Below are 55,114 nucleotides of genomic sequence, written 5' to 3'. Positions count from 1 at the left end.
ACGGCAACCCGCGGCCAAGGTGCAACAGCGCTACGTCGCCCCCGAGGCGGCCGAGACCCCCGGCGCCCGGACGCCGGCGCCGGCCGCCCGGTGAGCCAGCGGATGTTCTGATGGCACGACGGCTGGAACCGCTCACGCTCGCGAATCTCGACGAGCTGCCGGTGCCCTGCCGCTCCTGCGTGTTCTGGGAGCTCGATCCCGTCGCGGCGCGGCAGGCGAGCCGCAACGGCGGCACCCCGCTGGAGAAGGAGGCCTGGCTCTCCCAGCTGCTGCTCGACTGGGGCACAGCAGGCGTCGTCCTGTACGTCGACGACTCTCCGGCCGGCTACGCGCTCTACGCGCCTGCTGCGTACCTCCCCAGGATCCAGGCCTTCCCGACCGCTCCCGTCAGCCCAGACGCCGTAGTACTGGCGACTGGGCGGATTCTGCCGCGGTACCTCGGGATGGGGCTCGGCAAGATCCTGGTCCAGGCCGTGGCGAAGGATGTGCTCAAGCGCGGGTTCCGGGCCGTGGAGGCGTTCGGCGACAACCGGTGGGACGGGCCGGGCTGCGTCTGGCCGACCGACTTCCTGCAGGCGGTGGGGTTCGCCGTAGTACGGGATCATCCGCGCAATCCACGGCTGCGGCTCGATCTCCGCTCGGCCGTCACCTGGCGCACCGAGATGGAGGCCGCGCTCGAACGCCTGATGGGCGCGATCCGGCCCGAACCAGCGCGGCCGGCCCCGGCCGCGGTCCGTGACACGGTCAAGCGCGGGACGGAGCTGCCATGATCTACCGGTTGCTGGCCGACGGGATGATGATCCTGCACGGCGCGTTTCTGCTGTTCTTCGTGATCGGCGGCTTCCTGGCCTGGAAGTGGCGGCGGGTGATCTGGGCCCATCTGGCGGTCGGCCTCTGGAACATCACGATCGTCCTCCTCGACTTCGAGTGCCCGGTGACGGGCGTGGAGAAGCACTGGATGCGCAAGGGCGGCGAGGAGCCGTACGCCGGCGGCTACATCAACCACTACCTCGACGGCACGATCTGGCCGGAGGGCTACACCTGGCTGGCCGAGATCGTCGGCTTCGCCCTGCTGGTGATCTCCTACATCGGCCTGTACTTCGTCAGTCGGCGCAGCCGGCGAACCAGGGAAGGCTCAGTGGAGTCCCGGACGTGATTCCGGGCTGAAGTCCCCATACTTGTAGCCGTGCCCAGCCACGGAACCCTCCTCCAGGACCCGGTCGAGCAGTACCTGACCGGTCTGAGTCGCGCCCTGCTGGGACCGCGCCGCCGCAAGGCCGACCTGCTGGCCGAGGCCCGGGACCACCTGCTCGACGCCACGGAGGCCTACGAAGCCGACGGGTTCGGTCCCCGCGAGGCGGCTGAGCGGGCGGTGGCCGACTTCGGCGACCTGGACGAGGTCGTACCGGGGTACCGGTCAGAGCTGGCGATCGCCCAGGGACGCCGTACTGCGGTCCTGCTGGTGACCGTCCTCCTGGCGCAGCCGATCGTGTGGCTGGAAGGCGTCTGGAGCTGGAACCAGGACCCGGTGTCGACCAGTCCGCTCGTTCTCCTCCTGAATCAACTGGTGCAGCTGGTCGGAATGGTGTCGATGGCGGGCAGTGTTCTTGCCCTGGTCGCCACCGGGATCGGGCTGCGTCTTCCCGTGGTCCGCGACCAGGCGACCAAGCTGACGGCGCGGTTCGCCCTGGCGAGCTGTGCTGCGGTGAGCCTCATCGGGCTGCTGCTCGCCGCCACCAGCGCGACGGTGGACGGCAACGGCGCCGCAGGACTCGCTGCGGTCGTCGGCTTCGTCATCGCCCCGCTACTACTCGTCGGCCGCGCAGCCCACCGCTGCCTCCGCCTGGCCTAAGCCTGCTTGGGTCTCGGCTGCAGGACGCCTTCGACGACCGCGCGGAAGGTCGCCCACTCGGACTTGCCGGTGGCGAGCATCTTCTCGCCGGCTGACGTCAGCTGGTAGGTACGCCGCTTGCGGCCGCCCACGGTGCTCCACTCGCTGGCCAGGTAGCCGGCCCGCTCCAGTCGCCGCAGCGCCGGGTAGAGCGTGCCGGTCGGCAGGTCCAGCTCGCCGCCGCTGCGCTCGAGCAGCGCCTCCATGATCGCGTAACCGTGCAGCGGCTCCGACTCGACCACCGCCAGGATCATCGGGTCCAGGTGCCCGCGCAGCGCATCCGCCTTCATGTAGGCAGTCTACTCATAAGCGTGTTACCGTCGCTAGACAACATGTAGATCCGCTACATGTAGACGCGCACGAAAGGATCCGAGATGTTGCATCGGGTGGCGGGCTGGGCGATGCGCCGGGCGGGCTTGGCGGTCGCGCTGTGGGTGGTGGCCCTGGTCGCGGTGTCGGCGGGGTCGGCGCTGGTCGGCGATGCCTACAAGAACGACAACTCGCTGCCGGGCACGGACTCGCAGCGAGTGATCGACACCTTTGCCGAGCACCAGCCGCAGGGTGCGACCGAGTCGGTTCAGATCGTGCTGCACGACGAGAGCGGGCTGGCGGCGGAGAAGAGCCGGATCGGCGGGATGCTGGCGGAGGTCGGGAAGCTGCCGCACGTGAGTGGCGTCGCCGACCCGTTCACCGCGAATGGCTCTCTGTCGACAGACGGCAGGACGGCGTACGCGACGGTCCAGCTCGATGTGCCGGCGGCGGACATGCCGGCCGAGGACGTCCGGTCGATCATCCACAAGGCACAGGAGATCGCAGGGGACGGCCTGCAGGTCGAGCTGGGCGGCGACCTGGTCCGGGAGGCTCAGGAGAGCGGTGGCGGCGCGTCGGAAGGCGCGGGAATCCTTGCGGCGCTGGTGATTCTGGTCTTCCTCTTCGGCTCGCTGCTCGCCGCCAGCCTTCCGCTGCTGACCGCCGTCTTCGCCGTCGGCAGCACACTAGGCCTGCTGGTGCTGGCTTCTCACATCTTCACGATCCCCGACTACACCGCTCCGGTGATGATGCTGGTCGGTCTCGGTGTCGGTATCGACTACGCGCTGCTGATCTTCTCGCGGTACCGCAGCGAGCTGCTCAAGGGAGCCGAACGACCGCAGGCAAGCCGGATCGCACTCGACACAGCCGGCCGCTCGGTCCTCTTCGCAGGCTGCACCGTGGTGATCGCTCTGCTCGGCCTGCTGGCGCTGGGACTTGGTTCGCTGCAAGGCCTCGCGCTCGGCGTGACCGTCACGGTGCTGATGACCATGCTGGCGGCCGTGAGTCTGTTGCCCGCGCTGCTCACCTTGTTCGGCAAGCGGATCGAGCGCAGTGTTCGCAAGCACGCGGCCAAGTCGCGGCGGCACCCGGGTGACGGCTGGCGCAAGCTCGCGACGATCGTCCAGCGCGGTCCGTGGATCCCGTTGGTGCTCGGAACCGCTGCCCTGGTTGCGCTGTGCCTCCCGGCGCTCGACCTGCGGCTCGGCTTCGCGGACGCCGGGACGGACGACCCGGCCAAGACCAGCCGCAAGGCGTATGACCTGCTGGCGAAGGGATTCGGCCCTGGCTTCAACGGTCCGCTGATCGTCGTCGCGGACGGATCGCCGGCGGCGGCGCAGGCCCTGAACGCCAAGCTGGCAACGGATCCGGGCATCGCCGCGGTGACGCCGCCACAACAACTTGCCGACGGCAAGGTTTCTACCGTGCTGGTGTTCCCGAAGTCGGCGCCGCAGGACGAGGCGACGAGTGAGCTGGTCCAGCGACTGCGCGAGGAGACGCTGCCGCAACTGGCCGGCCAGACCAACGCGACGTACCTGGTCGGTGGGTCGACCGCGGCGGCTGACGACTTCGCCGGTGCGGTGAGCAACCGGCTGCCGTACTTCGTCCTCATCGTGGTCGGGTTGTCGGCCCTGCTGCTGACGGCGGTGTTCCGGTCGGTACTGATTCCGCTCAAGGCCGCCGTCCTCAACCTGCTCAGCATCGGCGCCTCGCTCGGCGTCATCACGCTGGTCTTCCAGCACGGCTGGTTCGGTGCGCAGGAAGGGCCGATCGAGGCGTTCGTCCCGGTGATGATCTTCGCCATCGTCTTCGGCCTGTCGATGGACTACGAGGTGTTCCTGATCTCCCGGGTGCACGAGGAATGGCGACGGACCGGCGATGCCCGGGAAGCTGTTCGGGAAGGGCTCGCGAACACCGGCAGCGTGATCACCGCGGCGGCCGCGATCATGATCGTCGTCTTCGGCGCCTTCCTGCTCAGCCCGGACCGGATGCTGAAGCAGTTCGGTCTCGGCCTGGCGGTCGCCGTCCTGCTCGACGCGTTGCTGATCCGCTGCGTGATCGTGCCCGCCGTACTGCGCCTGATGGGCCCCAGCGCCTGGTGGCTTCCGGGCTGGCTCGACCGCCTGCTCCCGGCAATCGCCCTCGAGCGCGAGGAGCCGACGGACGCAGTACCGGCGGAGAAGGAGCGGGAGTCCGTCTGAGCGGAGACTCTGTGGGCGGGCTGCGATGCGCAGCCCGCCCACAGAGCTTTACAGGTAGTACCAGGTGACGTTCACGTCCTGGCCGCCGATGCCGGACGCTTAAGCCTTCAAGTGCTGCGAAGCTCAGACCGTGAGCTGCCCGAGGCGCAGCATTCCTGTTGCCGCGTCCTGTTCCGGTGGTAGGTAGACGCGCTGGATCGCGACCACGATCGCCTCGGCGATCACGTCCCGGAAGGCCGGGTCGGCCAGCCGCGACGCGTCGTGTGGGTTCGTCACGTAGCCGATTTCCAGCCGTACCGCGGGCATCTTGGTACGGCGCAGCAGGTCCCAGGTCTTCTGGTGAGTGCGGCAGTTCAGCAGGTCGGTGCGAGCAACGATCTCGCGCTGCACCAGCCCGGCGAACTGCTCGCCCACGCTCGACGAGGCGCCGTGCAGGTCGGTGCCGTAGTAGTACGTCGCGACGCCCTGCGCCTCGGGGTTCATCGAACCGTCGGTGTGCAACGAAACGCACAGGTTCGCGTCCGTCTCGTTGGCAAACGCAGCCCGGGCCAACTCGTCCGGCCCCTGATCCCGCCCGCGCGACAGATAAGCCCGTACGCCGGTCGCGCCCAGCCGGCCCTCGATCCGGGAAGCCAGGTCGTAGGCGACGTCGGACTCGCGCAGCCCGAAGCCCTCCCAGCCGTAGTCGAAGCCACCGTGTCCGGGGTCGATCACGACGGTCTTGCCCGACAGTCGCGGGCCGGCCGCACGAACAGCCTCGGAGGCCCGCAACGCGTCGGGCCGGCCACCGGTCGCCATCGGGCGGATCCGCTGCAGTGCCTTGAAGGTGGACGGGCCGCACGTGCCGTCGGCAGGCAGGCCCATGTTGCGCTGGAACTCGGTCACCGCGCGCTGGGTGTCCGCTCCGAAGATGCCGTCCACGCGTGCGACCGCAAAGCCCAGCTCCTGCAGTTTCGCCTGCAGCGCCTGGACGTCGTCACCGGTGAGCGGATGCGAGACGACGTACGTCAGCAGCCGGTCGCCCAGCCGCCAACGTGCGTCGTCGATCGCACGGTACGTCTGCGGACCGACGATGCCGTCGATCATCAGTCCGCGTTGCTGCTGGAACCCCCGCACGGCATTGGCGGTAGCTTCGTCGTAGACGGAGCGACTACCCGGCTCCAGCAGCCCGAGCCGCTGAAGCTTTCCGATGATCTCGGCAACGGCCTCACCGCTGTCGCCGATTCGGTAGATGCCCTGGGAGGCTGCCATCAATGCTCCTTGCCGTGCGGCGGAATACGTCCCTCACGGAACGTCAAAGCAGTATCTCAGCCCGTGATGTCAGCCGGTGAAGGCGGCCAGCTCCTTCAGCAGCGCGGCCTTCGGCTTGGCGCCGACGATGGACTTGGCCAGCTCGCCGTTCACGTAGACGTTGATGGTCGGGATGGAGACCACGCGGTAATTGCTCGGGGTGACCGGGTTCTCGTCCACGTTCATCTTCAGGAACGTCAGCTTGTCGCTGTGGTCGCCGGCCAGCTCCTCCAGGATCGGCGAGACCTGACGGCACGGACCGCACCACTCGGCCCAGAAGTCGACCAGGACCGGCTTGTCGCTCTTCAGCACGGTCGCGTCGAACTCGGCGTCGGTCACTGCGTTCATCTTCTCGCCCACGGCGATCTCCTTAACGGGTTGTTGCTCGAAGTGGTGGTGGTCGGAACTCAGACGGTGACGGGCTCGGTGGCCTCGGCGGCCAGGGCGGTCGCCTCGAACTCCAGCGTGGCCAGGAAGCGCTCGGCGTCCAGGGCGGCGGCACACCCGGTGCCGGCGGCCGTGATGGCCTGGCGGTAGGTGTGGTCGACCAGGTCGCCCGCGGCGAACACACCGGGCAGGTTGGTCCGGGTGCTGTCGTTCTGGACCAGGACGTAGCCTTCCTCGTCCAGCCGCACCTGGCCCTTGACCAGCTCGGAGCGCGGGTCGTGACCGATCGCGATGAACAGTCCGGTGATCGGCAGCTCGCGGGTCTCGCCGGTGACGGTGTCCCGGATGACGATCCCGGTCAGCTTGTCGTCACCCTTGATCTCGGCCACCTCGGAGTTCCAGGCGAACTCGATCTTGTCGTTGCCGAACGCGCGCTCGGCCATGATCTTCGACGCCCGCAGCTCGTCGCGGCGGTGCACGATGGTGACCTTGTCGGCGAACCGGGTCAGGAAGGTGGCCTCCTCGATCGCGGTGTCGCCACCGCCGATCACGGCGATCTCCTGCTGACGGAAGAAGAAGCCGTCGCAGGTCGCACACCAGGACACGCCGTGGCCGGACAGCCGCTCCTCGTCCGGCAGGCCGAGCTTGCGGTAGCCGGAGCCCATCGCCAGGATGACGGCCTTGGCGCGGTGCACGGTGCCGGCGGAGTCGGTGACGGCCTTGATCTCACCGGTCAGGTCGACGGCGACGATGTCGTCGGCGACCAGCTCGGCGCCGAAGCGCTCCGCCTGGCTCCGCATCTCGTCCATCAGCGCCGGGCCCATGATGCCCTCGGCGAAGCCCGGGTAGTTCTCCACCTCGGTGGTGGTCATCAGCGCGCCACCGGCCGTGACGGAGCCCTCGAAGACGAGTGGCGCCAACTGGGCGCGGGCGGCATAGACCGCAGCCGTGTAGCCGGCCGGGCCGGAGCCGATGATGATGACGTTGCGGACTGCTGCCTCGCTCATACAGGCGTTCCTCGGTGTCGTCGAGACGGTCATTACGTCGTACTCAACGGATCCTAGAGGCCGACCATTCCCCCAGACCGGGGTGGTGGGGTGGGAATGTATCAACACCGTACCCATCGGCCGTGCGGGGCATGCCATCGCCTCACCGGGCGGACACGCCCCGCCTCACTCCGAGGGGTCATCGCTTACGCAAAGTCACCGAGGTCTCGTAGAACGGCGCCGCGACCCCGGCCACCCCGCTACATCCGGTCACCACGGTGACCTCGATGTCCCGTTGCGAGCCACCCTGCAGACCGATCACCGTCGCGCGCTTGCCGTCGACCTTGGCCTGCTGGACCAGCCGAAGCGCACCACCGGACCGATCGGTGGCGAACTTCCGGGCGCAGTCGACCTCGGCCTGGCCGGCGTGCAGCACAGGGCCGTTGGCGTTCTCCAGCCAGCGCTGCACGTTGGGGCCGACCTGGTCGCTGGTCAGCGCCGGGACCGAGTCGGTCGGCACGGTCGGATTGATCCCGGCCACGCCTTCCTTGCCCTGGTCCCCGGTAGCGATCACGACCCCCACGCCGATCCCCGCGACCACGATCACGCCGGCGGCGGCGAGGACCAGCTTCGGCAGGTGCCGGCGCGGCTCCTCCCGCAACTGGACCAGCGAGTGCACACCGACGGTGGAGGCTCGGAGTACGGACTCGGAGACCAGGACGGCGTCCAGGTGCTCGGCGACGTGGGTCGGCATCGGGATGTCCGCGCGACCCTCGTCGGCGAGGTCCTCGGTCAGCTGGACCAAGGCGTCGTACGTCTGCTGGCAGTCCGGGCACGCCTTCACATGCTCACGAGCCCGATGGGCCTCGGGGGCAGGCAGCAGGTTCTCGATCAGGTCGGCGATGGTGTCCGTGTCCAGGTGCTCGAGGTGCTCACTGGTCGGCAGACCTGATTCGGTCATCGGGTTCTCGCCTCCTCACGGGAGGTGCGCAGAGTGGTCATCGGTGAAATGCTCCGGTCGGCGATCACGGGGTCGCAGGGTGGCGACTCCGCTTCGACGGGCCGCCGCCTCATTCGGTTCCCACCGATCCTGTCGCGGTCTTGTCCAGTACGCCGGATCCGCCACGCGTCGTCTGCCAATGCCGGAGCAGGGGCAGCAACCGGGCCCGTCCGCGGGCGCACCGGCTCTTCACCGTGCCGGGGGCGCAGCCGAGAATCGCCGCGGCCTCCTCGATCGAGTAGCCCTCCATGTCGACCAGGACGAGCGCGCTGCGCTGGTCGACGTTGATCTGCTTCAGGGCGTTCAGTACGTCGAGCCGGCGCTCGCGAACCTCGGCGGCGTCCTCCTCGACCGGCCCGGCCAGCTCGGCCGCGCGGTCCTCGTCCTCCGGCAGCGGATCGGCCTGGCGGACCTGCCGGCGGCGGATCCGGTCCAGGCACGCGTTCACCACGATCCGGTGCAGCCAGGTGGTCACCTTGGCGTCGCCGCGGAACGAGTCGGCCCGCCGGAATGCCGAGATGAACGCCTCCTGCAGGGCGTCGGCCGCCTCCTCGGGCTCGCCGAGGGTGCGGATCGCCACGGCCCACATCCGGTCACGGTGCCGCTTGACCAGGATGCCGAACGTGTCCGGGTTACCGGAGACGTGCAGCCTGAGCAACTCGTGGTCGTCCATCGAGTCGTACCCCGGCGGTGGCGCCATCGGACCGCCCACCGGGTCTGGCGAGCCGATCCGGGGGATGGCCGCCCCCGGGGTCACGCGTGTCGAATCTGTTTCGGAGGTCATTTCTGGACCGTGACCTCCGAGATCTCGCCGCGGTACCCGCTGCCTGCCTTCGGCAGCTTGGTGAGCCAGACCAGCACGTACCGGGTCTTGACCGGCGCGGTGGGCGTCAGCACCGCCTGCTCACCCTGGTCCTCGAGCGTGGCGGCAGCCTTCCAGCCGCTGATCTCCGGCGCCGAGGCGCTCGGATCCGACTTGGGCACCATCAGCGAGAGGCTGGTGCCCTCGCCGACCAGGCTGACCGTCACCTTCGAGACGTCGGTGACCGCGCCGAGGTCGTAGATGATGCCGACGCCGTCCTTGAGACCGCCGAGGTCCGGACGGTTCTTGTACGACATCGTCCGCCAGCCCGTCGAGGCCTTGCCGTCGAAGGTGTTGACGACGTCCTCGGGGCGTTCCTCTTTGTCGCCCTCCGGGTCGAAGTCCTTGCCGGTCACGATCTTCGCCGGTCCGCCGGTGGCCGCCGGCGGCGCCGAGGTGGCGGGCGGCGCGCTGGTCTTGGTGTCGTTGCCCTGGTCCTTGTTGATGGCGCCCTTCACCAGGAACTGCGCCATCGCGACCACGGACAGCAACGCCAGGACGGCGAGCAGGATCAGGATCCGGCCGCCCCAGCTGCCGCGCGGCTTCGGCTCGTCGGGCGGCGGCTTGCGCCGGCCGTGACCGTTCTGGCCGGACGCGGGCTGCCGGGGCACCGGCCGGGTCTCCGCCGCGGTCGCGTACGCCGGTTGTGCCGCGACGCGACCGTTGTTCTCGGCGTACGCGCTCTGCTGGTACTCCGGAATCGCGGGTGTCGGGTCGAGCGCAGGGGGAGCCTGGATGGCCGGCGCGATCTGGGTGGCGTCGTCGACACTGCCGTTCTGCCGGGCCACCGCGACTGTCTCGTCCATCTGGGCCGGCGGCTCGTGGGAGCTGCCGATGACCCCGGACAGCGCAGCGGACAGGCCGGCGGCACTCGTGATCGGTACGGAGTGGTGGCGCGGCGGGTCGCCGAGCAGCCGGTCAGTGATGTCGTCCAGTGATCGCGGCACTCCGGCACGGACCTGGCGCGGGCTCAGGAGTCGGCCGTGCTCCACCGGAGCAGGCTGCAGACCCCAGGCGGGAGTCGGCCCAGGCCAGCGGCCGGTCAGGGAGGCGTACAGCAGCTCCCCGAGCGCACGGACGTCCTCCTCCGGGGAGCCAGGGCCTGCCGAGCGCAGCGCGGCTTCGGTGGCGAGACCGACGACCTTGATGGCCCCAGCGTCGGTCACGACGACAGTGGATGGGCTGATCGAGCCGTGCGAGTGGCCGGTGCGGTGCAGGTTCTCAAGAGCTTCGGAGACCTCGCGGGCCAGCCACCCGGCCTGCTGGCCGGTCAGTGGTCCAGCGCTGAGCATCCGCTCCAGCGGCCGGCCACCGGCCCACTCGCGGACGCAGTACGTGACGCCTTCGTGCATGTCGCAGTCGAGGACTCGCAGGAAGCGTGGATCAGCGGCAGCGGCCGCGCGCCGGGCGGCGTCGAAGAGCAGATTGGTCCGCGGGTCGCCAACCGGCAGGACATCCACCACGACGGCTCGGCTGAGCACCTCGTCCACTGCTCGCCAGACCCGCGCACCGTCGATCTCCGCGAGCAACTCGGCGATCCGGTAGCGGCCGGCGAGCAGGGCACCAGGACTGACGGTCTGGTTCGACACGGTGTCTCTCGCCCTCCTCGATGCACTGGTCGTCCTGCGTCTCCGCTCCGGATCCGGTCGGGCGGCCCGAACCGGCGGTACAGCGGTTGCGAGCGGCTTGGCGGTCCGATCGCAGCCCCATGCTAATGCCCCGCTGACCGGACAAGGGGTGCACGAGTGCACAAGCGAGCCGATCAGGGCCTCTTGGGCCGCCCCGGCAGCTTGGATGTGACCATGGCCACCACGTCGGTGACCTCGTGAATACGCAGTACCCGGGCCACCCCGACGTACACCGGAAGCATCACGATTCCGGCGATCGCCAGCTCCAGTACGGCGGCCAGCGGGCCGGACCAGTCGGTGGCAGCGCCGATCAGCGACAGCACCACCCGGGCGAGACCCGCCCCGGCCACGGCGGCGATCACCATGGCGACCAGCGGCAGACCAATTCCCGCACCGGCCACCCGCGGCACCTTGCGGGCCAGCACCCGGCGCGACATCAGGACGGCGACGAGGTACGCCAGCGCATAGGCGGCGCCGAGGACCACACCGCTGAACCGCAGGTGCTCCTCGTCGAGCAGGACCCGCACCCCGATCACAGCGGCGGCGATGTTCGTCGCGGCGATCACGCACTGCAGGAAGAACGGCGTCCGGGTGTCCTCGAAGGCGTAGAAGGTGCGCAACTGGAAGTACTGCACGGTGAACGGCACCAGCCCGAGGGCCAGCGCCATCAGCGTGTAGGCCATCAGTTGCAGGTTGTTCTTACCGGCGCCGTAGCCGGCGATCAGCGTCACGATCGGATAGGCGAACGCGATCATCGCGGCAGCCGCCGGTACGACGATGGCCAGCGTCTGCCGGATCGACCGGGCCGACAGCCGGGCCACCTCGGTCACGTCGCCCTCGGCCGCCAGCGACGACATCTGCGGCAGTGCTGCCGTCGCGAGGGAGACGGTGACGATGCCGTGCGGCACCAGGATGATCAGCATCGCGGTGCTGTACGCGAACAGGCCGGCCTTCGCGCCCGGAGCATCCGAGGCGCTACCAGCGATGGCGAGCTTGGTGACCACGACCAGGGTCACCTGGTTCACCGCGACGAACAGCACGGTCCAGATCCCGAGCTTCGCGGTCTGCCCGAGGCCGGTCCCGCGCAACCCGAACTTCGGGGCGTAGCTGTGACCGCTGGCCTTCAGGTACGGCAGCAGGACGAGGAGCTGGATCGCGATCCCGGCGGTGTGGCCGAGGCCGAGCAGCAGCACCTCGTTGTCGGAGTACGTCGGCGGGGTGTCGCCGGTCCGGTAGATCAGCAGGAAGACGACGATCGAGGCGCAGGCGACGATGTTGTTCGCGATCGGCGCCCACATCATCGGGCCGAAGCGCCGCCGCGCGTTCAGCACCTGGCCGACCAGCACGAACGCGCCGTAGAAGAAGATCTGCGGCAGGCACAGCTGGACGAACATGATCATCGACGCGCGCTCGGATGCCCTCGACGGGTCGTTGAGTTCCTCGGGCAGGTAGAGCCCGGCGATCTGCGGCGCGAGCAGCACGCAGCCGACGGTGACCACCGCGAGGACGACGAAGCCGAAGGTCAGCAGCCGGTTGGTGAAGTCCCGGCCGCCGTCCTCGTGGTTCTTGATCGCGCGCACCAGCTGCGGGACCAGGACGGTGTTGAAGATGCCGCCGGCCAGCAGGATGTACAGGCTGTTCGGGATCGTGTTGGCGGCGGTGAAGATGTCGCCGCGCAGCGCGGTGCCGATGGCGGCCGCGAGCAGGGCGATCCGGACGAATCCGAGCAGGCGTGACAGAACCGTTCCGGCTGCCATCACCGCCGCGGAGCGCAGGGTGCGGTCAGCCATCCTTCGTACCGACTCCTTCTTTCAGGCTCTCCAGCTCGGAAGCAGCCGGCGCTGGTACTTCGGGGGTGGCCGGAGCGTCGTCGCCCACCGGACCGGTGAGGTCCTCGGCCGTCAGCGGTTCCGGGTGCAGCGCGTCCGCCTCAGGCTCGGTCGGGTTGCGCCGCTCGGAACGGACCCGCCGGTAGATCCGGACGATCGACGTACCGAACAGCAGCGCGACCGCGGCGCCGACCAGGATCCAGCCCACACTGCCGTACTGCGCGGCCTCGATCAGCAGCGGCTGCGGATCGCCGACCGGATTCCCACCGGGCGTCACCAGCTGCGCCTTGGCGTTGATCAGGCCGTTCTGCTCCGCGCTCGCCTTGACCTGGAAGGTGCCCTTCTGGCCGGCCAGCAGGATCTTCGTGCTCAGCGTCTCGATCTTCAGATCGTTCCGGTTGCCGGTGGAGGTGACCACCAGCTTGACCCGGATCGACACGTCCAGCCCGTTCTCGACGGTCAGCGGGAAGCTGCCTTTGCTGCCGGACAGGTTCACCTTGATGGCCTCTTGATGACCCTTGGTGCTGTTCCTGACCAGCCGGACCTGCTTGAGCAGGGTGGAGACGGCCTTGCGCTGGTAGTCGACGAAACGCTGCGCGTCCTCGGGGGACGTCTCCCATTGCCTGGAGGAGCTCCGCACCATGGCCTGCTTGATGCCCAGCGGGATCTCACCCGGCGTGCTGAGCAGTTCCTGGTAGGTCTTCGCGGACTGGTTCAGTTCCTTGATCTTGCCCAGTTGCTCGTCGCTCAGGCCGGCGACGTCGGCCGGCGCGGCCGGGGCAGCGACCGCTCGCGGTGTGGGGTCGTTGATCTGGTCGATCCCCACCCCGGTGACCCACGGAGCGGCGGCCATCGCCTGCTGCACGGCAGCGATCTGCCGCGGGTCGTCCTCCCAGCTCCTGGGCGGTACGACGACGACACTCGCCGTCCCCTTGCCGGCGCCGGCCAGCAACGAGGTCTGGGCGACGAACCGCTGCCGCAACTGAAGTGGCTGAGTCGCCGTCGCGGGGTCGGGTCCGCCGGCCAGCAGGTCGGAGTCCGCGATCACCGCCCGGACGGACTTCCGCGGGCCCGTCGGGGTCAGCACGTTGACCACCGGACCGGCCTGCAGCTTCGGCCGCTCGCTCGGAGCCCAGCCCGAGCTCGACAGGATGTTCACCTCGTCGCCGCGCAGACCCGGGAAGCCGACGGCCCCGCCGATCAGGGTTTTCGCGCTGACCTCACCGCCCTCGAGCCAGAGCCCGGACCGGTTCGCCGGCACCGGATTGCCCAGCGGGTACTGCGCGCTCATCGATCGCGCGCTGTTGACCAGCCCGTCCGCCGCCTTGCCGGCCGCGACCAGGCTGGCGATGTCCGCGTCGGCGTACGGGAGCAGGATGACGGGGCTTCGCTTGCGCGTCTCGTTGAAGGCGTCGAGCCAGGCCTTGACCACGGCCCGGCCGGTACCGGGCTTGCTGCGGCCGGTCCCCGCGGCGACCCTGTAGTCGGAGCCGGTGATCGTCAAGGCCTCGTCGATCATCGCCGGGTCGACCAGCCAGGTGACGGTCTGCTTCTTGCCGAGCGCGAGCAACCTGCCCAGCTGGCCGGTCGGTGCCATCGACTCGGCCAGCGATTCGTTCAGGAAGAGATGGTCGGCCAGCAGCGTCGGCCGGTGCCGCAACGGCACGGCCAAGGCGGTGTTCACCCGGCGCGGCGCGGCGGTCTTGCTGATCACCGGCATCAGGGTGCGGGCCTGGCCGGCGGTGTCCCGCTCGCTCTGGCGGTCGCTGGGATTGCCGCGGAAGGCGACGCCGACGACGTACACGCCGGGTTGGTCGGTGAGTCCCCACTCGTTCCACTTGACGACGAGCTTGAAGGGCGCCGAGGCCTGCGGCGCCAGTGGGGCGCCGAGGGGCAGGTAGGCGGTCGACTCGGCCGGGAGCCTGCGCGAGGCGCAGGACGAGTCGTCGCCGGCCACGTCCTCTTCGGTCGAGACGGTGGCGAGCTGCTCGGGTGTGGTCAGGCGCTCGCTGTCGATACAGAAGATCGCCTGCGGGTTCTCGAAGGTGGTCGAGCTCTTGTTGGTGACCTTGCCGGTGATCGTCACCGCGTCGCCCGGCTTGGGAGCCGCCGGGCTGAACGAGTCGATCGTCACCTGCACCGGGTCGTCCGCGACGGGCGCTGCCGCCGCTGGGTTCGGGGCGGTCACCGCAGCCGACGCAGCGATCAACAGGCTCGCACCCGCGGCCACAGGCAGCCTCAGTCGCCGTCTCAACACGCCGTCACCGTAACGCAGTGCACCCCTGAGGGGACTACTCGGCGCCGGGGGCGCCCAGGACGGCACCTCGCGGCGGCGGCGAAGCAGCCACGATGAACCCCGCATCGCGGCAGCTTCGCCGCCTTGCGATGCACCATCCTGGACACCCCCGTCACTCGAGCATTCCCCTCAGCGGCACACTTGTTCCCTGTGTCCCTTACTCCCGACCGCTCAGCCTCTGCCGGATCGTTGTCCGCTGTCCAGCGGCAAGGTGTCCAGTCGCTGCTGCGGATCGCTCCGGTCGTCGACGAGCTCGGTAGCCGGTTCGCCGACGCCGGGCACGAGATCGCCCTGGTGGGCGGCCCGGTGCGGGACATTCTGCTCGGCCGGGGGAGCAAGGATCTCGACTTCGCCACCTCGGCCCGTCCGGACGTGGTCGAGCGGCTGCTGGCCGGCTGGGCTGACCACGTCTGGGACATCGGCAAGGCCTTCGGCACGATCGGTTGTCGGAAGGGTGACTGGGTGCTCGAGATCACCACGTACAGGTCCGAGTCCTACGATCCCACCTCGCGCAAGCCGGAGGTTGCCTACGGCGACAACCTGCAGGGCGACCTGGCCCGCCGCGACTTCGCCATGAACGCAATGGCCGTGCTGCTCCCGTCCCACCAGTTCGTCGACCCGTACGGCGGGATCGAGGACGTCGCCAACAAGGTGATCCGCACCCCGGGGTCGCCCGAGGACTCGTTCTCCGACGACCCGCTGCGGATGATGCGGGCCGCCCGGTTCGCCGCCCAGCTCGGCTTCACCCCGGATCCCGGCGTGGTCGCCGCGATGACCGCGATGGCCGAGCGGATCACCATCGTGTCGGCCGAGCGGGTCCGCGACGAGCTGATCAAGCTGGTCTGCTCGCCGTACCCGCGGATCGGTCTCGACCTGCTGGTCTCCACCGGGCTGGCCGACCACGTGCTGCCCGAACTGCCCGCGCTGCGGCTCGAGCTCGACGAGCACCACCGGCACAAGGACGTCTACCAGCACTCGCTGATCGTGCTCGAGCAGGCGATCGACCTGGAGTCCCGGATCGGTACCGAGGAACCGGACTTCGTCCTCCGGTTCGCCGCGCTGATCCACGACATCGGCAAGCCGAAGACCCGGCGCTTCGAGGGCGACGGCAAGGTGACCTTCCACCACCACGACGTGGTCGGCGCGAAACTGGCCAAGAAGCGGATGAAGGCGCTCCGGTTCAGCAACGAGCAGATCGAGCAGGTCGGCAAGCTGGTCGAGCTGCACCTGCGGTTCCACGGCTACGGCACCGGTGAGTGGACCGACTCCGCCGTACGCCGGTACGTCCGCGACGCCGGCGAGCTGCTCAGCCGCCTGCACGTCCTGACCCGGGCCGACTGCACCACGCGGAACAAGCGCAAGGCCGACGCGCTGCGCTCGGCGTACGACGATCTGGAGAAGCGGATCGAGCACCTGCAGGAACAAGAGGAGCTCGACTCGATCCGGCCCGATCTCGACGGCAACCAGATCATGGAGATCCTCGGTATCGGGCCCGGTCGCGAGGTCGGCCAGGCCTACAAGTACCTGATGGAACTCCGGATGGACGAGGGCCCGCTCGGCGAGGAAGCAGCCCGCGAGAAGCTCCTCGAGTGGTGGAACTCCCGCTCCTAGATCTTCTGCGGTGGGATCGCGTCGTAGGCGGTGGCGATCAGCGCTGCCGACCTGCTGTCCGGCTCGTACTGCGTGGTGCCGGCCGGTGTGGTGATCGACGCGACGGGTAGGGCAGGGTCGATGGAGTTGGTCAGGTACGCGGCGCGATAGCCGCTGACGGCGCTGAGTGAAATGTCGACAGTTTCACGTGCAACGGTGATGGCGTCGAGGCCCGCCTGGAGTGTGAGCATCGTGATGCCGGGCAGCACGTCGGCGGCCGGCCAGACGATGCGGTCGTCGGTGGCGAAGCAGATGTTCCAGATGGACGCCTCGGAGACCCGGCCGCGACGGTCGTAGAAGAGCGCGTTGTCATAGCCGGCCAGGCGGGCGCGGCGGATCTCGTGGGTGAGTGAGAACGTCCCGGTGTGCTTGAGGTGTGGCGCCGCACGTTCGTGCTCGACGGCCAGGAGTCGCGGCGGTTCGCCAGTGGGTTCGATCGGGTCTGTGGTCGTGATGAGAAGGTCAGGCTCGACGGGCGTGCCGGCCAGGAAGGCCCGGTCCCGGCTGAACGCGGTGACGCGCAGCGACACGTCGCCGGACGCCGACCGGGCGAGCGCAGTACGGAGGTAACCGAGGACGCGGTCGGCGGAGACGCCGTGGCCGAAGAGTTCGCGGGAGCTGTGGTCCAGGCGTTCGAGGTGCAGGTCGAGGCCGCGAACCCTGCCGTCCCGGACCTGCATCGAGGTGAAGTGCCCGTAGCTGGTTGCGGTGAGCAACTCCGGATCGACGAACTCGAGCGGTGCGTCGTTCAGCTGCACGAGGTGGGTCACACGCCCAGTCTGAGCCAAGCAGTCCACCCGTCCTGCTGGTCTAGTCTCACGACGTGGACCTCTTGAGCATCATCGGGTGGGGTGGGTCGGCGCTCGTCGTCGTGTCGTTGCTGCAGACCCGCATCCTCCGGTTACGCGTACTGAACCTGATCGGCTGCGTCATTCTGGTCGGCTTCAACCTCGCCATCCCGGTCTGGCCGATGGTCGGGATGAACGCCGTCCTGGCCGTCATCAACGTCATCCAGCTGTGGCGCCTGCTCCGGCACCGGCACGACGACCACGAGTACGCCGTCCTGGAGGTGAACAGCTCCGACACCTACCTCCGCCACGTGCTGACCGCGCACCACAAGGACATCGCCAAGTTCAACCCGGCCTTCACCTCACCGGCCGGCCAGGCGTCGACCAGCCCGTACGCGTTCCTGGTCCAGCGCGGCGAGCGCACCGTCGGCGTCGTCCTGGCGCATGACGCCGGCTCCGGCCGTGCCCAGATCGACCTCGACTACGTCCTCCCGGAGTACCGCGACTTCACCCCCGGCGAGTTCGTCTATCGCCGCAGCGACGTCTTCACCGACCACGGCTTCCACCAGGTCGTCGCCCCACCCCGCATGCGCGACTCAGCCAACTACCTCAAGAAACTCGGCTTCCACCGAGAGGGCGACAACCTCGTCCTCGACCTGCCCGACTAGCTGCGATCTACAGACTGTCACTGATCGGTTGCGCTGAGGTCTTCACAGATTCATCATTACCTCTCAGTATTTTCTTCATGGCTGACCTCACCCGCAGAACCGTCCTCGGCGCGATCGGCGTCGCAGGTGTCGCCGCAGCAGCTCCGGCCAGCGCCTGGAGCACCGGTACTCCGAGGCTCCGCACCGCCGCCGACGCCTCGCCCACGCTGGTCCGTGGCGCCACCTTCCCGGAGGGGATCATGGCGGGCGTTCCACGCACCGACGGCGCCACGCTGTGGACGAGAGTTCCGTGTGGAGTCTTCGACGGGGACGCCGAGCTGGCTGTCGTGGTGTCGCAGCAACGCGACCTGAGCCGGCCGGAGATCGTCGCGACCGTGATCGCGGAGAAGCGGTGGGACGGCTGCGTGCACTTCCCGGCGACCGGGCTCACCGCCGGAGCGGAGTACTTCTACCAGTTCCGCGGGCAGGACACCGTGTCGCCGGTCGGCCGGTTCCAGACCTTGCGCCCGGCCGACTCGAACCAGCCGGTCCGGATCGGCTTCTTCACCTGCCAGGGCTTCACCGAGGGGTACTACGCGACCCATCGCCACCTCGCCGCCGAGGAGCTCGATCTGGTGGTCGGCCTCGGCGACTACGTCTACGAAGCGACCGTGCCCGGCGTACGGGGCATCGATCTCAACCTCTATCCACAGGTGCTGTCGAGCATGCGGGCGAAGTACACGCTGTATCGCAGTGACCCGAACCTGCGCGCGATGCACGCGCAGCACGCCTTCCTGCCGCTGTGGGACGACCACGAGTTCCGCAACAACTACAGCAAGGACAACTGGACGCTGCCGGAGCTGTTCTTCCAGGAGAAGAAGAGCGCGGCCTGGCACGCGTGGTTCGAGCGGATGCCGGTACCGCGGTACGGCGGCGACCTGACCCGCACCTATCGCTCGCTCAAGCTCGGCCGGACCGTCGAGTTGTTTGCCATCGACAACCGTCAGTACAAGGACGACCAGCCCTGCGAGGACGGTGGCAGCATCGTCTGCGCGGCCGCGGATGCGCCGGCCCGCAGCATGCTCGGTCCGGCGCAGAAGACCTGGCTGAAGGACGGGCTGCGCTCCTCGGGCGCTCGCTGGAAGGTGCTGGCCAACCCGAACATGATGATGGGCATGGTCACCGGTGCGGCCGGTGAGCGCGCCTTCATGGACACCTGGGACGGGTACGGCGCCGAGCGCACCGAGTTGCTGTCACTCGCGGCCGAGCGGGTGTCCGATCTGGTGATGGTGACCGGCGACGACCACGACACGTTCGCCGGCGAACTCTGGGACACCGGCTTCGCGCCAGGCTCACCGGGCGCGGGCAACCCGGGCGGGACGCGACGGGCCGGCGTCGAGTTCGTCGTACCGTCCGTGTCCTCGACCAACACCGGCGACACCAAGGGCGTCACCGGGGCGAAGGCCGAGGAGCAGAAGAGGCTGCAGTACAACCCGCATCTCAACCTGATCGACATGCGCCAGCACGGGTACGGCGTACTCGAGGTGACGCAGGACGAGGCCAAGCTCGCCTACCGAGCCGTCAACCGGCTGCAGGCCAACGCAGGCGTCAGCACCAGCTACCAGGCCCGGACTGCGCGCGGCAGCTCCACGGTAGAGGTGATCTGATTGACCAGTGACCTCATTGGAGAGGACGGCGGCCGCAGTCCGGGCGAGTGAGCTCGACCCGGTCGCCCTGCTCGAGCAGGCCACCCGGGGTCCACTGGCGGGGATCCCGGTACTGGTCAAAGAGATCATCGAGGTCGAAGGCATGCCCTACCGCTGCGGCTCTGCCGTCCACTCAAGCCTGATGCGCCACGTCCGCCTCCCCAACATCACCGGCCACCCCGCCATCACCATCCCCCTGAAAGCCCCCGGCCTCCCGGTAGGCCTCCAGCTCATCGCCAGAGACAACCAGAAGGCCAGCGCTGTTGCGGCATGGATCGAAGGTCAGTTGTAGAGGCGTACGTCGGCGAGGGACCACCAGTGGTCGCTGGTGCTGATGGAGGTGATGCGGACGTAGCGGGCGCGGGTGGGCGGCACGTCTACGTTGGTGAGTTGGCCGGTGCCCGTGCCTGAGGCCAGTGGTCGCCAGGTGGTGCCGTCGAAGCTGGTGGATACCTGCCAGCCGCGGGCGTAGTCCCCGGTGTTACCGCCGCTGTCGATCGCGACTCGGCGGAACTGCTTCGCCGTACCGAGGTCAGCCTGCACGTACTGCCCGGCAGCCTGTGCTGCCTTCGACTGCCAGACGGTGGAGCCGTCAGCGTCGAACGCCAGCGCAGCATCAGCAGCTGGTACTGCGCTCGCCGTCGCCCCCGCCAGCGACACAGGTGTCAGCACCGGCTTCAGCGAGCGCTCCCAGACGAACGTCCCGATCGCGCCACCGGGCAGCGTGTACTCGAAGGACTGGTCGCCAACAGCAACGGCAAAGCTCCGCGGCTCATCGTTCTCGTTGTGCACCAGCAGTGCGGTCGAGCCGTCCGGGTTGCGGAAGGCCGACGACATGAGCTGTCCGTTCCACCCGGTCGTCCCGTACGACGTACTGGCGATCCGCACCGCCCCAGTGCGCACGAACTTCGACAGGTGCCCGATCGTGTAGTACTCCGCGTCGGTGCTGACGCTGCCGTCCGGCTGGACCGTCACGAGCCCGGTGCAAGTGGTGCAGCCGCCGTTGTACGGGCCGCCCTTGTCGTCCAGCGCGATGTTCCAGTTGACGACCGACTTGGCCCAGTTGCGCGTAGTACCGAGCATCAGCGTGCGGGCGTGCCAGGTGAGGGTGCCACGGAAGATCTGCGCCGGAGTGTCGTTCGGTCCGTGCGATCCGGAGCACTCGGTGAACCAGATGCCCTTGTCCGGGAAGGTCTGCTGCAACGCGGTCTGCGCACTGGGGTCACCGGAGTAGCAGTGGTACGCCGTACCGGCCAGCCACTTGCCGGCTGGGCTGTTCAGCAGTTGGTACGGGTAGTCGGTCTCGGGGTCCTCACCGGGCGGGGTGTTGGCGACGTCGCCGGGGTGAGTCGACCAGTTGTGGTCGTAGCCGAGGATCTTCGTCCGCGGGCTGGCAGCGCGCAGTAGCGGGCCGAGCTGCGAGATCACCGCGGCCTGCTGGCGCACCGGCATGTCCGTGCCAGGGTAGCCGCTCGGCTTGCGGTGCTGCGGCTCGTTCTGCACCGAGATGAAGTCCACCGGTACGCCGGCCGCCTCGTACGCCTTCACGAACTTCACCAGGTAGCGCGCGTAGGCGTTGTAGATCGCCGGGTCGTCCTTGAGCCGGCCACCGACCAGCGAGTCGCCGGTCTTCATCCAGGCCGGCGGGCTCCACGGCGTGGCCATCACCTTGAGCGACGGGTTGAGCTGCTTGGCCCGGCGCAGCAGCGGAAGGATCTGTGCCTGGTCGTGCGCAATGGAGAAGTGCCGCAGCGGGAAGTCGGTCTGCCCGGCCGGTACGTCGTCGTACGTGTAGTGCCGCGGCGAGGCGGTGAAGTCCGACGAGCCGACCACCTGACGCAGGAAGCTGACCCCGATACCGCGCTCGCGGTCGAACAGCGAGCGCATCGTCTGCTCCCGCACGGCCGGCGTCAGCCGGTAGAGCACGCTCGCCGACGAGTCGGTGATCGAGGCGCCGAAGCCGTCCATCGTCTGGTACTGCGTGCCGGGGTCGACCGTGATGGTCGTCCGCGCGCTCTGCCCCTTGCCGAAGGCAACGGACGGCCGCTCGTGCAACAACTCGGCCCGGTCCGGGGTGGTCACCCAGACGCGTGCGGTGGTCTTCGCGGTGGGGCGTTCGGCCGCCTGGGCGCCGGCCGACAGGCCGCTGAGCAGGAGGGCGGAGCCGGCCACGACAGCACCGATCGCTGGTCTTTTCATCGTTCTCCTCAGGTCAACCCCGATGTAACAAATGAAACAAACACGCAACATTCGGCCTTCAGGAAACGCCGGTGGACCCAGGCTGTCAAGGTGATCTAGAGTGCGAGTTGTGAAACAAGGCGATGTAACAAATGCCAGCTAAAGTCACCGTGCGAGACATTGCGGCGGAGACCGGTGTCTCTATCGCGACGGTCTCGCGGGTGCTCAACCAGCAGGGCAACGTCGCGCCCCAGACGCGGGAATTGGTCGAGCGCGCGGTCGAACGGCTCGGCGTACGGGCGCCGAGTCCACGCGGCGGATCACCAAAGCCTGTCGGGGGAGCCGTCTACGTGCGCTGCCCGTACCTGCTGACCGACTACTTCGGGCTGATCGTCTCGTCGATCGCGGAGACGCTCGATCGCCACGACCGCCAGCTCGTCCTCAACGCGGGCGAAGCGACCCAGCACGACGCAGTACTGGCCAAGCTGCCCGGGCAACGCGACCTGGCCGGCGGGATCCTGATTCTGCCGCCGGAGTCGAGCGACGAGCTGATCCACCTGCGCGCCCGCCGCTTCCCGTTCGTCGTCGTCGACCCCCGTACTCCGCTGCCGCGCGACATCGCCGCCGTCTCGGCAGCGCATTTCGCCGGCGCGCGGCAGGTCACCTCACACCTGGTTCGTCTGGGGCACACCCGGATCGGCGTCATCGGCGGTCCGAGCGAATGGCTGGCCAGCGACGCCCGTCTCGGCGGCCACGCCGCGGCCCTCGCCGACGCCGGGATCCTGCCTGATCCGTCGCTGGTCCGCCCGATCCAGCCCACCACCGAACACGGCTACCGAGCCGCGGCCGAACTCCTGGACCTCCCGGAACGCCCCACAGCGCTCGTCGCCTTCAACGACAAGGCCGCGGTAGGAGCCCTCCAAGCCGCCGCCGACCGCGGCCTCGCCGTACCGGACGACCTATCGATCGCCGGCTTCGACGACATCGACGTGAGCCGCGCGACCAGTCCCCGCCTGACCACGGTTCGCCAGCCGCTCCGGGAAATGGGTCGCATGGCTGTCAGCCTCCTGATCCGCCTCCTGAGTCACCACGAGGTAGAAGCCCTCCACGTGGAACTGGCCACCGAACTGGTGACCCGCGACTCCACCGGACCGGCTAGGCATCCCGCTTGAGGAACGTTGCCGCCGACACCAAATGTGCGACGGCCAGCCACCCGACGAGGACCGCCGAGCCCTGCAGGACGGTGAGTCCGTCGTCCGCGCCCTGGTAAAGCCGCATTCCCGCGCTGTCGGGGAGGTAGGAAGCGGCCGTGGTGATGTTGCGCAGTAACGGGGAGACGATCAGTACCAGGGTGGCCATGGCGACGACCGCGGCGAGCAGGTTGCGCGTCAGGGTCACGATGGCCGCCGCGAAAAGCCCGATGAGGACGAGGTACGCGACCGCGCCGAGCAGGGCGGCTAAATCACCGACAGGCTGGTCACTGGAAAGCTGGACCGCTACGAAAACCACGGTAACGGTAAGGATTGCGGCTGCTAGTGCCGTCACGCCGTAGGCAACCGCTTTGCCTGTCAGCAAGGCCAGCCGGTTCGGCATGCTCAGCAGCGTGGTGTGGATCTGGCTGCCGGCGTACTCGCTGCCGACCGTGAGGACACCCAGCAGGATGAAACCGACTTGGGCGTACTGGATTGTTTGCAGGGGTGTCTCGTCGTTGGTGGCGAGGAGGACCGAAAGACCGGTTGTGCAGAACAGGGTCACGCCGAGCGTGATGGACACGGCCGGAAGACTGCGCAGCTTGAGTAGTTCCGCCGCGCAGACAGCCCGGAAGTCGTTCGTCACCACCTCAAGCGTCCCGCCGGGCGAAGATCCAGCCGGCCGCCACCAGCAGCACCGCGGTCCAGCCGGCCATCACCAGCGCACCGGTGGCCGGACCGAGCATGTTGTCGGCGGGATACTGCCTGGTGAAGCTCTGCGCCCCCGCGACATCGGGCAAGTACCTCGCCAGCGGCGTGACCTTGGTGAGCAGGTACGACACGGACACCATCGACGAGTTGACGATCAGCACGACCAGCGGGATCACACCGCTGCGGGTGACGGCCGTGACCGCCAGCGCGATCAGCGCGGAGCACACCCAGTAGGCGATCGCGCCGGCGATCCGCCAGCCGGACTGGTCCAGCACGGTGCCGAAGGAGCGGCCGTGCTCGCCGAGGACAGCTTGGGTCACCGCGAGCCCGCTAAGGATGCTGACCATCGCGATCAGCGTGGTCAAGACGGCGACCACGACTGCCTTCGCTGTTAGGAGGACACCACGCCGCGGAACGCTGGTCAGGCTCACCAGGATCTGCCGGCCGGCACCGGCGTCCTTTCGGTTCGGCGTGTACTCGCTGCTCATGATGACGACGGCGAGCACCGCCATTCCGATCACGCCGGGCCCGACGATCTCGAAGCCGGCGTCGAGCGGGGAGGAGTTGCGGAAAGCGTCCGTGTCACCGCGGTCCATCGCCGCGCGGCGCGTGCTCGCTGCCAGTGCCGAGAGACCGATGGTCCCCACCGTGGCGAGCGCGATGCCGACGTAGACCGAGGGCAGCGAGAACGTCTTCCGCAGCTCCGCGGCGGTCTGGTTCAGCATGCCCGCGCCTCCGGTCCCGCATCCTTGGCCGGAGTCAGTGGATCGGTGAGGGCGAAGAACGCGTCCTCGAGCGACGCGTGGCCGGCCGTGACCTCGGCGAGCGATCCGTCCGCGACCACCCGACCGGCCGTGATCACGACCAGGTGGGTGGCCGTTTCCGCCATCTCGCTCATCAGGTGACTTGAGACCAGCACGGTGCGCCCGCCCGCGGCGTACTCGGTGAGGAAGCGGCGGATCCAGCGGATGCCTTCGGGATCCAGGCCGTTCACCGGCTCGTCCAGCACCAGGACCTCGGGCTCACCTAGCAACGCGGTCGCGATGCCGAGGCGCTGACCCATGCCCAGTGAGTACTTGCCGACCCGCTTGCCGGCTGCGTCGGAGAGTCCGGTCAGGTCGAGCACCTCGTCGACCCTGCACTGGCGGATACCGTTGCTGCGGGCAACCCAAGACAGATGCGCCCGGGCGGTCCGGGAGCGGTGCGCGCCACTGCCGTCCAGCAACGAGCCGACGGTGCGCAGCGGATTCCTCAACTCCCGGTACGGGCGGCCGCCGATCAGGGCGGTGCCGGCGTCGGCAGAGTCGAGCCCGAGCAGGACCCGCAGCGTGGAGGACTTCCCGGCGCCGTTGGGACCGAGGAACCCGGTCACCCGGCCGGCCGCGGCGGTGAAACTTATGTTGTCAACGGCAACCTTCTTGCCATGGCGTTTGGTCAGCGTGGTGATGTCGATCATGGCCATCAAGATGCCGTGCCGGCATCGGCCGCCGCATCGGCCAAAGGTTGACAGTCAGCGGCCGGCGAAGCCCGACTCGTAGGCCAGGATGACCAGCTGGGTCCGGTCCCGGACACCCAGCTTGACGAACAACCGGCTCAGGTACGTCTTCACCGTCGCCTTGCTGAGGAACAGGTCGTCGGCGATCTCCTCGTTCGACAGCCCGCGCACGATCGCGCCGACCACGTCGCGCTCCCGCTCGGTCAGCGCCGCGAACGGATCCGGTCGCGGCCGGCGGGCGGCGAAGCCGGCGATCATCCGCCGGGTCACCTCCGGCGCCAGCATCGCGTTGCCTTCGTGCACGGTGTGGATCGCCCGGAGGATCTCGCCGGCCGGCGCGTTCTTGAGCAAGAAGCCGGAAGCGCCGGCGTGCAGCGCCTCGTAGACGTACTCGTCGAGATCGAAGGTGGTCAGCATGATCACCTTGGTCCGCGGATGCCGAGCACAGATCGACCTGGTTGCCGCCAGACCGTCCAGCACCGGCATCCGGATGTCCATCAGGACCACAGCGGGCCGCAACCGGTTCGCCGCATCGATGGCCAGCTGACCGTTGGCCGCCTCGCCGACCGCGGACAGCAGCGGATCGTCGTCGATCAGTTCACGCAGCGAAGTACGAAGAAGCTCCTGATCCTCCGCCACCAAAACCCCAACGGGTTCAGCCACCGGTCACCTCCTGCCGCCCCACCGGAAGCGTCGCCCGCACCAGAAACCCACCGTCGGTCCGAGGCCCGGCGGCGAAGGTGCCACCAAGCAACTCCACCCGCTCCCGCAACCCAACCAGCCCATAACCGCCTTCCCCCGCCCCGACTTCCGACGACAACACCGCGCCTTGGCCCGCTCGGCCTTCCGCCGACCGCGCTCCGGCTCGGGGCGACAGCGCTTCGGCATCCCCGGATCGGCCTTCCGCCGATTGCGTGCCCGCGCCGTCGTCGTCGATCTCGACCAGGACGTCGCCGTCCAAGCCAGTGACGGCTACGCGGCAGCGCGAACCTGGTGCATGCCGTGCGGAGTTCGTGAGGCACTCCTGCGTGATCCGGTAGACGGCCAGTCCGATCGCCGGCGGTACGTCGTCCACAGCGGTCACCCTCAACGTCACCTCGGTCCCAGTACTACGAACCCGCTCAACCAGACCGGCGAGCTGACCCAACCCGGGCAACGGCTCCCGCTCAGCGGTCTCGCCTCCGTCCCGGATCGCACCCAACGCGACCCGCAGCTCGTCGAGCGCTTCCCGGCTGGTCTGCTCGATCCGCTGCAACTTGCCTCGCAGCCGCCCGGCGTCATCCGCATCGACGCGCGCCGCGACTCCCGCGGCGACCGAGATCGCGCCGAGCGAGTGCGAGACGACATCATGCACCTCGCGCGCCACCCGAAGCCGCTCGGCCGCAACCGCCCGGTCCTTCTCGGCGGAGACCCTGCGTTCGACCTCCAGCAGTCGGCGCCCAGTGGACGTACCGAGCGCCCAGGCGCCGGCCAACGCCACCAAACTCAGCGTCACATAGCGGGCAGCGTCCTGCCCCTCCGGACTTCCGACCATGGCGACCGCGGCGACCACCGCGGCGAAAAGCGCGGAGGCCATCGACGGGAACCGCCCGGTGCTCTTCTGGATCGCGACCGGGTACAGAGTCCAGGCGGCGGCGATGAACGGATCCTGCGTGAGATGAAGCGCGGCCCCCACAAAGGTCGCAGTCCCCACCAGCGCGAACGCGGCCGAGGGCGCCCAGGACCGAAGCAGCATGCCGACCGTCAGCACCGCGATCAGCGCTAAGTGCACGGTCAGCGACCAGCCGGACCCATCGTCCAGCGGCAGCCAGAACACCGCGACGCAGAGAGCCGTCATCCCCAGCTGCAAGCCGAGCCGCGCGAACCGGGTCATCGCCCCACTCTAGTTTCGACGGGTAGCGCCGCGGTGTGGACCAGCGGGCGCGGAGTGCGCTGGCGCACCTGACCAGAACCGGTGGGTTCGTCCCCAGAGCGGCGACCCTGAACAGGGAATAACTTGTTCAAGCTCGCCACTTCCTGTTCAAGCCCACCACTTCCGGTTCAAGCCGACCACATGTGGGCGCTCAGAGCTGCCGGAGTGCCTGCAAGGCGGCGATGAAGTGGTTGACCAGTTCCTCGGCCGAGGTCGGGCGGTCGGCTTCGGGGAGGCCGGACCACTCGATGGCCAGGTCCTCGACGTACGCGAGCCACGCGTGCACGGTCATCCGGTCGCGGGAGGCCGGCCGGTCGGCCTCGGCTGCTGAGTCGAGGAGCTCCAGCACTCGGGTGGTGAGGCCGGCGCGGGTGGCGGCGTAGACCTCGACTACGAAGTTGTCGCCGCCGGCGGCGCCGCGGACGAAGGAGATGTAGGAGTCCCGGCGTCGCGTCACGAAGGCGACGAAGGAGAGCAGCATCTGGCGGAGCTGCTCGTCCGCGGGCAACGAAGGGTCCGGCTTGGTGACCCGGAGCAGTCGGCGGCCGGCCGCGCTCATCACCTCGACATAAAAGTCGCGCTTCGTCGGGAAGTAGTGGAACAGCAGTCCGCGCGAGATCCCCGCCTCGGCTGCGACCGCGTCGATCGACAGGTCGTGGATCGGCTGGGTCCGCAACATCATCAACCCGATGCCGACCAGCTGCTTGCGGCGATCCTCCGCACTCAACCGCCGGCGCCGCCCGTCCACCGACTTATCCACAAGACTGTCCACAGGCTGCGGATGCGCGGGGCTGCCGGGATTCACGCTATTGAGCATTGCTCAGTAAGTGCGCTACCGTCAAGAACAGCCGACCGAGGAGACGTGATGGGCTTCGAACCGTCCGCGAGGGCGCAGCAGTTGATCGAGCAGGTCGCCGAGTTCATCCGGACCGAGATCGAGCCGGTGGAGCCTGAGCTGCACGCCGCGACCAAGGCGGCCGCCGATCCGTGGCAACCACAGCCCGCCTTCAAAGAACTCCAGGCGAAGGCGCGCAAGCAGGGTCTGTGGAACCTCTTCCTCCCGCCGGCCGAGCCCGGCAACGCGCAGTACGGCGCCAGTTCAGAGGAAGGGCTGAGCAACCTCGACTACGCGCCGATCGCGGAGCTGACCGGCCGGTCGTTCATCGCGCCGTACGTGTTCAACTGCAACGCGCCCGACACCGGCAACATGGAAGTTCTGCTCCGCTACGGCAGCGACGAGCAGAAGAAGCGGTGGCTGGAGCCGTTGCTGGACGGCGCGATCCGGTCCGCGTTCTGCATGACCGAGCCCGACGTGGCCTCGTCCGACGCGACCAACATGGCAGCCACCGCGATCGTGGACGGCGACGAGGTCGTGCTCAACGGACGCAAGTGGTGGAGCACCGGCGTCGGCCACCCGGACTGCGAACTGCTCATCTTCATGGGCCTCACCGACCCGGACGCCCACCGGTACGCGCGGCACACGATGGTGCTCGTCCCGCGTGACACCCCTGGCGTGAAGGTCGAGCGGCTGCTCCCCGCCATGGGCCGGTACGACGAACCGCACGGCCACGGCGAGGTTTCGTTCACCGATGTCCGGGTGCCGGTCGCCAACATCCTGGTCGGACCCGGTCGTGCGTTCGAGATCGCCCAGGGACGGCTCGGCCCGGGTCGCGTGCACCACTGCATGCGGCTGATCGGGCTAGCGGAGAAGTCGCTCGAGCTCGCACTCCAGCGCGGTACCAGCCGTACTGCGTTCGGCAAGCCGCTGGTCAACCTCGGTGGCAACCGTGAGCGGATCGCCGACGCGCGGATCGCGATCAACCAGGCGCGGCTGCTCGTGCTGCAGACGGCGTACCTGCTGGACACGAAGGGCCTGGCCGGCGCGTTGAGCGAGGTCAGCCAGATCAAGGTCGCCGTACCGCGGATGGCGCAGGACGTGATCGACATGGCGATCCAGTTGCACGGTGGCGGCGGGCTGTCCGACGACTTCCCGCTGGCCGGGGCGTGGACGAGTGCGCGGGCTCTGCGCCTGGCCGACGGGCCGGACGAGGTGCATCGTGGAGTGATCGCGAAGCTCGAACTGGCGAAGTACAAGGAGTCCGAATGAGCAGGGTTCTCGTGACCGGTGGCGCGAGTGGACTGGGGGAGGCGCTCGTCGCCCGGTTTGTTGCTGATGGCCACCAAGTGCTCTGTACCGACTTGGCGGCCGAGTCGCGGGTGCCGGACGGAGCGCAGTACCGGCAGCTGAATGTGCGTGACGCGGACGACTGGGACAAGGCGGTCGCGTGGTGCGAGGAGCACTGGGGCGGCCTCGACATCCTGGTGAACAATGCCGGGATCGCCACCGGCGGCCGGATCGACGTCGAGTCGCTGGACGAGTGGGATCGCGTCGTCGACATCAACCTGATGGGCGTCGTCCGCGGCTGCCGCGCCTTCACGCCGCTGTTCAAACGGCAACGCTCGGGCCACATCGTCAACACGGCCTCCGCGGCCGGGCTGGTGCACCCGCCGATGATGAGCTCGTACAACACGGTCAAGGCCGGCGTGGTCGCGCTCTCGGAGACGCTCTCCCACGAACTGCACCCGTACGGCGTGACCGTGTCCGTCGTCTGCCCGTCCTTCTTCCGCACCAACCTCGCGGACTCGATCCAGGGCGCCGACACCGAGATGAACACCACCGCCCGCAAGCTGATCGAGAAGTCACCCCGCACCGCGGACGAGATCGCCGCCAACGTCCTGACCGGCATCAAGAAACAACAGTTCCTGATCATCCCCGACCGCCCAGCCCTGATGGCCTGGCGCACCAAACGCTTCGCCCGCCCCCTGTACGACCGCCAGATGCGCAAAATAGCCGCCCGAGCCCGAACCCGATCCGAGGCAGCCCCCGGAGACCGGTAAATGGCCACATCAGTAGAAGGCGCCCGCCCAGTCCGCGAAGAGGACGCCTTCGACGTACCCGCGGTGGACGGCTGGCTCCGGCAGCAGACGACGCTCTCGGACGGCCTCCCCGAAGTGCGGCAGTTCTCCGGTGGGGCGTCCAACCTCACCTACCTCCTGCGGTATCCGGATCGCGATCTGATTCTGCGTCGGCCGCCGACGGGCACCAAAGCCAAGGGTGCGCACGACATGGGACGGGAGTTTCGGATTCAGCAAGGGCTCAAGCCGGTGTTTCCGCAGCTGCCGGGGATGGTTGCCTACTGCAACGATGACACCGTGATCGGGTCTGAGTTCTATGTGATGGAGCGGGTGGCCGGGATCATCCCGCGGCCGGCGGAGCTGGGGGTTGAGCTCACACCTGAGCAGACTCGACAGCTTGGGTTCACGTTGGTGGACACGTTGCTGGATCTGCATCGGGTGGATCCGGTGGCGGCTGGGCTCGGCGATCTCGGTAAAGGGGAGGGGTACGTCGAGCGGCAGGTTGGTGGGTGGAGCAACCGGTACCGCAAGGCGAAGACCTGGAACGTGCCGAGTTTTGAGAAGGTGATGGCTTGGCTGGAGGCGAATCGGCCGGCTGATACCAGGATCTGTGTGATCCACAACGACTTCCGGCTCGACAACGTGGTGCTGGACCCGGAAGACCCGCTCAAGATCGTCGGGGTGCTCGACTGGGAGTTGGCGACGCTCGGGGATCCGTTGATGGATCTTGGCAGCGCGCTCGCCTATTGGGTCCAGGCCGACGACGATTGGGCTTTCCGGCGGTTCAAGATGCAACCGTCCGACGTACCGGGGATGATCAGCCGGGACGAGATCGTTCGCTACTACTGCGAGAAGTCCGGGCTCGACGCGTCCAACTGGGCGTTCTACGAAGTGTTCGGGTTGTTCCGGCTCGCCGTGATCGCGCAGCAGATCTACTACCGCTACCACCACAAGCAGACCCGCAATCCCCGGTTCAGGAATCTCTGGCTGCCGGTCAACCTCCTAGAGCGGCGCTGCCGCAAGATCATGAGTCGCTGAATGCCCACCATTTACCTCATCCGGCACGCGCAGGCGTCGTTCGGCCGCAGTGACTACGACCGGCTCTCGCCCCAGGGTGAGCAGCAGGCCGCGGTACTGGGCGAAGCGCTCGCCGAGCGCGGTCTCAAGCCGTCCCTCGTCGTCAGGGGCGCGATGCGCCGGCATGCGCAGACGGCCGAGATCGCGCTGCGGGCAGCGGGCCTCGACGTACCGGTCGAGGTCGACGAAGGGCTCAACGAGTTCGACCACGACCAGGTGATCGTCGCGTACAAGCCCGCCTACAAGCGCCGCGCGGTACTGCTCGCCGACCTCGCCCGCTCCGGTCACCCGGCGCGGGCGTTCCAGGAGATGTTCAGCGCCGCCACCCAGCGCTGGGTCGAGGGCGAGGGCTATCCAGAGTCCTTCGCCGCCTTCTGCCAACGCTCGGAAGACGCAGTACGCCGTACTGCGGCCCGTGTCGGCAAAGGCGAGACCGCTTTCGTCTTCACCTCCGGCGGCCCGATCGCGGCCGTCGCGAGCCGGCTCCTCGCCGGGTCCGACGACCTCTGGCTCAAGCTCAACCCGGTCACCATCAACACCGCGATCACCAAGCTCACCTCCGGGCGCAGCGGCCTGACCGTGGTCAGCTACAACGACCACGGCCACCTCGACGGCACCGAACTGCTCACCTACCGATAGGGCCACCTGATGCGACGCAACATCCTGATCACCGGGGCGAGCTCGGGACTCGGCGAGGAGATGGCCCGGCAGTTCGCCGCCAAAGGACACAACCTCGCGCTGACCGCCCGTCGCGAGGACCGGCTGAAGGCGCTGCAGGCCGAGCTGACCGCAGCCCATCCCAACGCCACCATCCTGGTCCACCCGCTCGACGTGAACGATCACGCCGCGGTCTTCGAGACCTTCAAGAAGACAGACGCCGAGCTGCCGCTGGACCGGATCATCGTGAACGCCGGCATCGGCAAGGGCGCGCCCCTCGGCACTGGCCGGTTCGACGCGAACCTGATCACCGCCCAGACCAATTTCACCGCCGTCCTCGCCCAAGCGGAAGCCGCCCTCGAGCTGTTCCGGCCCAGAAACACCGGTCACCTCGTCTTCATCTCGTCAGTGGCCGCGGTGCGTGGGATGCCGAAGTCGGTCACCACGTACGCCGCCACCAAGGCCGCCGTCGCGACGCTCGCTGAGGGGCTGCGGCTGGAGCTGCTCGGCAAGCCCATCAAGGTGAGCACCATCTTCCCTGGTTACATCCGGTCCGAGCTGAACGAGCACGTGGCGAAGACGCCGCTGATCGTCGACACCGTGCCCGGCGTCCGCGCGATGGTCGCCGCGATCGAGGCGGAGAAGGCCAAGGCGTTCGTGCCGTCCTGGCCCTGGGTGCCGATGGCAAGGATTCTCGAGTTCGCTCCACTGCCGCTGCTGAAGAGGATGATCTGAATGCGCTGGGGTCTGACCGTTCCGCTGACCGGGGTTTCGTTGCGGGACCACAAGCCGCTGATCACCGAGCTGGCTTCGCTGGGCTACACCGATCTCTGGTCGGCCGAGGTCGCCGGGGCGGACGCGTTCACGCCGTTGGTCCTGGCTTCGGAGTGGGATGACCGACTCCGGCTCGGCACCGCCGTCGTACCGGTTCACACCAGGGGACCGGCTGCGCTGGCGATGAGTGCGGCCGCGTTGGCCGACCTCGCGCCCGGACGGTTCGTGCTGGGCATCGGGGCCTCTTCGGAGACCATCGTGACCGGCTGGAACGGGATCGCTTACGACCCGCCGCTCGCGCGCACTCGCGACGTACTGCGCTTCCTGCGGTCGGCGTTCGCGGGGGAGAAGGTCGACGGGGAGTTCGACAGCTTCACGATCAAGCGGTTCCGGCTGGAGAAGGCGCCGGACGTCCCGCCCGCGATCATGCTCGCCGCGCTTCGGCCGCAGATGCTGCGGCTGGCCGCCCGGGAGGCGGACGGAGCGATCACCAACTGGCTGTCGGCCGACGACGTGCGCCAGGTCCGGGCCGAGTTGGGCGACGGCAAGGAGCTCGCCGCGCGGATCTTCGTCTGTGTCACCGAGGACGCCGAGATGGCCCGCAACATCGGCCGGTTCCTGATCGCGACCTACCTGACCGTGCCCGGCTACGCCGCGTTCCACGACTGGCTCGGCCGCGGCGAGGCGATGAAGCCGATGCGCGACGCCTGGGCCGCGGGCGATCGCAACGCCGCGATGGCCGCCGTACCGCTCGACGTGATCGACGACCTGGTCGTCCACGGCTCGGCCGCCGACTGCCGCGCGCAGATCAACCAGTACGTCGCCAACGGCCTCGACACCCCGATCCTCGCCACCCTGCCGACCGGCGACAACCTGCTGGAGACCGCACGCGCCCTGGCCGTCAACTGATCAGCGCGACAACCGTAGTACCGGCGGCGAAGGCTCCTCGGCGTACCTGGTCGAACAACGCGTACATCATCTTCGCCTCGTAGACCCAGTCGAGCCGGGGACCGTGCCGCGCCTCGAAGTCGTCCACAAACCCGTCCAACTCCGGCGTGCGCTTCGCATACCCACCGAAGTGATACCCATCCTCGAGCCGCCAGTTCCCAACCCGTTGCCCGTACGCCGCCCGCTGCAACCCGGCAACGTCAGCTTCGAGCGACGCCTTCAGCACCGGTACGCCGATCGCCACCTGCCGCGGCTCGAGTCCAGCGGCGACCCCGGCCAACGTCCCACCCGTGCCGACCGCGCAGACCAGTACGTCGAACGGCTCCGCGATCTCCGCCGGCAACTCAGCACACCCGAGCAACGCCGCCGTATTGCTGCCCCCTTCAGGGATCAAGTAGAAGTCCCCGAACTCCCTGCGCAGTCGGTTGATCACCTCATCGGAGCTCCTCGCCCGGTACGACGTCCTGTCGAGATAGGTGAGCCGCATCCCGTGCTGCTCCGCATAGGCCAGCGATGGATTGAGCGGCAGGTGCTCCTCACCGCGAACCACACCGATCGTCGCGAAGCCGCCGAAGTGGCCGACAGCAGCAGTCGCGCGGAGGTGGTTCGAGTAGGCGCCACCAAAGGTGAGCAGCGTACGAGCCCCAAGGTCTCGAGCAGCAGCCACGTTGTACTTCAGCTTGCGCCACTTGTTGCCTGGGACCTCCGGATGGATCAGATCGTCACGCTTCAGCAGCACCCGGATGTCACCCAGCCGTTCGTCACGCAGCTCGGCCAGTGGTGAGGGCAGTCGAAGCTCGATCAACGAACCGCTCCGGTGCTCAGGAAGGTGACAGGCTGAAGGCCCGGATGCAGCTGCTCTGGACGATCACCATGCCACTCATCTTCTTCCCGTTGGTGGTCCCGGAGATCGTGAGCAGGTAAGGGTCCTGACCGACGGCCACGTCGGAGGCGACCAGGTTCGTCGGTGACTTGATCCAGGTCTTGATCAGGATCGGGACGATCTCCTTGGTGTCCTCGCACGCCATCGCGGCCGCCGCGTCGGTGTTGCCGGCGTTCAGCCGGCTGACGAAGGTGGCGGCCAGGCTAGCCGCGCCGGCCGCGTTGGTGACCTTGCCTCCCGGCTTGGTCGGTGCGGGCTGGGTTGGCTTGGTCGTCGCCGTCGGCGGCACTCTCGAAGGTGCTGTCGACGGCACCTTGGAGGGCACCGTCGTCGGGACGGACCGTTGCGGCAGCGTCGGGGGCACCGTGCTCGCCGGCGAACTGACCGGGGGAGCCGCAGGCGCGGGGCCACCGCCGCTGCCGCTCTCACTGGCGGTCAGGCGATATGCCACCAGGCCGCCGATCCCCAGGATGACAGCGAGCAGAATCATGATGACGACGATGATCAGCCCGGCCCGGCTCCTGCGCGGCGGTCCGCCGTACTGCGGAGCTGCCCAGTTCCCGCCCTGCGGCTGGTACGGCTGCGACTGCCAGCCCGGGTTCTGACCAGGGCGATCCTGAGGCCTCGGGTCCGAAGGGCCGGGCGGCGGGGGGTAGCTCACAGCCCCAAGTGTGACAGCGAGCGGTCCATTCCGGGGCGTGCCGGAGGCTGCGGTGCGCGGCGCCGTGCAGCAGACTGTTCCGGTGACCGATCGTTCACGGGTAGTCAGGGCATTCGTCGTCGCCCTGGTGGTGGGCCTTGCGCTGGGTTTCGCGACCCAGCACCTGCAGGCCCACCTGCCAGGCAACTGGAACACCTTGGCCAACTCGGGCGTCGTCTGGGTCGTCTTCGCCTTCACAGTCACCGCCGTACTACGCCTGCCGCCGGGCTGGTCCGCAGTACTCGGCTTCATCACCCTCGTGGGTGCTCTGGCCGGGTACTACGCGTCGGCTCGCTTCATCGACGACGTCACCAGTTCCGCGTCGACCATGGCGGTCTGGTTGTTCGCCGCGCTCGTGGGCGGTCCCGTCTTCGGGGTCGCAGGCAGCTGGTGGAGCGCGGCCGGCCAGGTACGGAGTACAGGGAGCTGGTTGAGCACTGGTGGCAGCTCGTTGCGCTACGAAGGACGGTTCTGGCAGCTCCGCCGGCCGGTCGTCGCGGTGGCGCTGCTGAGTGGAGCTTTCCTTGCCGAGGGCATCTATTTCCTCTGGCAGGTGGAGAACAAGCACGCCTCCGGCCTGGTGGAGGTCGTGCTCGCGGTCCTGGCCCCGATGATGCTCGCCCGAACCAACCGCGACCGGCTGACCGGCTTGCTCCTACTGTTCCCACTCGGCCTACTGGGCATGGCCTTCTACCGCCTACTCAACGCCCTGCTGGCCGCCTAGGCGAGGCGGTGCTCCTCCAGCCAGGTGGTGGCTCGGCGTTTGGAGGCGCGGGAGAGCCAGGCGTCCTGGATGACCTCGGTGAGTTCCTGCAGGGTCAGCTCGCCCAGGCGGCTGGCGCGGACCAGGACGGAGAGGTGGCCGTCGAAGTGCGGCGTGGTGAAGAACGGGTTGCTTTCGTCCGACACCAGCGCGAGCTTGTCCTCCTCGGTCGGCACCCAGAAGACGATCACGTCGTCGTAGCGCTCGCCCGTCTCCGGATCGAACGCGTCCGGCCGGGGCGTCCGGAAGAACACGAACGACTTGCCACCGACCTGGTAGACCGGGTTCTCCCCGCCACCCTTCTCAACCGTCACGTGCGGCATCCCCGACGCGACGGCGTGCACGTCCGCCACCCGGGCTTTCCGGCTTCGCTTGGCTGCCATCCCCGCAGTCTATTTACCTCGCGGGCAGGTAGATGGTGAAACTCGAGCCGTGCCCCAACCGGCTGGTTGCCGAGATCGTGCCGCGATGCGCCTCGACCAGATGCTTGGTGATGGCCAACCCGAGTCCGCTGCCACCCGTAGTACGGCTGCGGGAGTGTTCGGCGCGGTAGAACCGGTCGAACAGGTACGGCAGGTGTTCCTCCGCGATACCCGCTCCGTTGTCCGTGACCGTCAGGCTGTAGCCGTCACCGACGCGGCGTACGCCGACCAGCACCGTGCCGTCGGCCGGGGTGAAGCGGATCGCGTTGGAGACCAGGTTGCCGAGCGCCTGCCGGACTCGGGCGTTGTCCACGATGGCAGGCGCCGGTCCGGTCACCTCGGCGACCAGGCTCACGCCGGCCGCCTCAGCCGCGGGCCGGTGCGCCGACACCACTTGCTGGGCGAGCTCGGCCAGATCCTTCAGCTCCGGGTGGATGCGGAGCTTGCCGGCATCGGCCAGCGCAAGGTCTTGCAAGTCCGCCACCAGCCGCTCGAGCAGCCCGGCCTCCTCCAGCAGCGAGGTCACCAGCTCCCGATCGAGCGGTACGACGCCGTCCTCGGAGGCGACCAGATAGCCCTTGATGTTCGCCAATGGCGTCCGCAGCTCGTGCGCCACGTCGCTGACCATCGCCTTGCGCTGGTGGTCGTGGTGCTGGATCGACTCCGCCATCGCGTTGAACGCATGCCCGAGCCGCGCCACCTCGTCCCGCCCGGTCACCGGGACCCGGGCCGCATGGTCGCCGTTCGTCATCCGCTGAGCCGCCCCGGTGAGAGCCAGGATCGGCCGGACCAGCCGGCGTCCGGCGAACACCATCACGAGTGCCGCGATGAGGAGTACGCCGAGCGCGGTGGCCGCAGTACGGGCCAGGCCTTCGCCGGAGAACACGTTGAAAGAGCTCTTCGCGCCGAGATAGAGCTTGGCCTCCGGAGCGACGTACGGAGTAAGCGCCGCGGAGCGCGCGGTGCGGAGGCACTGCGCGAAGGTCGCGGACACCTCGGTGGGTTTGCTGCCGGGTGGGCTGACCACCAGGAGGCCGTCAGCCGCATTGGTGCTCAGACTGTACGGCTCGCCTGCCGCGTCCAGGCACTCGGTCGACCGGCGAACCGCGTCGGCGTTGACGGCGGTCGCCTTTGCGCTGGGGGCGTACAGGCCGGGTGGCACGCAGGGGTCGTTCTGGAGGCCGAACGGCTTCTGTATCTCCATCACAGCGGAGCCACCCTCGGTCCGCCCGGTGTCCCACGAAAGCAACGGCAGGCCGTCCGGTGTATCGATCACCTGCGCCGGCCGGCCCTGCGCCCGCATGCACGTCACCGCCTGCTGCGCGAGCCTCGCCCGCTCCCGCCGCTCGTCCTCCGTCATGCCCCAGCTCGCTGAAGCCACCATCTGCGAACCGATGATCTGCCCACCGCCACCGGCCGCGACCGCCGTGGTCGCCTTCGTCGACAATCGGGCGGTGACGCCCGCGCCGGTGAAGAGCGCATCGCTCTCCCCGCGCGCGTCGACCGTTGCCGCCGGCACCGAGGGGAGGCCCGGGCTCGCGCCGAGCATCCGGGCCGAGTCGGCGATCACGGTTCCGTCGGCGTCGGTGAGCGCAATCCGGCGGCCGCTGCTGTCCGCGAGGGCGTTGACCAGCTTGTCCACGCCCGACCAGGTGGCGTGGTCAGCGGCGTACGAGTTCAGCCGGGCGTAGATCTCCCCGTCGGCCTGGAGTTGGGAGGTGTTCTGGTCGATCTCGCCCTGCAGCTTCTCCGACGTGCTGTAGGTGGCGATCACCGCAGTCGCGATGACCGCGCCGAGCGCCACCGCCAGGGAGAGACCGAGGAATCTGAGCAGGACGCTACGACGCATCAGGAGCCACCACCTTGTCGGCCAGCTTGTAGCCCACGCCGTACACGGTTTTCAGGTACGCCGGTGTGGCGGGCGCCGGCTCGATCTTCTTGCGCAGGTTCATCACATGGACGTCAATGGTCCGGTCGAACACGTAGTGGTCGAAGCCGAACGCGTGCTCCAGCAACTGCTGCCGGGAGAACGCGCGCCCCGGCGAGGCGGCCAGGCAGGCCAGGATCTTGAACTCGGCCGGCGTCACCTCGACCAGCTCGCCGTCCAGCCGCACCTCATGCCTGACCGGATCGATCTCCAGCCCACCGACCCGGTACACCTCGCCCTCGGAGCGGCCACGCGTACGGCGCAGTACGGTCCGGACCCGGGCCACCAGCTCGCGCGGGTTGTAGGGCTTGGTCAGGTAGTCGTCGGCGCCCAGATCGAGGCCGAGCAGCAGGTCGTCCTCGGTGGATCGGGCGGTCAGCATGATGATCGGTACGTCGCCGTCGGCGCCCTGGTTGGCGCGCAGTACCCGGCAGACGTCCAGGCCGTCGACCTTCGGCATCATCACGTCGAGCACGAGCAGGTCGGGGCTGCGCCGGCGCGCCTCGTCGATCGCGGCCCGCCCGTCGTGAACCACGACCGTCAGATGGCCCTCTCGCTCCAGGTAGCGCCGGATCAGCTCCGCCTGCTTCCGGTCGTCTTCGGCGACGAGAATCCGGGCTGGCATGGTTCGAGAGTGACTGATCTTCATGAGATTTCGATGAAGATCGGCTGAGAGCATCGGGTGCTGATCGGTCCTTCACAGGTTCTTCACGGTCTTCCGGCCACGCTCCAACCCATGAAGAACTCACGCAAAGTGCTCTCGCTGGTCGCTGTACTGGCCCTCGCCGGCTGTGGTGCGGTCAATGGTCCGGCCGCGGACAAGGAACCGGTGCAGAGCGACGACAAGAGCCCGCTCGCGGAGTACATGGGCGAAGGTTTCATGAGTAGCGGAGGCGGCGGGATGATGCGAGCCGTCCGGATCGGTGGCGGCCCGCAGGAGTCGTCCGAAGAGCAGCTGGCCAAGCAGCGCAAGGTCGAGGACGCCACCGTCGCCTGTATGAAGGCGGCCGGTTTCGAGTACGTCGCGGTGCCGCCGGAGTCGCAGGGTAAGTCGAAGTTCGACGAGGCGTTCAAGCTGCCGCCGGACAAGTTCGCCGAGCAGTACGGCTACGGCATCAGCACGATCGACTGGTCCAAGGCGGGGGAGGCCGACGACAACAACCCCAACACGAAGATCCGCAAGGCGCTGTCACCGACCGCCCAGAAGGCCTACGACAAGGCGCTCAACGGCCAGTTCGGGCAGGGGAACGTGGCCATCGCGAAGGACGACGCCAAGAGCTCGACCGCGAAGCCCGACGCCGGCTGCCGCGGCAAGGCGGCCGAGGAGGTCTACGGCAAGCGCGACGAGAAGATCGCCGACTTCAAGAAGTTCGACTCGCTGTTCAAGGACATCGAGGCGCTGCGCAAGCGGATCGAGGCCGACCAGCGGGTGATCGACGCGACCGCCGCGTGGTCGGACTGCCTGGCCGATGCGGGACACAGCGGCTTCAAGAAGCCCGACGACCCCCGCGAGAAGATCAGCAAGAAGCTGGACGAGCTGACCGGTGCGAGCAAGGGCGGACCCAGCCAGGGAGGCCCGGCGGTGGTGACCGGGCCGCCGTCGTTCGACAAGGTCGACGCGGCCAAGCTGGCCGATCTGCGCAAGGAGGAGATCGAGCTCGCCAAGGCGGATCAGACCTGCAAGAAGAAGTTCGAGGAGCCGTTCAAGAAGGCGCAGTACGAGCTGGAGAAGGAGTTCGTCGAGGCGAACAAGACCCAGCTCGAGCAGTACCGCGACACGGTGTCGGAGCGGTGACCGCGTCACCCAAATCCCGCCGCCGGGTTCTGGTCGGGGTCTCCGCGGTCGCGACGCTCTCGCTCGGGGTGGGCGTCGCGGCCGGCAGCCGGCTGATGTCGCCGGAGGACGCGGCGGCCAAGACCGCGCCGCCGAAGGCCTCGCAGATCACCGTGCCGGTGGAGAAGAAGGCGTTGTCCAGCAAGGTCGTCGGCCGGGGAGACACCTCGTTCGACGGCGCGGTGAACATCCGGGTCGAGACGAGTGGGCTGAAGACACCGGCCGTGGTGACGGGCAAGGTGCCGAAGGTCGGCTCCACCATCGAGGCAGGCAAGGCACTGCTGGAGATCGCGGGCCGGCCGGTGATCGGGCTGCCCGGCGTACTGCCGATGTACCGCTCGCTCGCGCCGGGCTCCAAAGGCCCGGACGTGCTGCAACTGGAGCAGACCCTGGAGAAGCTCGGCTACGACCCGGGCACCGTCGACTCGAAGTACGACAGCAGTACTGCGCGGGCGGTCGAGGAGCTCTACGAGGCTGCCGGGTACGACGCACCGGAGCCGGACGAGCAGCTCAAGCAGGCGGTCGAAGGCGCGGACAAGAGCGTGGACGCGGCAAAGAACGCGTTGCGCCAGGCGAAGGCGGCGCTCAAACAGGCCAAGGCCGGTCCGGGCAAAGGGGACACCTCGGTCCAGCAGGGCGCGGTCGACGACGCGGAGGAGAACCTGGCCGACGCCCAGGAGGCGAAGAACGAGGCCGAGTTCAAGGCCGGTACGCCGCTGCCGGTGTCGGAGATCGTCTACGTGAAGACGCTCCCGCGCCGGGTGGACGAGGTGAAGGTGGAGCGGGGCGGCACCGTCAACGGAGTGGTGATGTCGGCCAGCGGTGCGTCGCTGGTCGTCTCGATCAAGGTCGACGCGGCGACCAAGGAGCGGCTCAAGGTCGGGATGCCGGCCAGCTTCGATCTCGGTGACGGGACGATCGTGCAGGCCACCGTTCGCCGGATCACCGGCAGCGGGGACGAGTACACCGTGGTGATCGCGCCGAAAGCGCTGACGCCGGCCCAGCTCGAGCGGCTGCGCGAGGCGAACGTCCGGGTCACCATCCCGGTCAAGAGCACCAACGGCAAGGTTCTCGCCGTACCGGTTGCGGCGTTGTCGGCTGGTTCCGACGGTGGGTCGCGGGTCGAAGTACTGCGGAACGGCAAGGTCGAGCTGGTCGCGGTCAAGGTCGGGCTGACCGCCGACGGCTATGCGCAGGTGACGGCGTCCGGCGACGGCAAGCTGACCGAGGGCGACCAAGTGGTGGTCGGCAAATGACCGCGACGGCGGTGGCGCTGCCGGCGCCCGTGGTGGAGATGATCGGCGTCCGGCGGTTCTTCCCCGGACCGCCCGAGGTGCAGGCGATCCGCGAGGTCGATCTGACAATCCGCGAGGGGGAGTACCTGTCGATCGTGGGGCCGTCCGGCTCGGGCAAGTCGACGCTGCTGCACCTGCTCGGGCTGCTCGACAACCCGACCGGCGGGGTCTACCGGCTGGACGGTGTGGACACGATGAGCCTGCGGGAGCGTCGTCGCGCAGTACTGCGAGGGGAGCGGATCGGGTTCGTGTTCCAGTCGTTCCATCTGCTCGATCACCGGACGGTGCTGGAGAACGTCGCCCTCTCGATGGTGTACGTCGGGGTGCCGCGCAAGGAGCGGATGACGCGGGCCCGGGTGGCGTTGGAGCGGGTCGGGCTGGCGCACCGGATGGAGTTCGGGCCGAGCACGTTGTCGGGTGGTGAGCGGCAACGGGTTGCGATCGCACGGGCGCTGGTGGCGGAGCCGAGTTTGCTGCTGGCCGACGAACCCACGGGCAACCTGGACAGCGCGAACGCCGAGGCGATCCTCGAAGTCTTCGACGAACTGCACCACGAAGGCATGACGCTGGCCGTCATCACCCATGACAGCCACGTCAGCGAACGAGCCCAACGCCAGGTCCGCATCATCGACGGGACTCTCCAATGGTGACCTGGCGCCGCCGCAAAGGCACACCACCGCAGCAGGAACCCGGTGGGCCGCCGACACGGCAGGCCGGCGAGCCGTTCGCACATCCTCAAGCAGGCCTCCCGGATCCCGCCGGCGGGCCGTCCACTTCCCGGCGGAGACGCAAGCCGGGTCGGCTCGCTGTTGCGGGCGTCGTACGGCGGATTGCCGGCCCTCGGCGGTTGACGGGTGGGCCGGCGCTGCGTGATCTCCTCGACGAGGCGCTGGCCGGGGTTGCTGCTCGGCCGACCCGGTTGATCCTGACCACGCTCGGCACGGTGCTCGGCATCGCGGCGCTGGTGGGGACGGTCGGGCTCGGGCAGACCGCGGCCGGGCAGATCACCCAGCGGTTCGACCTCGCCGCCGCGACGCGAGTGGTCGTCTCACCGGACGACGGCGGGCAGGAAGGCGAGGCAGCGACCGAGTTGCCGTGGGACGCGCCGCTGCGGCTCTCCCGGCTGAACGGCGTCGAGGCGGCCGGCACCGTCAGCGAGGTCAACGTCGGTGACGAGCTGGTCCGCAGCGTTGCCGGGCTGGGGCAAAAGGACGGCTACAAACTGCAGGTCATGGCCGCCTCGGGTGGCCTCTTCGACGCCGTTCGCTCGGTGCTGAAGACCGGCCGGTTCTTCGACACCGGCCACGACCAGCGCGCCGACCAGGTCGTCGTACTGGGCAAGAACGCGGCGAAGCGGCTCGGCATCAACCGGGTCGACTCGCAGCCGGCCATCTTCCTCGGCGACCAGGCCTACACCGTGATCGGCATCCTCGACTCGGTCAACGGCAAGGCCGAGCTGCTCGACGCCGTGATCATGCCGAACGGCACGGCCAAGCAGGCCTACGACCTGACCGCACCGGATTCGGTCGAGATCCGTACGGCGGTCGGTGCGGCGCAGCTGATCGCCAAGCAGGCGCCGGTCGCGATCGACCCGAACAACCCGAGCGCGATCAAGGTCGACGCCCCGCCACAGCAAGGCGGAGTACGCAAGGGTGTCGAGTCCGATCTGAACGCGTTGTTCCTCTTGCTCGGTGCGGTCGCACTCCTGGTCGGCGGTCTCGGGATCGCCAACGTGACACTCCTGTCGGTCCTGGAACGCGTCTCGGAGATCGGCCTTCGCCGCGCGCTCGGCGCCGCGCGAAGACACGTGGCCGGACAGTTCCTGGTGGAGAGCGTGATCGTCGGATTCCTGGGTGGCCTGCTCGGGACGGCCGTCGGAGTACTGCTGACGGTCGGCGTCTCGCTGCTGCGGGACTGGACCCCGATCCTCGACAACAAGCTGACCTTCGGCGCTCCGTTGCTCGGGGCAGTGATCGGGCTGATCGCGGGCACCTACCCGGCGTGGAAGGCTTCCGCCATCCAGCCGATCACCGCACTGCGGGGGACCTGAGCTCCGAGGACCAGCGGGAGTACACGAACGCGGTCAGCAGGAAGCCGAGCACCACGAAGGCGAGGACCGGGTACGACTTCCCGTCGTCGGGCAGGATGACGGCGCCGAGCGCGGCGGCCGACACCTGCCCGACGTTGAAGATCATGTCGTAGAGCGAGAAGACCCGACCGCGGTAGACATCGTCGACACCCGTCTGGACGAGGGTGTCGACGCTGATCTTCACGCCCTGCGCGCAGAACCCGGTGAGGAACCCGGCGACCAGCATCGCGGGCTGCGTGTAGAGCCCGCCGGGAAAAGCAGTGACCACCGCTGCCGCGACGAACAGCACCGTGATCCAGCGGCGCAATGTCAGCACGCGGGTCGCCCACGGTGTTACCAGCGCGGCGACGAACAGACCGGCGCCGATCGCCCCGGTCGCGATCGCCAGGGCGCCGAACGCCTGGTCCAGCTCGTCGGGACCGTAGAACCTGTTGCGGTACAGCAGGATCATCGCGACCGTGACGAGGCCGAAGAAGAACCGCAGCGAACCGATCGCGGCCAGCCCGAGCGCCGCCTGCCGCCGCTCCTTGAGATGCCGGCCGCCGTCGATCAACCCGGCGACGATGCCCCGGATCGCTTCCACCACACCGGGTTCCGCACCGGTCAGGTCCGGGCCGAGCTGGTTCCGCCGCAGTCGCAACGCGAGCAGGGCAGCGACGACGTACACGGCGGACGTAGTACCGAGAACTGCCAGGTCGGAGTCGGAGACCAGTTTGATCCCGGCCCCGAATCCACCACCGATCAGGAACGACGCGGTACCGGAGGTGGGCGTGACCGCGTTGGCCATCACCAGCTCGTCGGTCTCGACCACGTGCGGCAAACCGGCCGACAGTCCGGACAACAGGAAGCGGTTGACTCCGAGCGTCAGCAGTACGGCGAGATAGAACGGCACCCCGGCGTTGCCAAGAGCAACAATCCCGGCGACCACCAGCACCAGCCCGGCCCGGGTCAGGTTCGCCCCGAACAGAATCTGCCGCCGCGACCACCGATCCAGCAACACCCCGGTGAACGGCCCGAGCACCGAGAACGGCAACAACGCGACCGCGAACAACCCGGCAATCGCCGCGGCATCCGGCGCCCGCTCCGGGGAGAACAACACGTACGACGCCAACGCTACCTGAAAAACCCCGTCCCCGAACTGCGAGCTCAACCGAACAGCAAACAGCCGGCGAAAATCCCCACGCCGCAGCAGCCTGCCAAGATCCCGGATGAACTGCACGCCTGCACTGTAACTACCCCCGGCTCAGCCTCTCGGCGGCAGTGTGGCCGCGGTGGTTGGCCGGTACTACGCCGGCGACCCGGCCGAGGCCGATCAGTGGCGTGTTGCCGTAGATGGTTTCGGTGTGGCCGGCGGGGACGACGTAGGTTTCGTGCCAGATGCCGACGGCGTTGGACTTGTAGGCGTACTTGAAGAAGTTGGTCCAAGCCGGCCGGTGAGTGCGCTCGGGGTCGTTGGCGAAGGCCTGCAGTTTCTCGGCGGACTCCCAGTACTGGATCATCGTCACGCCGCGGACGGTCGGGAAGGTGCGGAAGCCGAGCAGGCCGCTGTCCGGGTCCATGCTCAGCTCGCGCAGCATCGGGCCCATCGCCTTCAACACCGGCAGCCAGTGCCGCCACGCGCGCAGCTTGTTCACCCGGAAGCCGATCAGGAAGACCACCAGCTCCTGGTCGTACGCCGCGGTCTGTCGTCCCTCGATCATGGCTCTCCCCTTGGATAGTTTGACTCTCCAATATTGGACAGTGCTACTCTCCAAACGTCAAGAGGGAGACGAGGAATGTGGATCGCTGAACTGTCCCGGCGGACCGAGGTGCCGGTCGCGACGATCAAGTACTACCTGCGCGAAGGCCTGCTCGCGCCCGGCGAGGCGGTCGGCGCGACCAGATCCCGGTACGACGAATCGCACGTGCGCCGGTTGCGGTTGATCCGGGCGTTGGTGGAGTCCGGCGGCCTGTCGCTGGCTCGGGTGCGCAGCGTGCTTGCCGAGGTGGACGAGGAGTCCACGGATCTTCACGAGGTCTTGGGCGCGGCGCACAGCGCGCTGATTCCGGACGATCTGACCGCGACCGTCGAGTCCCGGCTTCGCGTCGACGAGTTGATCGCCGACCGGGGGTGGCTGGTGTACTCGGAGTCGCAGGACCGCATCCTGCTGGCCGGCGCGCTCGATGCGCTGGAGAAGGTCGGGTATCACCTCGACGACGAGCTGCTGGAGATCTACGCGTCCGCAGCGGCGCAGGTCGCCGAGGCCGAAGTAGCTCAGCTGCCGGCCGGTGACCGCCAGCAAACCGTGGAGAACACCGTCCTCGTCACAGCTCTTGGTGGACCGGTCCTGCTCGCCCTCCGGCGGCTGGCGCAACAGAGCGCATCAGCCCACCGCTACGGCTCAGCGCACCTACCCAGCTGAGCGAACTCCGACGTGGCGCCCGCAGTACGGACCGAGCGGGCGCCGGCGCGGCGTACGCAGTACGGGCTGAGCGGGTGTTGCGTGGTGAGGTTAGTTGGCGCGGGCTGCTTGGCGTTCCAGGAGGCGGGTGCGTTGTTCGACGAAGCGGGTTGCCTGGGCGTCGAGGGCGGCCATGAACTCGGCCAGTTCGTCGCGGGCCTTGGCGCCGTCGCCGGACAGGTCCTCGCGCTCGAAGACCTTCCACATCCGCAGGATCGGCGCGACCACCTCGTCGTGGTGCAGGCGCAGGTCGTAGATGCCGGCCTTGGCGATCGTCACCGAGTTGCGGGCGAAGCCCTCCATCGTGGCGCCGGGCATCGAGAAGTCGCGGACCTCGTTGACGACCGCGCGCATCGTCTCGTTCGGCGCCGACTCGAACGCGGCGGCGACCAGGTTGCGGTAGAAGATCATGTGCAGGTTCTCGTCGGTCGCGATCCGGGCCAGCAGCTGGTCGGCGATCGGGCAGCCGGTGGCCTTGCCGGTGTTGCGGTGCGAGACGCGAGTGGCCAGCTCCTGGAAGCTGACGTAGGCGATCGCCTCGAGCATGTTCTTGTCGACCTGGTGCCCGGCGGTCATGTGCGCCATCCGGGCCACTTCGAGCTCGACCGGGTCGACGCCGCGGGTGACGACGAGGTAGTCGCGCAACGCGATCCCGTGCCGGCCCTCCTCCGCGGTCCAGCGCCCGACCCAGGTGCCCCACGGCCCGTCCAGCCCGAACTGGGTGGCGATCTCGCGGTGGTACGACGGCAGGTTGTCCTCGGTCAGCAGGTTGGTGATCATCGCGACCTTGGCGACCGGATCCAGCCGGGACTGCTCCGGTGACCAGTCCTCACCACCCAGGAAGGCGAAGTCGCGACCCTCGCTCCACGGCACGTAGTCGTGCGGGTTCCAGTTCTTGGTGATCGCCAGATGCCGCTCGAGGTTCTCCTCGACGACAGGCTCCAGCTCGTGCAGCAGGTTGGTCACCAGCTTCTCGTTCACCGGGATCTCCTTCGTCGGTGCCCCTTGGGTCAGCCTCCACCCTACGGCACCGTAAGTTACGCAAGCGTAGGTTTGGTGCCGCCATGTCGAGCCGCCGCGCGCGGCTCCGACGTACGGGCATGGACAACAAACACCCTGCCTGGATCGACATCACCGCCCACGACGCCACCGCCTCGCGCGCCTTCTACACGCAACTCTTCGGCTGGCGCCTGCAGGTCATCGAGGCGCTCAACTACGCGCTGATCGACCCGGACGACAACACCTTGCCCGGCGGTATCGGGCAACAGGACGAGACCCACCCGGCCGGAGTCGTCACCTACTTCTCCGTGCCCGACGTGGACGCATCCCTCGCCCACGCGGAGCAACTCGGCGGCAAGACAGCAGTCCCGCCGTGGGAAGTCCCCGGCCTCGGGCGGATGGCCGTCTTCCTCGACCCGGACGGCAACCGCATCGGCCTCTGGCAGGACTGACCGCTCCGGCGGACCGGTCGGCGTGCGGTTGGGCGCTCTAGGGTGGGTGGATGGATCGGAGTGGGTATCCGCATTTCCTCGCGATCAGTACGCGGTGGAAGGACAACGACGTCTACGGGCATGTGAACAACGTCGAGTACTACAGCTTCTTCGACACCGTGATCAACGACTTCCTGATCCGCGTCGGTGGGCTCGACATCCATCGCGGCGACGTGATCGGGTTGTGCGTGGAGTCGCAGTGCACCTTCCAGCAGTCGCTCGCGTTTCCGGATCCGGTCGACGCGGGGCTGCGGGTGGCGAAGCTGGGCAACTCCAGCGTGACGTACGAGATCGGCTTGTTCCGTGGCGGTTCCGCGGAGCCCGCGGCGAACGGGCGGTTCGTGCACGTGTTCGTGGGCCGCTCCGATCGCCGGCCGGTGCCGATCCCCGACCCGATCCGCGTCGCTTTGGAAGGGATCGCCGGATGATCGTGCGAGGCGCAGTACTGCGGGAGATGGGGCTGCCGAGCCTGTACGCCGAATCGCGGCCGCTCGCGATCGAGGAAGTCGAGCTCGCGCCACCTGGGCCGGGCGAGTTGCTGGTCAGGATCCGGGCGGCCGGGTTGTGTCACTCGGACCTCTCGGTGATCAACGGTTCGCGACCGCGCGTGATGCCGATGCTGCTCGGCCACGAGGCAACCGGCGAGGTGGTGCAGTCGGAAGCATCCGGATTCGCGGTCGGCGACACGGTGGCGTTCGCTTTCGTACCTGCCTGCGGCACCTGCGGCCCTTGCGCAGAAGGCCGCGCCGCCCTCTGCGAACCAGGAGCAGCCGCCAACGCCGCCGGCACCCTCCTCTCAGGCACCCGCCGCCTCAGCACTGTGGATGAACAGCATCTGCATCATCATCTTGGAGTGTCCGGCTTTGCGGACCATGCGGTTGTCTCGGCACGATCCGCAGTGAAGATCGACCCGGACCTCCCACCGGAGATCGCCGCCCTCTTCGGTTGTGCGGTGATGACCGGCGTCGGCGCGGTCGTCAACACCGCCCGCGTGCAGGCCGGTCAGAGTGCCGTCGTCTTCGGTCTCGGCGGCGTCGGCCTGTCCGCGCTCCTCGGTGCGGCCCTCGTCGGCGCCCACCCGCTCGTCGCCGTCGACGTAGTACCCGAGAAGCTCGCCCTCGCCCGCGAACTAGGCGCCACCCACGCAATCGATGCCCGAGGCAACGATATCGTCGAGCAGGTACGCGCGGCGACCAGCGGCGGCGCGCAGTACGCGATCGAGACCGTCGGCAGCGCCGCCGTACTGGCTCAGGCCTATGCGGCGACCAGCCGCGGCGGTACGACGGTGACCGTCGGCCTGCCGGATCCTTCGCAACAGTTGAGCATCCCGGCGGTCAGCCTGGTCGCCGAGGAGCGCACGCTCAAGGGCTCGTACCTCGGCTCGGCGGTCCCGAGCCGAGACATCCCGCGGTACATCGCGCTCTACCAGGCGGGCCGCCTGCCGGTCGACCGCTTGCTGACCTGCACGGTCCGCCTGGAAAACCTCAACGAGGCCTTCGACACCCTTGCGGCCGGTACGGCGATCCGCCAGGTGCTCGTCCTGTAGTCACGAGTCGACCGAGAAGGTCGAGGAGCCGTCCTCGATCACGGCCTCGCCGGTCTGGAACGGCGTCGGCCTCAGTGCGGAGTACGTCGCTCCGGTGCTGGTGACCCGGCTCTCGACCAGCTTGAAGCCGATCGCCGGCGCGTCCTCGGTGAACAGCCGCTTGCCGGTGCCGACCGCGACCGGGAAGGTCAGCAGCCGGTACTCGTCGATCAGGCCGGCCTTGTGGAGCGACTGGGCCAGTGCGGCCGAGCCGTGGATCTGGAGCTCGCCGCCGGGCTGGGCCTTCAGCTCCTCGACCTGCTTGATGACATCGCCCGTGAGTGTGGTGCTGTTGTTCCAGACCGGCTCGAGCGGCGTGGAGGTCGCGACGTACTTCGGCAGGTTGTTCAGCCCGGTGGCGGTGTTGCTGCCGTCGTCGATCTGCGACCAGTACTCCTGCATCATCGTGTACGTCGTCCGGCCGAGCAGGATGGCGTCCGCCTTGGCGTACCAGCCCTCGACGATCTCGCCCATCACCTCGTCGCCGTACGGGATCAGCCAGCCGCCGCGGTCGAAGCCGCCGCTGCGGTCCTCCTCGAAGCCGCCGGGGCCCTGCATGACGCCGTCGATGCTGAGGAAGGTGTGCAGGGTGAGCTTCATGGTTGTCTCCGTTTCGTCGGTGCTGATTGATGCTTTCGACGATGCGTCGGGCAGCGGTGGGGCCAGTCGACACAACCCGCGGTGTGAGCCACCTCACAGTGAACCGCTGCGGTGTCAGTGAGTCTGAATTGGCCCGGAACAGCCTCTGGAGAACGTTAAGTCCGCGGAAAAACGTATACAGGGCGGCAAGCGATGGGGCACTCTACGCAGAGTGCGCGGCTGCGCACCACAAGTGAGGCAACGACGGTTCCGCCCCGCCGGCGTCATCGCCACGGAACCGTCAGGAGTCCCTGAGGAGGACCCCCAGATGCACAGCAGGTTCCGCCGAACCGGTGCGCTCGTCGGCACCGGTGCCGTTCTGTTCGGAGCGCTGGCCGTCGTGGCCGGCAACCAGGCGAATGCCGAGCAAGACCCGGTCCCGCTCGACAAACTGCTCGGGCAACCGCTCCAGGGTAAAGCCGCCCTCGGCAAGGTCCAGCCGCGACTCGCCGAACTGGCCGAGCGCAACGGCCTGGGCGAGCAGCAGTTGCAGCGGATCCTGGCCACCGACAAGACCAGTTGGCTGGACAAGGACGGCAAGCTGTTCTACGCCGAGCCGATGGCCACCGCCAAGGAGCGGTCCGCCTCGGCCACGGCCAAGTCGCCGAAGTGGGCCACTCAGGCCGTCGCCGCCGCGACCGGACCCGCCTTCGAGCTGCACAGCAAGCCCGGCTCGAACCGGGTCATCTACCTGGACTTCGACGGTCACACCATCACCGGCACCGCCTGGAACACGGGTGGCAAGCCGTCGAGGGTCAACGTCACGGCGTACGACACCGACGGCAACACCGCCAACTGGAGCACCGCCGAGCAGAACGTAGTACGGGAGGTGTGGGCCCGGATCGCCGAGGACTACGCCCCGTTCGACGTCGATGTGACGACGCAGGCGCCGGCTGAGTCGGCCATCACGCGGTCCGGTTCGACGGATCAGCAGTACGGCACGCGGGTCCTGATCGACCCGACCAGCTGGTACCAGTCCGGTTGTGGTTGCGGTGGTGTCGCGTACGTCGGTGTCTACGACGACCCGTCTCGGCACTCGTACTACCAACCCGCACTCGTGTTCACGAAGGGCGTCGGTACGGGCGCGAAGAACATCGCCGAGGCCGCATCGCACGAGGCCGGTCACAACCTCGGACTCAGCCACGACGGCACCTCGTCGGTCGGCTACTACACCGGTCACGGCGCCTGGGCACCGATCATGGGTGTCGGCTACTCCAAGGCGATCAGCCAGTGGAGCAAGGGCGCGTACTCCGGTGCGAACAACAAGCAAGACGACTTCGTGGTCGCCGGTCAGAACGGCCTGGCCCTGCGTAGCGATGACCACGGCAACGGCACCACCGACGCGACTGCCCTCACGCTCGGCACGGCCGTCAAGGGCGTCTACGCCAACGACTCGGATGTCGACACCTTCCGGGTCGACCTGTCGGCAGGCACCTTCACGTTCGCGGCCGCCGCGGCGGCATCCGGTGCCAACCTGGACATCAAGCTCCAGCTGCTCAACTCCGCCGGAACGGTCCTCGCCACCGCCGACCCGGCAGCCGGCCAGAGCAACTCCGCCACGCCGACCGGCCTGAGCGCCAGCATCAACCGCCAGGTCACGGCCGGCCGGTACTACCTCCGCATCGAGAACACCGGCTACGCCAGCCCGCTCAACACCGGCTACTCCACCTACGGAAGCCGCGGCGCGTACTCGGTCAAGGTCACCGCCGGCTGACAAACCGTGCCCCGGGACATGTGGCCGCTCGCCCCGCCCACATGTCCCGGCCGCACTTCAGCCCGTTGTGATGCCGTGGCGGGTGAGGAGCGCCAGCAGAGTCTCGTGGCCTTGGGACAGTTCCCAGACTTCGGCCGCGAGCCCCGCGCTTCGTGCCGCCTCGACGTTCACTGCTCTGTCGTCGATGAACAGGATCGCGGCCGGATCAGCCGCGATCCGCCGCGCAGCCTCGGTGAAGAAGCCCGGGTCGGGCTTGGCCACACCTAGGTCGTACGAATAGCAGCTGACGTCGAAGAGGGCGTCGTACCCGAGCGTGGTGCGCATGTGCCCGCCCCGGTACTTCTCCTGGTTCGTGCCGAGATGCACGCCGTACCCGTTCCGCCGCAGACTCTCGACGATCGCAAACGACTCCTCGTTGCGAACGATGCGGTGCCACACGTCCTCGTAGATCACGCCAACCGGCGTACTGACGCCGTACTCCGCAAGCGTGGCTGCCAGCAAAGGCATGTAGTCCTCCTGCCCAGCCAGCGCCGGCAACTCATCCTTCCAAGTCCGGTGCAGGAACTCCGTCGCCCGCTCCCCGAGATAGGGCTCCATCGCGGCGTACCACCCACCGGGAATGTCCTGCAGTACTCCGTCAGCGTCGAACAGCACATGCCTAATCGTCATCAGTGCCGGACCAGGCCAAGGGTTGCGATGAGGTCTTCGTGGAGTTCGAACCAGACCCGGTGACAGGAATCGACGTCGGAGCGGTCGACCCATCCGTTGTCGCCTGCCCTGGCGCGGTCCAGCGCCGTACTGAAGCGGGAGTGGTAGCCAGCGAAGCGTGCGAGTATGCCGTCGAGGCGGGCAGTGAGCGGGCCAAGGGCCTGGCCGATGGCGCTCAGCTCGTCGAGGATGCGGCCGTCCCAGGCAGGATCGGCATGATCGTTGGCGGCGAGCCGGTCACCGGGTACGGACCGGAGCTGCCAGTCCGTACAGGCCCGCTGCAGGCGGCCATTCAACGGCAAGAAGTCGCGATGGATCTCGGCAACGTCATCCTCGCGACCGGTCGCAGCGAGTTCGACCGCAAGCTGGCGCTCGTTCTCCTTACGCCCCGACTCGGTCAACGACCAGCCCTCCAGACCGGCGAACGCGGAGTACGACACCCACCCATAGGCCTCAGCATCGCGCAGAGTCTCAACGGTCTCAGCCGGATCAAGCCCGAAACGCCGCGCAATAACAGACGTATCGGCAAACCCACTGATGCGGACAGCATGCAGGGTCAGCAGTTCAGGGGAGGAGGCCGTCATGAGTCACCGCTCTTCCTCGCGGTAAGCCGGTCGTAGTGCTGCTGGCAGGCCTGCGGCGAATTGAACCCCATCGCCTCCGCAATCTGCGCCCAGGTCAGCCCCGCGCTACGTGCCGTAAACAAAAGCCCAGCCTCAAGCCCGTCAACCTCAGCCCGCGCCGCCGGCAACAACGCCAGCGCACTCAAAACCCCTTCGGGTTCCAACTCAGAAGCCCGCCACAACGCAAACTGACCCAAATCAACCGCAGACAACGGCACAGGCGCAGCCCGCCAAGGCCGGGCATCAACTTGGTCAGCTCCGAGCCGAAGAAGATGCTCTCTAGCCTCCCGCTCGCGTCGCGCCTGAGCGTGATCGGTCGTCGCAACCTTCGCGACGTCATCCTTACGAGCCATGGGAGGATCCTCCGCCATCAACAATTTGTTGTCAACATTTTGTTGATACGCTCCCCACGTGATCATCCCCCTCACCAACGCGATCGCAAACACCTGCGGCCCCAAAGCAGCATCCCTAGGCGCCCTACTACGAGCCGGCCTACCAATCCCCCACGGCTTCGTAATCCCCTTCAACACCTACCTCGCCGCCGTCCGCGACCTCGGAGCGGAAGCCGGAGCCGATGCGGGTCCTGGTGCGGTTGCGGGTGGCGGACTCGGTGCGGGAGCTGGAGATGGTGCCGGAACGGGTGCAGGAGCCGGTGGTGGTGCTGGAGACGGAGCGGGTGCTGGAGCCGGTGGTGGTGCTGGAGACGGAGCGGGTGCTGGAGCCGGTGGTGGTGCTGGAGACGGAGCGGGTGCTGGAGGCAGTACTGGAGGCAGTGCCGGATCCGACGTGGCCGGGCGGGTGATCGCGAGCTGGCCGCTCGCGGGAGGGCTCCTCGACTCGCTCGCACAAGCGCTGGGCGGGCTCGGCGACGTACCGGTCGCGGTGCGGTCGTCGGCCAACAGCGAGGACACCGTCCATGCGTCGGGCGCCGGCCAGCACGAAAGCGTCCTCGCAGTCCGAGGCGTCCCGGACGTCGCCGCGGCGGTGCGGACCTGCTGGGAATCACTCCACTCCTCACGCGCAATCGCCTACCGAAACGATCCCAGCACCAACCACCCCCCGCCTGACGAGCCCGCAATGGCCGTCCTAATCCAGCGCCTCGTAGACGCCGACATCTCCGGCGTGATGTTCACCCCCGCCGACCCGGAAAGCCCCACCGAGATAGAAGCATCCTGGGGCCTCGGCCCCGCAGTCGTAGGAGGGACAGTCACCCCCGACGCCTACCGCGTCGCCCCAGACGGCACGATCACCCGCACCATCGCCCACAAACAAACCCGCCTCGACCGAACCGGCACCCAGCCCTCCACCAACCTCACCGCGACCCACACCGCACACTCCACCGCCAAGCTGGCCAGCAACGGCAATGCGCACTCCGCCGCCGCGTTAGTCAGCAGCGAGGACACACGCTCCGGTACCGGGCAGGTCGGCACCGGAGACACGCGGTCCCATGCCAGCACGGCCGCCGTGGATGCGTCGTCCGCCCCCGGGCTGGTCAGTGGCGGGCTTGTTGTCAGTGAGGTTTCTGGCGTTGATCGCGATCGGGCGACTCTCGATGATGCGACTGTCGCGCGGCTTGTCTTGCTCGGGCAGCGGGTTGCTGCTGTGCTTGGCGGGCCGCAGGACATTGAGTGGGCGATTGCCGACTCGCACATCTGGATTCTCCAGGCGCGGCCGATCACCGCGACGCCTCCACCGGCACCATCCGAAGCTCCGGTCGCGTCGCCCACGGTGCTGACCGGGACCCCAGCTAGCCACGGACTGGTGGCCGGAACCGCCCGAATCGTCAGAGGCCCGGCCGACTTCCTTCGCGTCCGCCCGGGCGACATCCTCGTCTGTCCGTACACCGACCCCGCCTGGACGCCCCTCCTCCGCATCGCCGCCGGCGTCCTCACGGAGACCGGAGGCGTGCTCTCACACGCCGCAATCGTCGCCCGCGAACTCCGCATCCCCGCAATCCTCGGCATCCCGGACGCCACGACGAGAATCCACGACGGCGCCACCATCACCATCAACGGCACAACCGGCACCGTCACCACAACGGTCCCCGACGCCGCCGTCACCACAACGATCTCCGACGCCGCCACCACAACGGTCCCCGACGCCGCCACCACGGTGGTCTCCGACGCCGCCGTCACCACGGTGGTCTCCGAGGCGCCGTGACGACGGCGGTACCCGACGGGACGTGATCACCGCCGGCACCCGTCACCACGGCGGTCTCCGATGAGGCCGTCACCGCGGCGGTCACGAACTGTTGCCGGATGCCAGTTGACGTTCCAGAGCAGGAGCAGCGGAGCGAGTGCGGCGGAGGAGCGAGTACGGCGGGCGCGTGGGGGCCGGTGTCTTCGACGGGCATGGTTGCCGCGGGCCACGCGTACTGCGCGCCGTGACGACGGCTGTACGCGACGGGACGTGATCACGACCGACACCGGATCCGAAGGGACCCATCCGATGGCAGTTCAGCTCTTAATCTGACTCGGCACGGCGATGCCGACCCGTTGGGTGAACCCGCTGGCACCGGGTGGCGACAAGTCGCTCTGTTTAGGCGAACGCCTTGCGCGGCTGCCGATCGACTTCGTGGGGCACTCCCCGCCCCGCCCCCGCCGCCGCGGTTAGCGCGCAGGGACTTGCCCGGTGCCTGTCGCAAGGCAACAGCTACGCCGGATCGGCTGGCGG

The 55,114-nt window shown here is 68.4% G+C and carries 58 protein-coding genes (2 of these 58 cut by a window edge); 28 read left to right on the top strand and 30 right to left on the bottom strand.

All coding sequences use genetic code 11. From position 1 onward, the window contains the following. The 4 genes in view from ACQPYM_RS41805 to ACQPYM_RS41790 are tightly spaced (at most 30 nt apart) and all read left to right on the top strand, a layout consistent with a single transcriptional unit that may run on beyond the window. Positions 1-94, top strand: partial view of a hypothetical protein gene (locus ACQPYM_RS41805; RefSeq protein ID WP_360276937.1) — the 3' portion only. 83 nt of this gene lie to the left of the window's left edge; the window shows 94 of its 177 coding nt (coding positions 84-177); the start codon falls outside the window, past its left edge; the stop codon is at positions 92-94. 16 nt (positions 95-110) lie between these two features. Beyond that, positions 111-770 carry a GNAT family N-acetyltransferase gene (locus ACQPYM_RS41800; RefSeq protein WP_433012849.1) on the top strand — a complete coding sequence of 220 codons (660 nt, stop codon included), beginning with the start codon at positions 111-113 and terminating at the stop codon, positions 768-770. Next, positions 767-1,156, top strand: coding sequence for a DUF2784 domain-containing protein (locus ACQPYM_RS41795; protein ID WP_433012847.1), 390 nt, complete (start codon positions 767-769; stop codon positions 1,154-1,156). Before ACQPYM_RS41800 ends, ACQPYM_RS41795 begins: the two co-directional genes overlap by 4 nt. Before the next feature lie 30 nt (positions 1,157-1,186). Then, a complete protein-coding gene (locus tag ACQPYM_RS41790; protein ID WP_433012845.1) occupies positions 1,187-1,852 on the top strand; it encodes a permease prefix domain 1-containing protein in 666 nt (221 codons plus the stop codon). On the opposite strand, the gene ACQPYM_RS41785 is transcribed toward ACQPYM_RS41790, so the two are convergent. Further along, entirely contained in the window at positions 1,849-2,181 is a 333-nt protein-coding gene (locus ACQPYM_RS41785) for a PadR family transcriptional regulator (RefSeq protein WP_433012843.1), read from the bottom strand. The genes ACQPYM_RS41790 and ACQPYM_RS41785 overlap by 4 nt on opposite strands. An 84-nt stretch (positions 2,182-2,265) precedes the next feature. On the opposite strand from ACQPYM_RS41785, the gene ACQPYM_RS41780 reads away from it, so the two are divergent. After that, a complete protein-coding gene (locus ACQPYM_RS41780; RefSeq protein WP_433012841.1) occupies positions 2,266-4,401 on the top strand; it encodes an MMPL family transporter in 2,136 nt (711 codons plus the stop codon). A gap of 123 nt (positions 4,402-4,524) precedes the next feature. Here ACQPYM_RS41780 and ACQPYM_RS41775 read toward each other — a convergent pair whose 3' ends face one another. The 8 genes from ACQPYM_RS41775 to ACQPYM_RS41740 form a co-directional block, all read right to left on the bottom strand. Continuing rightward, positions 4,525-5,652: an N-acetylmuramoyl-L-alanine amidase gene (locus tag ACQPYM_RS41775; RefSeq protein WP_433012839.1), complete on the bottom strand. Its 1,128-nt coding sequence runs from the start codon at positions 5,650-5,652 to the stop codon at positions 4,525-4,527. A 69-nt stretch (positions 5,653-5,721) separates the two neighbouring features. Beyond that, the gene (gene trxA / locus ACQPYM_RS41770; RefSeq protein ID WP_433023497.1) at positions 5,722-6,039 is read right to left on the bottom strand and encodes a thioredoxin; all 318 of its coding nucleotides are present in this window, start codon (positions 6,037-6,039) and stop codon (positions 5,722-5,724) included. Positions 6,040-6,098: 59 nt separating this feature from the next. Continuing rightward, positions 6,099-7,085 (bottom strand): thioredoxin-disulfide reductase, encoded by a 987-nt coding sequence (gene trxB, locus ACQPYM_RS41765; RefSeq protein ID WP_433012837.1) that lies wholly within the window; start codon positions 7,083-7,085, stop codon positions 6,099-6,101. A 178-nt stretch (positions 7,086-7,263) separates the two neighbouring features. Then, on the bottom strand, positions 7,264-8,025 hold the full coding sequence (locus ACQPYM_RS41760) for an anti-sigma factor family protein (protein WP_433012835.1): 762 nt from the start codon (positions 8,023-8,025) through the stop codon (positions 7,264-7,266). Positions 8,026-8,134: 109 nt separating this feature from the next. Further along, entirely contained in the window at positions 8,135-8,848 is a 714-nt protein-coding gene (gene sigM / locus ACQPYM_RS41755) for an RNA polymerase sigma factor SigM (RefSeq protein WP_433012833.1), read from the bottom strand. Further along, positions 8,845-10,515 (bottom strand): protein kinase family protein, encoded by a 1,671-nt coding sequence (locus ACQPYM_RS41750; RefSeq protein WP_433012831.1) that lies wholly within the window; start codon positions 10,513-10,515, stop codon positions 8,845-8,847. The genes sigM and ACQPYM_RS41750 overlap by 4 nt, the downstream gene beginning before the upstream one ends. A 173-nt stretch (positions 10,516-10,688) precedes the next feature. After that, positions 10,689-12,344 (bottom strand): murein biosynthesis integral membrane protein MurJ, encoded by a 1,656-nt coding sequence (gene murJ, locus ACQPYM_RS41745; protein WP_433012829.1) that lies wholly within the window; start codon positions 12,342-12,344, stop codon positions 10,689-10,691. Beyond that, entirely contained in the window at positions 12,337-14,640 is a 2,304-nt protein-coding gene (locus ACQPYM_RS41740; RefSeq protein WP_433012827.1) for a hypothetical protein, read from the bottom strand. The genes murJ and ACQPYM_RS41740 overlap by 8 nt, the downstream gene beginning before the upstream one ends. Positions 14,641-14,868: 228 nt before the next feature. Between ACQPYM_RS41740 and ACQPYM_RS41735 the strand changes: the two genes are divergently transcribed. Continuing rightward, positions 14,869-16,290 carry a CCA tRNA nucleotidyltransferase gene (locus ACQPYM_RS41735; protein WP_433023495.1) on the top strand — a complete coding sequence of 474 codons (1,422 nt, stop codon included), beginning with the start codon at positions 14,869-14,871 and terminating at the stop codon, positions 16,288-16,290. Here the strand turns inward: ACQPYM_RS41735 and ACQPYM_RS41730 are convergent. Further along, positions 16,287-17,099, bottom strand: coding sequence for an aminotransferase class IV (locus ACQPYM_RS41730; RefSeq protein WP_433012825.1), 813 nt, complete (start codon positions 17,097-17,099; stop codon positions 16,287-16,289). The two genes, ACQPYM_RS41735 and ACQPYM_RS41730, sit on opposite strands and share 4 nt — an antisense overlap. 53 nt (positions 17,100-17,152) lie before the next feature. On the opposite strand from ACQPYM_RS41730, the gene ACQPYM_RS41725 reads away from it, so the two are divergent. The 3 genes from ACQPYM_RS41725 (at position 17,153) to ACQPYM_RS41715 (ending at position 19,762) form a co-directional block, all read left to right on the top strand. Next, complete coding sequence (locus ACQPYM_RS41725; RefSeq protein ID WP_433012823.1) at positions 17,153-17,785, top strand: hypothetical protein; 633 nt, start codon at positions 17,153-17,155, stop codon at positions 17,783-17,785. Between the two features lie 77 nt (positions 17,786-17,862). After that, complete coding sequence (locus tag ACQPYM_RS41720; protein ID WP_433012821.1) at positions 17,863-19,431, top strand: alkaline phosphatase D family protein; 1,569 nt, start codon at positions 17,863-17,865, stop codon at positions 19,429-19,431. A gap of 7 nt (positions 19,432-19,438) precedes the next feature. Next, positions 19,439-19,762: an amidase family protein gene (locus tag ACQPYM_RS41715; RefSeq protein ID WP_433012819.1), complete on the top strand. Its 324-nt coding sequence runs from the start codon at positions 19,439-19,441 to the stop codon at positions 19,760-19,762. Here ACQPYM_RS41715 and ACQPYM_RS41710 read toward each other — a convergent pair. After that, on the bottom strand, positions 19,753-21,669 hold the full coding sequence (locus ACQPYM_RS41710; RefSeq protein WP_433012817.1) for a discoidin domain-containing protein: 1,917 nt from the start codon (positions 21,667-21,669) through the stop codon (positions 19,753-19,755). The genes ACQPYM_RS41715 and ACQPYM_RS41710 overlap by 10 nt on opposite strands. Positions 21,670-21,818: 149 nt before the next feature. On the opposite strand from ACQPYM_RS41710, the gene ACQPYM_RS41705 reads away from it, so the two are divergent. After that, positions 21,819-22,820 (top strand): LacI family DNA-binding transcriptional regulator, encoded by a 1,002-nt coding sequence (locus ACQPYM_RS41705; RefSeq protein WP_433012815.1) that lies wholly within the window; start codon positions 21,819-21,821, stop codon positions 22,818-22,820. Here ACQPYM_RS41705 and ACQPYM_RS41700 read toward each other — a convergent pair. The 6 genes from ACQPYM_RS41700 to ACQPYM_RS41675 form a co-directional block, all read right to left on the bottom strand. Then, positions 22,804-23,484: a hypothetical protein gene (locus ACQPYM_RS41700; protein WP_433012813.1), complete on the bottom strand. Its 681-nt coding sequence runs from the start codon at positions 23,482-23,484 to the stop codon at positions 22,804-22,806. The genes ACQPYM_RS41705 and ACQPYM_RS41700 overlap by 17 nt on opposite strands. Before the next feature lie 4 nt (positions 23,485-23,488). Then, positions 23,489-24,274, bottom strand: a complete 786-nt coding sequence (locus ACQPYM_RS41695) for a hypothetical protein (RefSeq protein WP_433012811.1) — start codon at positions 24,272-24,274, stop codon at positions 23,489-23,491. Further along, entirely contained in the window at positions 24,268-25,005 is a 738-nt protein-coding gene (locus tag ACQPYM_RS41690; protein ID WP_433012809.1) for an ABC transporter ATP-binding protein, read from the bottom strand. The genes ACQPYM_RS41695 and ACQPYM_RS41690 overlap by 7 nt, the downstream gene beginning before the upstream one ends. A gap of 54 nt (positions 25,006-25,059) precedes the next feature. After that, positions 25,060-25,707 (bottom strand): response regulator transcription factor, encoded by a 648-nt coding sequence (locus ACQPYM_RS41685; RefSeq protein ID WP_433012807.1) that lies wholly within the window; start codon positions 25,705-25,707, stop codon positions 25,060-25,062. After that, the gene (locus ACQPYM_RS41680) at positions 25,700-26,917 is read right to left on the bottom strand and encodes a sensor histidine kinase (RefSeq protein ID WP_433012805.1); all 1,218 of its coding nucleotides are present in this window, start codon (positions 26,915-26,917) and stop codon (positions 25,700-25,702) included. Before ACQPYM_RS41680 ends, ACQPYM_RS41685 begins: the two co-directional genes overlap by 8 nt. A gap of 190 nt (positions 26,918-27,107) precedes the next feature. After that, positions 27,108-27,716: a TetR/AcrR family transcriptional regulator gene (locus tag ACQPYM_RS41675; protein ID WP_433012803.1), complete on the bottom strand. Its 609-nt coding sequence runs from the start codon at positions 27,714-27,716 to the stop codon at positions 27,108-27,110. A 105-nt stretch (positions 27,717-27,821) separates the two neighbouring features. Between ACQPYM_RS41675 and ACQPYM_RS41670 the strand changes: the two genes are divergently transcribed. From ACQPYM_RS41670 to ACQPYM_RS41645, 6 genes are read left to right on the top strand one after another with little or no spacing between them, the layout of a single operon-like run. Then, on the top strand, positions 27,822-29,063 hold the full coding sequence (locus ACQPYM_RS41670; protein ID WP_433012801.1) for an acyl-CoA dehydrogenase family protein: 1,242 nt from the start codon (positions 27,822-27,824) through the stop codon (positions 29,061-29,063). Next, a complete protein-coding gene (locus tag ACQPYM_RS41665) occupies positions 29,060-29,854 on the top strand; it encodes an SDR family NAD(P)-dependent oxidoreductase (protein ID WP_433012799.1) in 795 nt (264 codons plus the stop codon). The genes ACQPYM_RS41670 and ACQPYM_RS41665 overlap by 4 nt, the downstream gene beginning before the upstream one ends. Beyond that, positions 29,855-30,910, top strand: a complete 1,056-nt coding sequence (locus ACQPYM_RS41660) for a phosphotransferase family protein (RefSeq protein WP_433012797.1) — start codon at positions 29,855-29,857, stop codon at positions 30,908-30,910. Beyond that, positions 30,911-31,588: a histidine phosphatase family protein gene (locus tag ACQPYM_RS41655; protein WP_433012795.1), complete on the top strand. Its 678-nt coding sequence runs from the start codon at positions 30,911-30,913 to the stop codon at positions 31,586-31,588. Positions 31,589-31,597: 9 nt separating this feature from the next. Then, positions 31,598-32,341, top strand: a complete 744-nt coding sequence (locus tag ACQPYM_RS41650) for an SDR family oxidoreductase (protein ID WP_433012793.1) — start codon at positions 31,598-31,600, stop codon at positions 32,339-32,341. Then, positions 32,342-33,289, top strand: a complete 948-nt coding sequence (locus tag ACQPYM_RS41645; protein ID WP_433012791.1) for an LLM class F420-dependent oxidoreductase — start codon at positions 32,342-32,344, stop codon at positions 33,287-33,289. It begins immediately after the preceding gene. On the opposite strand, the gene ACQPYM_RS41640 is transcribed toward ACQPYM_RS41645, so the two are convergent. Beyond that, positions 33,282-34,133, bottom strand: coding sequence for a 1-aminocyclopropane-1-carboxylate deaminase/D-cysteine desulfhydrase (locus ACQPYM_RS41640; RefSeq protein ID WP_433012789.1), 852 nt, complete (start codon positions 34,131-34,133; stop codon positions 33,282-33,284). The genes ACQPYM_RS41645 and ACQPYM_RS41640 overlap by 8 nt on opposite strands. Positions 34,134-34,149: 16 nt before the next feature. Then, positions 34,150-34,872, bottom strand: coding sequence for a hypothetical protein (locus tag ACQPYM_RS41635; protein WP_433012787.1), 723 nt, complete (start codon positions 34,870-34,872; stop codon positions 34,150-34,152). Positions 34,873-34,954: 82 nt separating this feature from the next. On the opposite strand from ACQPYM_RS41635, the gene ACQPYM_RS41630 reads away from it, so the two are divergent. Continuing rightward, positions 34,955-35,635, top strand: a complete 681-nt coding sequence (locus ACQPYM_RS41630) for a DUF6518 family protein (RefSeq protein ID WP_433012785.1) — start codon at positions 34,955-34,957, stop codon at positions 35,633-35,635. Here ACQPYM_RS41630 and ACQPYM_RS41625 read toward each other — a convergent pair. The 3 genes from ACQPYM_RS41625 to ACQPYM_RS41615 are packed head-to-tail and all read right to left on the bottom strand — an operon-like array spanning position 35,632 to position 38,648. Further along, positions 35,632-36,057, bottom strand: coding sequence for an MmcQ/YjbR family DNA-binding protein (locus ACQPYM_RS41625; RefSeq protein WP_433012783.1), 426 nt, complete (start codon positions 36,055-36,057; stop codon positions 35,632-35,634). The genes ACQPYM_RS41630 and ACQPYM_RS41625 overlap by 4 nt on opposite strands. Before the next feature lie 13 nt (positions 36,058-36,070). Further along, positions 36,071-37,945: a sensor histidine kinase gene (locus tag ACQPYM_RS41620; protein WP_433012781.1), complete on the bottom strand. Its 1,875-nt coding sequence runs from the start codon at positions 37,943-37,945 to the stop codon at positions 36,071-36,073. Next, a complete protein-coding gene (locus ACQPYM_RS41615) occupies positions 37,935-38,648 on the bottom strand; it encodes a response regulator transcription factor (protein ID WP_433012779.1) in 714 nt (237 codons plus the stop codon). Before ACQPYM_RS41615 ends, ACQPYM_RS41620 begins: the two co-directional genes overlap by 11 nt. Positions 38,649-38,759: 111 nt before the next feature. On the opposite strand from ACQPYM_RS41615, the gene ACQPYM_RS41610 reads away from it, so the two are divergent. Genes ACQPYM_RS41610 through ACQPYM_RS41595 form a run of 4 tightly spaced genes read left to right on the top strand, consistent with a single transcriptional unit; the run spans position 38,760 to position 43,202 of the window. Continuing rightward, positions 38,760-39,818 carry a hypothetical protein gene (locus ACQPYM_RS41610; protein WP_433012777.1) on the top strand — a complete coding sequence of 353 codons (1,059 nt, stop codon included), beginning with the start codon at positions 38,760-38,762 and terminating at the stop codon, positions 39,816-39,818. Further along, entirely contained in the window at positions 39,815-41,113 is a 1,299-nt protein-coding gene (locus tag ACQPYM_RS41605) for a peptidoglycan-binding protein (protein WP_433012775.1), read from the top strand. Before ACQPYM_RS41610 ends, ACQPYM_RS41605 begins: the two co-directional genes overlap by 4 nt. Then, positions 41,110-41,802: an ABC transporter ATP-binding protein gene (locus tag ACQPYM_RS41600; RefSeq protein ID WP_433012773.1), complete on the top strand. Its 693-nt coding sequence runs from the start codon at positions 41,110-41,112 to the stop codon at positions 41,800-41,802. The genes ACQPYM_RS41605 and ACQPYM_RS41600 overlap by 4 nt, the downstream gene beginning before the upstream one ends. After that, positions 41,799-43,202: an ABC transporter permease gene (locus tag ACQPYM_RS41595; protein WP_433012771.1), complete on the top strand. Its 1,404-nt coding sequence runs from the start codon at positions 41,799-41,801 to the stop codon at positions 43,200-43,202. The genes ACQPYM_RS41600 and ACQPYM_RS41595 overlap by 4 nt, the downstream gene beginning before the upstream one ends. On the opposite strand, the gene ACQPYM_RS41590 is transcribed toward ACQPYM_RS41595, so the two are convergent. Both ACQPYM_RS41590 and ACQPYM_RS41585 read right to left on the bottom strand, forming a co-directional pair. Further along, positions 43,180-44,460, bottom strand: coding sequence for an MFS transporter (locus tag ACQPYM_RS41590; RefSeq protein WP_433012769.1), 1,281 nt, complete (start codon positions 44,458-44,460; stop codon positions 43,180-43,182). The two genes, ACQPYM_RS41595 and ACQPYM_RS41590, sit on opposite strands and share 23 nt — an antisense overlap. A 13-nt stretch (positions 44,461-44,473) precedes the next feature. Further along, the gene (locus tag ACQPYM_RS41585; protein ID WP_433012767.1) at positions 44,474-44,941 is read right to left on the bottom strand and encodes a DUF4188 domain-containing protein; all 468 of its coding nucleotides are present in this window, start codon (positions 44,939-44,941) and stop codon (positions 44,474-44,476) included. A gap of 75 nt (positions 44,942-45,016) precedes the next feature. On the opposite strand from ACQPYM_RS41585, the gene ACQPYM_RS41580 reads away from it, so the two are divergent. Then, positions 45,017-45,643: a MerR family transcriptional regulator gene (locus ACQPYM_RS41580; protein ID WP_433012764.1), complete on the top strand. Its 627-nt coding sequence runs from the start codon at positions 45,017-45,019 to the stop codon at positions 45,641-45,643. 90 nt (positions 45,644-45,733) lie between these two features. Here ACQPYM_RS41580 and ACQPYM_RS41575 read toward each other — a convergent pair whose 3' ends face one another. Next, complete coding sequence (locus ACQPYM_RS41575) at positions 45,734-46,663, bottom strand: acyl-ACP desaturase (protein ID WP_433012761.1); 930 nt, start codon at positions 46,661-46,663, stop codon at positions 45,734-45,736. Positions 46,664-46,782: 119 nt separating this feature from the next. Here ACQPYM_RS41575 and ACQPYM_RS41570 point away from each other — a divergent pair, with 119 nt between their 5' ends. Genes ACQPYM_RS41570 through ACQPYM_RS41560 form a run of 3 tightly spaced genes read left to right on the top strand, consistent with a single transcriptional unit; the run spans position 46,783 to position 48,718 of the window. Then, complete coding sequence (locus tag ACQPYM_RS41570) at positions 46,783-47,133, top strand: VOC family protein (RefSeq protein WP_433012758.1); 351 nt, start codon at positions 46,783-46,785, stop codon at positions 47,131-47,133. A gap of 50 nt (positions 47,134-47,183) precedes the next feature. Further along, positions 47,184-47,600 (top strand): acyl-CoA thioesterase, encoded by a 417-nt coding sequence (locus tag ACQPYM_RS41565; protein ID WP_433012755.1) that lies wholly within the window; start codon positions 47,184-47,186, stop codon positions 47,598-47,600. After that, positions 47,597-48,718: a zinc-dependent alcohol dehydrogenase family protein gene (locus ACQPYM_RS41560; protein WP_433012752.1), complete on the top strand. Its 1,122-nt coding sequence runs from the start codon at positions 47,597-47,599 to the stop codon at positions 48,716-48,718. Before ACQPYM_RS41565 ends, ACQPYM_RS41560 begins: the two co-directional genes overlap by 4 nt. On the opposite strand, the gene ACQPYM_RS41555 is transcribed toward ACQPYM_RS41560, so the two are convergent. Next, entirely contained in the window at positions 48,719-49,357 is a 639-nt protein-coding gene (locus tag ACQPYM_RS41555; RefSeq protein ID WP_433012749.1) for a dihydrofolate reductase family protein, read from the bottom strand. 307 nt (positions 49,358-49,664) lie between these two features. Between ACQPYM_RS41555 and ACQPYM_RS41550 the strand changes: the two genes are divergently transcribed. Continuing rightward, positions 49,665-51,110 carry a pre-peptidase C-terminal domain-containing protein gene (locus ACQPYM_RS41550; RefSeq protein WP_433012746.1) on the top strand — a complete coding sequence of 482 codons (1,446 nt, stop codon included), beginning with the start codon at positions 49,665-49,667 and terminating at the stop codon, positions 51,108-51,110. Positions 51,111-51,167: 57 nt separating this feature from the next. On the opposite strand, the gene ACQPYM_RS41545 is transcribed toward ACQPYM_RS41550, so the two are convergent. From ACQPYM_RS41545 to ACQPYM_RS41535, 3 genes are read right to left on the bottom strand one after another with little or no spacing between them, the layout of a single operon-like run. Continuing rightward, on the bottom strand, positions 51,168-51,779 hold the full coding sequence (locus tag ACQPYM_RS41545) for an HAD family hydrolase (protein WP_433012743.1): 612 nt from the start codon (positions 51,777-51,779) through the stop codon (positions 51,168-51,170). Further along, positions 51,779-52,402, bottom strand: coding sequence for a transcriptional regulator (locus ACQPYM_RS41540; RefSeq protein ID WP_433012740.1), 624 nt, complete (start codon positions 52,400-52,402; stop codon positions 51,779-51,781). Before ACQPYM_RS41540 ends, ACQPYM_RS41545 begins: the two co-directional genes overlap by 1 nt. Beyond that, entirely contained in the window at positions 52,399-52,899 is a 501-nt protein-coding gene (locus ACQPYM_RS41535; RefSeq protein ID WP_433012737.1) for a hypothetical protein, read from the bottom strand. The genes ACQPYM_RS41540 and ACQPYM_RS41535 overlap by 4 nt, the downstream gene beginning before the upstream one ends. Positions 52,900-53,015: 116 nt before the next feature. Here ACQPYM_RS41535 and ACQPYM_RS41530 point away from each other — a divergent pair, with 116 nt between their 5' ends. Further along, positions 53,016-53,243, top strand: coding sequence for a hypothetical protein (locus tag ACQPYM_RS41530; RefSeq protein ID WP_433012734.1), 228 nt, complete (start codon positions 53,016-53,018; stop codon positions 53,241-53,243). Further along, on the top strand, positions 53,228-54,601 hold the full coding sequence (locus ACQPYM_RS41525; protein ID WP_433012732.1) for a PEP/pyruvate-binding domain-containing protein: 1,374 nt from the start codon (positions 53,228-53,230) through the stop codon (positions 54,599-54,601). Before ACQPYM_RS41530 ends, ACQPYM_RS41525 begins: the two co-directional genes overlap by 16 nt. A 492-nt stretch (positions 54,602-55,093) precedes the next feature. On the opposite strand, the gene ACQPYM_RS41520 is transcribed toward ACQPYM_RS41525, so the two are convergent. Beyond that, positions 55,094-55,114 carry the 3' portion of an MFS transporter gene (locus tag ACQPYM_RS41520; RefSeq protein ID WP_433012729.1) on the bottom strand. Its footprint extends 1,986 nt past the window's final position, so only the last 21 of its 2,007 coding nucleotides appear in the window; its start codon lies beyond the right edge, outside the window — the gene reads right to left on this strand; its stop codon occupies positions 55,094-55,096.

This window comes from Kribbella sp. CA-294648 (assembly GCF_050943845.1).
In the GTDB taxonomy this organism is placed as follows: domain Bacteria; phylum Actinomycetota; class Actinomycetes; order Propionibacteriales; family Kribbellaceae; genus Kribbella.
This window is presented reverse-complemented; position numbering and strand designations above follow the sequence as displayed.

Coding starts and splice junctions, on each gene's coding strand:
- ACQPYM_RS41795 (WP_433012847.1), top strand. CDS start 767: ATGATCTACCGGTTGCTGGCCGACGGGATGATGATCCTGCACGGCGCG.
- ACQPYM_RS41550 (WP_433012746.1), top strand. CDS start 49,665: ATGCACAGCAGGTTCCGCCGAACCGGTGCGCTCGTCGGCACCGGTGCC.
- ACQPYM_RS41585 (WP_433012767.1), bottom strand. CDS start 44,941: ATGATCGAGGGACGACAGACCGCGGCGTACGACCAGGAGCTGGTGGTC.
- ACQPYM_RS41665 (WP_433012799.1), top strand. CDS start 29,060: ATGAGCAGGGTTCTCGTGACCGGTGGCGCGAGTGGACTGGGGGAGGCG.
- ACQPYM_RS41555 (WP_433012749.1), bottom strand. CDS start 49,357: ATGAAGCTCACCCTGCACACCTTCCTCAGCATCGACGGCGTCATGCAG.
- sigM (WP_433012833.1), bottom strand. CDS start 8,848: ATGACCTCCGAAACAGATTCGACACGCGTGACCCCGGGGGCGGCCATC.
- ACQPYM_RS41545 (WP_433012743.1), bottom strand. CDS start 51,779: ATGACGATTAGGCATGTGCTGTTCGACGCTGACGGAGTACTGCAGGAC.
- ACQPYM_RS41530 (WP_433012734.1), top strand. CDS start 53,016: ATGCGGGTCCTGGTGCGGTTGCGGGTGGCGGACTCGGTGCGGGAGCTG.
- ACQPYM_RS41565 (WP_433012755.1), top strand. CDS start 47,184: ATGGATCGGAGTGGGTATCCGCATTTCCTCGCGATCAGTACGCGGTGG.
- ACQPYM_RS41775 (WP_433012839.1), bottom strand. CDS start 5,652: ATGGCAGCCTCCCAGGGCATCTACCGAATCGGCGACAGCGGTGAGGCC.
- ACQPYM_RS41760 (WP_433012835.1), bottom strand. CDS start 8,025: ATGACCGAATCAGGTCTGCCGACCAGTGAGCACCTCGAGCACCTGGAC.
- ACQPYM_RS41800 (WP_433012849.1), top strand. CDS start 111: ATGGCACGACGGCTGGAACCGCTCACGCTCGCGAATCTCGACGAGCTG.
- ACQPYM_RS41570 (WP_433012758.1), top strand. CDS start 46,783: ATGGACAACAAACACCCTGCCTGGATCGACATCACCGCCCACGACGCC.
- murJ (WP_433012829.1), bottom strand. CDS start 12,344: ATGGCTGACCGCACCCTGCGCTCCGCGGCGGTGATGGCAGCCGGAACG.
- ACQPYM_RS41695 (WP_433012811.1), bottom strand. CDS start 24,274: ATGCTGAACCAGACCGCCGCGGAGCTGCGGAAGACGTTCTCGCTGCCC.
- ACQPYM_RS41690 (WP_433012809.1), bottom strand. CDS start 25,005: ATGATCGACATCACCACGCTGACCAAACGCCATGGCAAGAAGGTTGCC.
- ACQPYM_RS41625 (WP_433012783.1), bottom strand. CDS start 36,057: ATGGCAGCCAAGCGAAGCCGGAAAGCCCGGGTGGCGGACGTGCACGCC.
- ACQPYM_RS41580 (WP_433012764.1), top strand. CDS start 45,017: ATGTGGATCGCTGAACTGTCCCGGCGGACCGAGGTGCCGGTCGCGACG.
- ACQPYM_RS41620 (WP_433012781.1), bottom strand. CDS start 37,945: ATGCGTCGTAGCGTCCTGCTCAGATTCCTCGGTCTCTCCCTGGCGGTG.
- ACQPYM_RS41560 (WP_433012752.1), top strand. CDS start 47,597: ATGATCGTGCGAGGCGCAGTACTGCGGGAGATGGGGCTGCCGAGCCTG.
- ACQPYM_RS41540 (WP_433012740.1), bottom strand. CDS start 52,402: ATGACGGCCTCCTCCCCTGAACTGCTGACCCTGCATGCTGTCCGCATC.
- ACQPYM_RS41780 (WP_433012841.1), top strand. CDS start 2,266: ATGTTGCATCGGGTGGCGGGCTGGGCGATGCGCCGGGCGGGCTTGGCG.
- ACQPYM_RS41660 (WP_433012797.1), top strand. CDS start 29,855: ATGGCCACATCAGTAGAAGGCGCCCGCCCAGTCCGCGAAGAGGACGCC.
- ACQPYM_RS41670 (WP_433012801.1), top strand. CDS start 27,822: ATGGGCTTCGAACCGTCCGCGAGGGCGCAGCAGTTGATCGAGCAGGTC.
- ACQPYM_RS41785 (WP_433012843.1), bottom strand. CDS start 2,181: ATGAAGGCGGATGCGCTGCGCGGGCACCTGGACCCGATGATCCTGGCG.
- ACQPYM_RS41600 (WP_433012773.1), top strand. CDS start 41,110: ATGACCGCGACGGCGGTGGCGCTGCCGGCGCCCGTGGTGGAGATGATC.
- trxB (WP_433012837.1), bottom strand. CDS start 7,085: ATGAGCGAGGCAGCAGTCCGCAACGTCATCATCATCGGCTCCGGCCCG.
- trxA (WP_433023497.1), bottom strand. CDS start 6,039: ATGAACGCAGTGACCGACGCCGAGTTCGACGCGACCGTGCTGAAGAGC.
- ACQPYM_RS41720 (WP_433012821.1), top strand. CDS start 17,863: ATGGCTGACCTCACCCGCAGAACCGTCCTCGGCGCGATCGGCGTCGCA.
- ACQPYM_RS41655 (WP_433012795.1), top strand. CDS start 30,911: ATGCCCACCATTTACCTCATCCGGCACGCGCAGGCGTCGTTCGGCCGC.
- ACQPYM_RS41710 (WP_433012817.1), bottom strand. CDS start 21,669: ATGAAAAGACCAGCGATCGGTGCTGTCGTGGCCGGCTCCGCCCTCCTG.
- ACQPYM_RS41680 (WP_433012805.1), bottom strand. CDS start 26,917: ATGACCCGGTTCGCGCGGCTCGGCTTGCAGCTGGGGATGACGGCTCTC.
- ACQPYM_RS41650 (WP_433012793.1), top strand. CDS start 31,598: ATGCGACGCAACATCCTGATCACCGGGGCGAGCTCGGGACTCGGCGAG.
- ACQPYM_RS41645 (WP_433012791.1), top strand. CDS start 32,342: ATGCGCTGGGGTCTGACCGTTCCGCTGACCGGGGTTTCGTTGCGGGAC.
- ACQPYM_RS41610 (WP_433012777.1), top strand. CDS start 38,760: ATGAAGAACTCACGCAAAGTGCTCTCGCTGGTCGCTGTACTGGCCCTC.
- ACQPYM_RS41615 (WP_433012779.1), bottom strand. CDS start 38,648: ATGCCAGCCCGGATTCTCGTCGCCGAAGACGACCGGAAGCAGGCGGAG.